We start from the raw sequence: 57,671 nt of genomic DNA, 5'->3' as shown, positions 1-57,671 counted from the left end.
TGCAAGGTACGATTTTAGAAACCTTACCAAATACAATGTTCCGTGTGGAATTAGAAAACGGTCATATTGTGACAGCACACATCTCAGGTAAAATGCGTAAAAACTATATCCGTATTTTAACCGGCGATAAAGTTACCGTTGAAATGACTCCATACGATTTAAGCAAAGCACGCATTATCTTCCGTGCTCGCTAACCACAAGTTCGTGTTTTAACTTGTTTTGAACGGGCGAGCAAGCGGTAAAGTTTTAGAGAAAATTTGCAAATTACTCGCCCATTCCTTCATCATCTCTTCAAAAATTCCTGCTATGAAACCGATTTTTCTCGAACTTCGTCATTTAAAAACCTTACTTGCCTTAAAAGAGAGTGGTAGTGTTTCCTTAGCAGCGAAGCGAATTCATCTCACTCAATCTGCTCTTTCACATCAAATTAAATTGCTTGAAGATCAATATGATCTTACGCTGTTTGAACGTAAAACAACACCTTTGCGTTTTACCCCTGCGGGTGAACGTTTAGTGAAATTGGCACACGAAATTTTGCCGAAAGTGGTAGAAGCAGAGTTAGATTTGGCACGCGTAAAACAAGGAGAAGTGGGAGAGTTACGTATTTCTGTGGAATGCCATACCTGTTTTGACTGGCTAATGCCTGCAATGGATTCTTTCCGCCAAAACTGGCCGCTTGTTGAGTTGGATATTGTATCGGGGTTCCATACTGATACCGTTGGATTATTGCTGACCCATCGTTCCGACTGGGCGGTGGTTTCCGAAGCAGAAGAAACCGAGGGGATTGTTTATCATCCACTCTTTTCCTATGAAATGGTGGGTATCTGTGCTAAAGATCATCCGCTTGCTCACAAAGCTGTGTGGGAAGCCGAAGATTTTGCAGATGAGACTTGGATTACTTATCCTGTGCCAGATGATATGTTGGATTTATTGCGAAAAGTGCTTCGCCCTGCAGGAATTGTGCCAAAACGCCGTACCAGTGAATTGACAATTGCAATTATCCAGCTTGTTGCGAGCAAACGAGGTATTGCGACCCTCCCATATTGGGCGGTAAAACCATATTTAGACCGTGGTTATGTAGTTTCACGTAAAATTACTCAACAAGGACTTTACAGCAACTTATATGGTGCGTTCCGTGAAACAGACCAACATTTTGCCTATATCAATGATTTCCACAATACGGTAAAATCGCAAAGTTTTGCGACCTTACCAGGTTTGATTGTTTTGAAATGATGATTAAATTGAGTTTTTAAAGTTCTCTTTTAATACCTTAATGGCTTGCTGTCTACGCTTATTCAATTCATCGCGAATAGCTTGTTTCTCAAAACCATCTGCAATCACTTGTTGTACATCTACTTTATTTGTCACTTCAAAATATTGTATTGCAAGTTTAGCTTGCAAATATTCCTGTTTTTCAAAGCCTAAACGCCCTTTACTGTCTGCTTCGCAAGCAAGCAGGAAATCTTTAAATCGATTTGGTTTTCGCCAAACATCTAACGCATTAAAAAGTTTCAACACTGTTTCAGACCGAAGCTCTGCAATTTTATGGCAATGGGTGTGATATTCAGTCACCAGAACTGCAAAATCCTTGACCTCGCTCGGTACTTTTAAGCGGTTTGCTAAATTTCTTGTCGGTTGAATGCCTTTGACTTCGTGCCCGTAATGGTGAGGCAAAATCTCTTCAGGCGTTAAGCTTTTACCTAAATCGTGGCAAAGGGCAGCGAAAAGTAAAGCGATCGGGTTTTCTGCCTGTTTAGCTAATTTTTTAGCTTGTTCTAGTACCATTAACGTATGCACGCCGCTATCAATTTCAGGATGATATTTTTCTGGTTGAGGTTTACCAAATAAGGCTTCAACTTCTGGGAAAAGCACCGCCAATGCACCTACTTCTCGCAATATTTCAAAATAAATATGCGGTGAAGGCGTAGCAAACGCTTTCTGCGTTTCAAGCCAAACTCGCTCAGCAGTTAAGTGATCGAGTTCCCCGCAAGCAGTCATTTTTTGCATCAGTTTTGTCGTTTCATCAGCAATCTTGAAGCCTAAATGTACGAATTGAGCCGCAAAGCGTGCCACACGTAATACTCGCAACGGATCTTCCTCAAATGCTAGTGAAACGTGGCGAAGAATTTTATTCTTTAAATCTTGCAATCCGCAAAACGGATCGAAAATTTCACCGCTTGCAAGGTCTTGAGCCATTGCGTTGATGGTCAGATCGCGGCGAATTAAATCTTGCTCAAGCGTTATATCAGGAGAGAAATCGCAGATAAAACCGTTGTAACCTTGTCCGCTTTTGCGTTCTGTTCGGGCAAGAGCATATTCTTCTTTGGTTTCTGGATGTAGGAAAACAGGAAAATCTACTCCCACTTGTTGATAGCCAAGAGAAAAGAGTTCTTCAGGTGTTGAGCCAACTACTAAGAAATCACGGTCTTTTACAGGAATATTTAATAAAGCATCGCGGACAGCGCCGCCAACGAGGTAGGTTTTCATAGTATAAAAAAAGGCAGAGATCTCTGCCTTATAAAATTACGCTACAGTCACAGACTCAATCACTACATCTTCAACAGGTACATCCTGGTGGAAACCTTTATTACCTGTTTTCACACTTTTGATTTTATCAACAACATCCATTCCTTCAACTACTTCACCAAATACTGCGTAACCCCACTCTTGCACTACTTGACGACCAAATAGCTCTTTTGAGCGATAATCTAAGAACGTATTGTCTGCCACGTTGATGAAGAATTGCGAACTTGCTGAATGTGGATCTGAAGTGCGAGCCATTGCAAGCGTACCGCGTTTGTTGCTTAAACCATTATGTGCTTCGTTTTCGATTGGTGCTTTGGTTGCTTTCTCTTTCAAACCAGATGTCATACCGCCACCTTGAATCATAAAGCCATCAATCACACGGTGGAAAATTGTACCGTTATAGAAACCTTCTTTGCAGTAATCTTCAAAGTTTTTTGCAGTAATTGGTGCTTTTTCAAAGTTTAATGCGATTTTGATATCGCCAAAGTTAGTGTGTAAAGTGATCATACTTTTTCCTTAGTGCATATAAAAAATCCCCCGTCATAGACGGAGGAACTAGCTAGATTAGATTTAATAGCATATCCAATTGATATATAAGTATAACGCATAAACACATTATATATTACTAAATATAATACTAATCTATTTTATTACTACCCTAGCTAGTACCCATGAATAACAATCTTGTCTACATTGCTAATATATCACTATCCTTCTTTAATTCAAAATAATTAACTTGCTTAATATTCGACTAAGCGTGTTAATAGCTTCGTGTTAAACAACAAGGAGAAAATTATTTTCTTAAACACCTTTGATATTCCGTTTTTAATCGTCCAAAGAAGCTCTCTATCACACTTAAATTGGTTATTTTATCTAACTTTTAGGGTGCAGATTATTTTAGTGGCTTTTTAGTTCTTCTCTACGAAAAATAGCCTCTTTTTGCTCTGAATTTACCAACGACAAATAGATCTCTTTACTCATCACTTTTAAGTTCGGTTTTTCCTCATTTTTAAAGGTAATAGGGCGGCAAAATTCCATTGCTTTAATACCTAATCGAGCGGTTAAAATCCCTACGCCTAAGCCTTGGATAGCTTGCCCAAAGAGTCTACGTAATACGTTGTGCGACAACATACCCGCGACTAACTCTGTAGTGCCCGCAAAGACCATATTTTTGATTACCATTTTGAATAGATGTAGGCGACTGAAATAGCCTAGTTCCATACCATAAATGCGGGTAATTTTGTTGATTAATGCAAAATTTCGCCATGCAACCATCAACACATCAGCAATGGCGACAGGGCTTAAAGCAACAATCACGGCATTATCTCGGGCATGCTTGGCAATCAGCTTTTGAGCTTGTTTATCCATCGGAGAAAGTACTGTTTCACTAAACAGCGTCATCACTTGTTCTGAGTTAAGATATTCGTTGATTTGTGATTGCCACGCAGTTTGGCGTTGTTCAAGTTGAGGCGTGGCCTGCATCTGTGCCAGCAGATTTTTGCAAAATGCTTGCGATTTTTCACTGCTTGTGGTCGGCAATACCGTGCGGTACTGCTCCGCCTCTTGTTGCATGAGTTCGTGCTGTCTGAGTTTACGCAATTTTCGCCACTCTTGGAAAATCGTTCCCACGCCCGTTACGCTGAGCAATAAAAACGCAATGGCAAAGAACAGCGTAATCCATTGCCGCTCGGTGATAGCATTTACAATCCATTGCATACCTTGGGCAAGTAAGGCAATACAAAATAACACGAGAGCCGCCATAATTAATCGAACACGGAAACGTGAAGGTTTGAAATCTTCTTCAAAAAGCAATTCTTTTTCAGCTGCTTCGCTTTCGTCTAAATATTGGTAAGCATTGAGATCTTCCTCAATCACAATCTCTTTTTCATCAAAAATTTGTTTAGCTTGAAATGTTTCCGTTGGCTGAACAATATCTTCTTCGCTAAAAATCTGTTTTTGCATTTTACGCTCCTTTTTCGACCGCTTGTTCAATATGCTTTTTCAATCCCTCATATCCGTGTTCGGTTTTCAAAATTTGGAACAGCGGCATTGCTTCTGGGTACTCTTTATCCAAATAATGTAACCATTGCTTGATTCGTGCCACGTGGTAAAAGCCAGAATCGTGCTCATTTTCCATTTGTACATATTGATAAAGCAATTGTAGCACTTCTGTCCACGGCATCTTGGCTTGATTGAATTTCACCACACGGCTTAAATTTGGGGTATTTAACGCCCCTCGACCAATCATAATACGGTTACAAGCGGTAATTTCTTGGCATTTTTTTGCAGAGGTGTAGTCCCAAATTTCGCCATTGGCAATCACTGGAATTGCTAAGCGTTTTTGAATTTCGCCAATGGCTTGCCAGTTAATCCGTTCCGCTCGGTAGCCGTCCATTTTGGTTCGCCCGTGCACGGTGATTTCATTCGCACCACCTTGTGCTACCGCATCGGCAATTTCAAAACATTGTTCGGCACTATCCCAACCTAAACGTACTTTTACCGAAACGGTTTGCTCTTTTGGCACAGCTGCTCGAATGGCTTTGGTCGCTTGATAAATCAATTCGGGCGTTTTTAATAATGCCGCACCGCCTTGGCTGCCATTTACCGTTTTAGACGGACAACCGCAGTTGAGATCAACGCCGTGTGAACCTAATTCAATCGCTAGCATTGCATTTTCCGCTAACCATTCTGGATATTGCCCCAATAGCTGCACACGGACAGGCGTACCTGAAGCGGTTAAGCCTTGATTATGTAATTCAGGGCAGAGGCGATAAAAAGTTTTGCGTGGTAGTTTTTGATCAACCACGCGGACAAATTCAGAAATGCAAAGATCGTAATCGTTCACTGCGGTTAAAAGCTGGCGAACAAAGGGATCTAATACGCCCTGCATTGGAGCTAAAATTACTTGAGGTATCATACAAAAAAGAACGGATAACCTGTGTTATCCGTTATAAACTCCTATTTCCAACCTTTTTGTTTGCAAATCAGATCGTAAGCGGCTTGAATTTGTTGAGTTTTCTCTTTGGCTAATTCCATCATCTCATCTGGCAAGCCTTTTGCCGCTAATTTGTCTGGGTGGTTTTCATTCATCAGTTTGCGATAAGCACGTTTCACGGTATTTTGATCATCATTAGCCGTTACGCCCAATACTTTGTAAGCGGCATCAATGCTTGGCTGGTGGCTTTGTTGATAGCCACTATATCCGCCTTGTGAATAACTGCCTTGTGAATAGTCACTTTGCTGTGAATATTGTTGATGGAAACCACCACGGCTGAATTGCTGTGCTGCCATAATCATGCCAAGCATTTGCTCAAATTGCATGCGACTCATACCCATCGCTTCGGCAATGGTAAACAACACTTGTTGTTCTTGTGCGTCTAATTCACCATCTTGAATCGCTGCGGTAATTTGCACTTGAATAAAGAAACGCAATAAATCTTGGCGTCTTGCACAAGCCTCACGAAATTCACGAATTACATTACGAAGCGGGAAATCCGCCTCTTTACCTAAGGTAAACGCTTTTTGTGCTTCTTGCTGCGTTTTGGCATCTAAATTCAGATGTGCCATTAAGTTTTGAGCGTTTTGAATATCTTCTTCAGTGACACGCCCTTTGGCTTTGGCTAAATGTCCAAGGACGGCAAAAGTGGTCAGTGTAAACAGTGTTTGGCGGGTTAAGTTTTTGCCAAAAATGGAAGAACGTACGCTACCTAGTTCATAGAGTTTTTTATCTGCTAAATGCCCTAAAAATGCACCGAAAATCCCCCCAAATAATCCGTGAAAAATTTGATAACCTAGAAAGAAACCGATGATCTTCCCAATATATTGCATAGCTTATTTCCTTATTGTATTAAATTTTTTGCTTAATAAGGGCGTTTTGAGGAAAAACAACCTTTATCACGTAATATGACCACAAAATCCGAGATTTTCTCAGAAATTGATAGATTAAGGCGTAAACTCTAGCATATTTAGCCTCACATTCATATTTAAAAAAGCATTGCCTTAGATGCTCAAAAAATGTATTATAGACGTCTAGACGGAAAAACGGCTAATCAAATTTAAGTATATTTGAAAGCAAGCGGTCAGATTTCGCAAAACTTTTGCAAATTGTACCGCTTGTTTCATTCCATTTCATAACACGTTTATCAACAAAGGATAATGTATGGCTATCAATTTATTTACTTCAGAGTCTGTTTCTGAAGGGCATCCAGATAAAATCGCAGACCAAATTTCAGATGCGGTATTAGACGAAATTTTAAAACAAGACCCGAAAGCACGCGTGGCGTGTGAAACCTATGTGAAAACAGGTATGGCATTGGTAGGCGGTGAAATCACCACTTCTGCGTGGGTTGATATTGAAAACTTAACTCGCCAAGTGATTGCGGACATTGGCTACAATCACTCTGATATGGGCTTTGACGCACACTCTTGTGCGGTATTAAACGCCATTGGTAAACAATCTCCAGACATCAACCAAGGGGTTGACCGTGCTGATCCGCTAGAACAAGGTGCAGGCGACCAAGGGATTATGTTCGGTTACGCAACCAATGAAACTGATGTATTAATGCCAGCACCAATCACTTATGCTCACCGTTTAATGGAACAGCAAGCGAAAGTGCGTAAATCAGGCAAATTAGACTGGTTACGCCCAGATGCGAAAAGCCAATTAACCTTCATTTACGAAGACAACCAAATCAAAGGCATTGATGCAGTGGTACTTTCAACGCAACACGCAGAGTCTGTTTCACAAAAAGAAGTGTATGAAGGTGTGATGGAAGAGATCATTAAGCCAATTCTTCCAAGCGAATGGTTAAGTCAAAACACCAAATACTTCATTAACCCAACAGGTCGTTTCGTGATTGGCGGGCCAATGGGCGATTGTGGCTTAACAGGACGTAAAATTATCGTAGATACCTACGGCGGTGCAGCTCGACACGGCGGCGGTGCATTCTCTGGTAAAGATCCATCAAAAGTTGACCGCTCTGCAGCTTATGCCGCTCGTTATGTTGCGAAAAATATCGTTGCAGCAGGTTTGGCAGATCGTTGTGAAATCCAACTTTCTTATGCTATCGGCGTGGCTGAACCAACCTCAATCATGGTAGAAACTTTCGGCACGGGTAAAGTAAGCAATGAAGTATTAGTGCGTTTAATCCGTGAAAACTTCGATTTACGCCCTTACGGTTTAATCAAAATGTTAGATTTAATCCGCCCAATCTACCGCGAAACAGCCGCTTACGGTCACTTCGGTCGCTCACACTTCCCTTGGGAACAAACTGATAAAGCGGATGCATTGAGAGCGAGTATTTAATTTTTGAATCTTCAAAAAAATCCCACTATGGTGGGATTTTTTGTTGAATCTTCCCTAATTTTGATTTACTTCATATTTTCTTAAATTCATTTTTGCTATCTTTTATCCCTAATTAAAAGGGGGAAAAGATGAATGAGGGAGTGCAATGGTCTTGTTTAGTCAATAGACAGGCGGAAATTCTGGAATGGGAAGATAAATCTGGGGCGACCTATTTGTCTCAAATTCCATTGATTTCGGGTTATGCCCACGCGTTGCTCTATTCTCGTTTTAACCGACTTAGTTTTTATTTTCAACATCAAAATCAATGGTTTAAATTTGATTTAACACGCCAACAGGCGGATTTTACATTAGTGCAAGCGGTCAAAAATGAGTTGCCGTTTGAACTAAGTAATGATCTGCCCCCCAAAATTTGGGCTACAGGTTAGTATTTTTGATAATGGCAAAAAATCAGCCGTAAAATTCTGATGTCCGGTGACGGCTTTTGCCTGCACACAAGCAATTCATGATCTTGATCAATAAAAAATACATCAATTAAATTTTTTTTCTTTTTGGGCTTGCGCTGACACTTATCTTTCAGTATAGTCAAGTTCAGTTCTATTTTAGATAAGGCTCAAAAAATGATTTTTTTAGGTAATCGTCGCTATCATCACCACCACTTGAATTCACATTCAAGCGTTTGGTGCTACCTGAAAAACAGATAAGAGTCGCTGAGAAAAAAATCTCGTAAAGCCCTCGAAGGTTCGCACCTCCGAGGGCTTTTTCTATTTCACATCAATAATTTTTACAGAGGCTATTTATATGCAAACACAAAACCGACTCAAAATCGCCTTACAGAAAAAAGGTCGTTTAAGCCAAGATTGCGCAGCCCTGCTCAAACAATGTGGGGTAAAAATCAATTGGAACGAACAACGGCTTATCGCCTATTCGGAAAACCTACCGATTGAAATCCTGCGTGTGCGTGATGACGATATCCCTGGGTTGATTTTTGACGGTGTCGTAGACTTAGGTATCATCGGCGAAAATGTCTTGGAAGAGGAAGAACTTGGTCGTTTAGCAGCTGGCGAAACCATCACCTACAAAAAACTACGCCAATTAGACTTCGGAGGCTGTCGCCTTTCGCTCGCCATTGACCGTGACCAAACTTACAACGGCGTGCAAACCCTTGCTAATCAACGTATCGCCACCTCCTATCCAAACCTTTTACGTCGCTATATGCAACAACAAGGTGTGCCTTTTAAAAACTGTCTGCTCAATGGCTCGGTAGAAGTGGCTCCAAGTGCTGGACTAGCCGCGGCAATTTGCGATTTAGTCTCTTCTGGCGCGACCCTAGAAGCCAACGGTTTAAAAGAAGTCGAAGTGATTTACCGTTCTAAAGCCTGTTTAATTCAACGTGCCGAACCGCTTGATGCAGAAAAACAAGCACTGGTTGACCGCTTGCTAACCCGCATCCAAGGTGTGCAACAAGCCTCTGAATCCAAATACATTATGCTGCATGCGCCAAAGGATAAACTTGCCCAAATCACCGCTTTGCTTCCAGGAGTAGAAAACCCAACGATTTTGCCGTTAGCCAGCGATAGCACAAGGGTTGCGATGCATGTTGTCAGCCAAGAAAATCTGTTCTGGGAAACTATGGAGCAATTAAAAGCCATCGGTGCCAGCTCGATTTTAGTATTACCAATAGAGAAGATGATGGAATAACCCAACCTTGCTTCCATTTACGGGAAAAGAAAATTAAATAAGAGGAAATAGGCAATGCAAACTTTAATTTGGAATAACTTAACTCAAGAAGAAAAACGCCAAGCCCTTGCCCGTCCGGCACAAAAAGTCGGTGAAAGCATTAAACAGGCGGTTGATGCCATTCGTGAAAATGTTGCGCAAAATGGCGATAATGCGTTGTTTGAATTGTGCGAAAAATTCGACAAAGTAAAACTGACAAGCCTTGTTGTCTCTCCTGAGGAAATCGTCGCAGCTAGCGCTCGAATTTCCCCAGCGCTCGCGCAAGCAATTCAACAGGCAAAAGCCAATATTGAAGCCTTCCACAAGGCACAAAAAAATCAAGAAATCGACATTGAAACCCAAGCCGGCGTGCGCTGCCAAGTGGTTACCCGTCCGATTTCCCGCGTGGGACTATACATTCCGGGCGGTTCCGCACCATTGTTTTCTACTGTTTTGATGTTAGCGATTCCAGCAAAAATTGCCGGCTGTAAAAAAATTGTGCTGTGCTCCCCTCCACCTATTGCCGATGAAATTCTTTACACCGCGCAACTATGTGGCGTGGAAACCATTTATGCAGTGGGCGGCGCACAAGCCATTTTTGCCATGGCACAAGGCACCGAAACGGTGGCTAAGGTTGATAAAATTTTCGGCCCTGGTAATGCCTTTGTTACAGAGGCCAAACGCCAAGTGGTGCAAAGCGGTACTGCCATTGATATGCCGGCAGGCCCTTCAGAAGTGTTGGTCATCGCGGATGAAGCGGCAGATCCCGAATTTATCGCTAGCGATCTGCTTTCCCAAGCCGAACATGGTGCTGACAGCCAAGTGATATTAGTCACCACCAATGCGCAATTAGCCGCACAAACAGAACAGGCTATTGCCCGCCAACTGGCGCGTTTACCACGAGCTGAAACCGTCAACAAAGCCCTTGGCCACAGTCGTATTTTTATTGCCGAAAGCTTGGCGCAAGCCGTTGCAATCAGCAATGAATACGCACCAGAACACTTAATAGTACAAACCCAAAACGCCCGCGCACTCTTGCCGGAATTGGACAATGCCGGTTCGATTTTCTTAGGGGCCTACAGCCCGGAAAGCATGGGCGATTACGCCAGCGGTACCAACCACGTGTTGCCAACCTATGGCTATACCAAAACCTACTCTAGTCTTGGTTTAGCGGATTTCAGCAAACGGATGACCGTCCAAGAACTCAGCCCCGAAGGTTTTAAAAATCTGGCAAAAACCGTGGAAGCGATGGCGGAGGCTGAGCAATTAGATGCCCATAAACAGGCTGTCAGCATTCGTTTGGCAAAACTAAATGCGCAGTAAGCTAAATCAAACGCCCCCTCGAATTTCCGAGTTTTGCAAAACAACACCTAACCCATTGATTTTATTATGGTTGAATAAAAACGTAAAAAGGACAACATATGAACACAACACAGCTTTCCCGCCCCAACGTCCAAGCATTAACCCCTTATCAATCCGCCCGCAAACTGGGCGGCAACGGTACTATTTGGCTCAATGCAAACGAATCACCGCTTTCACCAAATTTTCAACTTTCCGGTCAAGACTTGAACCGCTATCCAGAGCCTCAACCACAGGCAGTGGTTGAAGGCTATGCCGCCTATGCCGGAGTCAACGCCGAGAACGTTTTAGTCACCCGTGGTGGCGATGAAGGCATTGAGCTGATTATTCGCGCCTTTTGTGAACCCGCACAGGATGCCATTTTATTCTGCCCACCCACCTACGGCATGTATGCAGTCAGCGCCGAAACTGCTAATGTTACCTGCAAAACTGTGCCACTTGATGCCGATTTTCAGCTCAACTTGGAAGCCATTGAAGTGCAATTAGATGGCGTGAAAGCAGTATTTGTTTGTAGCCCGAACAATCCGACCGGTAATCTGCTCAAGCGGTCTGATTTAATCAAATTATTGCAAATGACCGCCGGCAAGGCGATTGTGGTGGTTGATGAGGCCTATATTGAATTTTGTCCTGAAGCGACCTTCGCCAACGAACTGCAAAACTATCCGAATTTAGCCATCATCCGCACCCTTTCTAAGGCCTTTGCCTTGGCCGGATTACGTTGTGGTTTTGTTTTGGCCAATGCGGAATTAATTCAAATTCTGAGCAAGGTGATTGCACCTTATCCAATTCCGGTTCCAAGCGCGGATATTGCCGCCCAAGCGCTTGCTGATGCGAATCTGACCGTGGTTAAGGAACGCGTGCAAACCACTCTGGATAATCGTCAATGGCTTGCCGACAAGCTGGCTGCATTACCGCAAGTAGAACAAGTCTTCCCAAGTGAAGCTAATTATTTGCTCTTTAAATGCCAAGATGGCGAAAAAGTGTTTAAAGCTTTGTGGGATTTGGGAATTATTCTGCGCGACCAAAATAAAGCGTTAAATTTACAAGACTGCATTCGTATCACCGTTGGCACAAAAGAAGAATGTGAACGTGTGGTTGAAGCCATCAAACAAATAAACTAATACACAGGAGAACAGCCCATGCAACCTATTCTTTTCATTGACCGCGATGGTACCTTGATTGATGAGCCAAAAACTGATTTTCAAATTGATAGCCTTGAAAAACTCAAATTTGAGCCGAACGTCATTCCAGCAATGCTAAAACTGAAAGAAAAATACCGTTTTGTGATAGTTTCAAACCAAGATGGCTTGGGAACGGACTCTTTCCCACAAGCAGATTTTGATAAACCGCATAATGCAATGATGGCGTTATTCAAATCACAGGGGATTGAGTTTGATGATGTGCTGATTTGCCCACACAAACCGGAAGATCATTGCCAATGCCGCAAACCACAAACCAAGCTGCTTAAAAAATATATTGAGAAGAAATTATTCGATCCAGCACATTCTTTTGTCATTGGTGATCGGGCAACCGATGTGCAATTAGCCGAAAATTTAGGCATTCGTGCTATTCAATATAATTCGCAACAAATGCCTTGGGAATTGATTGCCGAAAAATTATTGGGCGAAGCGGTAAGTAACATCGGCAACCGCCCACCTCGTATTGCTGAAGTGGTGCGTAAAACCAAAGAAACCGATATTAAAGTGCAAGTATGGTTGGATGAAACCGGAGTTAACGAAATCAAAACTGGCGTTGGCTTTTTCGATCATATGCTTGACCAAATCGCCACTCACGGCGGATTCCGCATGAACGTACAATGCAACGGTGATTTGTGGATCGATGAACATCACAGCGTGGAAGATACTGCCCTCGCTCTCGGGCAAGCATTGAAACAGGCGCTTGGCGATAAACGCGGCATCGCCCGCTTCGGCTTTGTGCTCCCGATGGATGAATGTCGCGCCGAATGTACCTTAGATTTATCCGGCAGACCTTGGATCAAATTCAGCGCCAAATTCAAACGCGACAAAGTCGGCGATTTCAGCACCGAACTGACCGAGCATTTTTTCCAATCCTTGGCATTCTCGCTGCTCGCCACTCTCCACCTCAAAGCTACTGGCGACAACGATCATCACAAAATTGAGAGCTTATTTAAGGTGTTTGGGCGGACGTTGAGACAGGCGGTGAGAATTGAGGGGGAGGAGTTACCGAGTAGTAAGGGAGTGTTATGATTTGTAGGGACAGAGTTTATGTCTGTCCGAAAAGTGCGGTTGGGTTTTGTAAAGTTTTTGGAAATTTGGCTGTTTTATAGAAGTAATTAGGACATATAAAAATATGAAAGAAGATATTAAAATATTTGATAAGTTATTTGAACTTATTTTATCTAAGGAATCAATTAGTGAAGAATTAATGAGAGATATAGATAATATAGTAATTAGATATCCATATCTAACAAAAGGATTAATAACAGGTGTTATTAAAGAATCTGACGAAGCTTATAGATTAGCTCATTATATAGATTCATATTTTCAATTTCTTCAATATAGAGATGTAGAAATATTAAAGATTTCTTTGCATAGATATAATAAGGCGGAACTCTCCGATAAGACATTAAATCCTTTGCTTTATAGGGATTCTAACAAAAGAAACTTTAACTATACTATATATGATAAATCTCCCAATGAAAAAATATTATATTTGGATCAAAATGTAATGTCTGATTTAATGGATAAAAAAGATGAGGCGGAAAAGATAAAATCTTTATGTTTTTCTAATAATATAATTATAGTTTATAGTCCTAATCATTTGGAGGAGGCAAATAGATTTCCATGTGAAATAAAAAAAACTAAATTCATTGAAGCAATAAGATATCTAACAGATGATATTCTCTTTCTTCCATGTGATAATTCGGACAAAAATTTCTTAGCAAAAGAAGACCCTATTTACTCTTTAAATAGAGTAAAAAAATATGAAGATACATCTATATATTTTGAAAAATTAACAATACTTGGACAAAAAGATAGAGAAATGTTTCTACCTGAATATGAGGAGAAAAATCATAAAGACTTTATAAATAACAGTCATGATGTTTTTAATTTGTTATCTGATGAGGATTTTTCAAAAGTTATGTCTAATTCATTCGGTGGATTTGTCACAAAGGATAATTTTAAAAATATATTGAAAGATAGAGATGGTTTCAATTTAAAGATAAAATCATTATATAAGGCTTTGGATTTATTAGGTTATAAATTAGAGAAGAAAAAAATAGAAATGAACCTGGGATAACATATGATCCAGAGCATTTAATATATGCATTTGAAAGTGATATATTCATTACAAATGATGAAAGATTAAGGTTGAGAACGAAGCAAATAGCAAAATTTATTGGAAGCACTCTAGAAGTTCTCTCGTACGAGGACTTTTTAGCCAAATATTCGAAAAGAGAAATACAATGATCACCATCATCAACACCCAATGCGCTAACCTTTCCTCCGTCAAATTTGCCTTTGATCGATTAGGATATAGCGCGGAGATCACCAATGATCTCAATAAAATTAAATCCGCCGATAAATTAATTTTACCCGGTGTAGGAACTGCTAAAGCAGCAATGCTGAATTTGCAACGCTTAGGCTTGGTTGAGGTAATCCAAAATCTCACACAGCCTGTGTTAGGTATTTGCTTAGGCATGCAGCTAATGACAGAATTCTCTACCGAAGGTAATGTCTCCACCCTTGGTTTAATGAGTGGGCAAACCGAACTGATTCCGGATACGGGCTTGCCGTTGCCACATATGGGCTGGAATCGCGTACATTTTGATGAAAATAGCCCGCTATTTGATGGCATTGCGCAGGACAGCCATTTCTATTTTGTGCATAGCTATGCGGTATTGCCTAATGAAAATACCATTGCGACCAGCCAATATGGTGTGGATTTTTCTGCTGCTATCGCCTACGAAAACTTCTACGGCGTGCAATTCCATCCTGAACGTTCAGGCGAAAATGGTGCGTTGTTGTTGAAAAATTTTGTGGAAAAAGTGAAATAAACCACAGAGTTAAAATAACGCACGCACCCCCCTCTTTAGAAAAGAGGGGCAGGGGGAGATTTGATTAGGATGTCTAATTTCTCACGAGGTTGAAAATTACTTCTGCTAAATCTCTCCTAACCCCTCTTTGCTAAAGAGAAGAACTGATTACATTACACAGGAAAACCTATGCAAACATCACAAATCATTCCCGCCCTTGACTTAATTGATGGTCAAGTTGTGCGGTTACATCAAGGCGACTACGCCAAACAAACTACTTATTGCGACGATCCTATCGCACAATTTGCCGATTACGTTCGCCAAGGGGCACAGCAATTACACCTAGTAGATTTAACCGGAGCGAAAAATCCACAGGCCCGCCAAACCGCGTTAATTCGCCAAATCATTGCTGCAACGCCCTGCCCTGTGCAAGTCGGTGGCGGGATTCGTCGCGAACAAGATGTTGTCGATTTATTGGCGGCAGGCGCAAACCGCGTGGTGATCGGTTCAACAGCGATTAAAGAACGCGCCACCGTAAAACAATGGTTTACTCAATATGGCGCAGAGAAATTCGTGTTGGCATTGGACATCAACATCAATGCAAGCGGTCAAAAAATTGTGGCAATCAGCGGCTGGCAAGAAGCTAGCGGAGTGTTGTTGGAAGAGGTAATCGAAGACTATCAAAGTGTCGGCTTACGCCATGTGTTATGCACCGACATTTCGCGTGATGGCACCTTGGCAGGTTCAAACGTTGATTTATATCGTGAAATCTGCGCGCAATATCCCGATATTCAATTTCAATCATCGGGCGGCATTGGTAGCCTGGCAGATATTGAGGCGCTTAAAAATACCGGCGTAGCAGGTGTTATTGTTGGACGCGCCTTGTTGGAAGGCAAATTTAATGTAGCGGAGGCAATCGAATGTTGGCAAAACGGATAATCCCTTGTTTGGACGTACGTGATGGGCAAGTCGTTAAAGGCGTGCAATTCCGCAATCACGAAATTATTGGCGATATTGTGCCGTTGGCACAATGCTATGCTGCCGAAGGTGCTGATGAGTTAGTGTTTTACGACATTACCGCTTCATCGGATGGCCGCACGGTGGATAAAAGCTGGGTGCAACGCGTGGCGCAAGTCATTGATATTCCTTTCTGCGTAGCCGGCGGGATTAAAACTGTCGCTGATGCCGAGCAATTATTTGCTTTTGGCGCGGATAAAATCTCGATCAACTCTCCTGCGTTAGCTAATCCCGATTTGATTAACCAACTTTCCGAACGCTTTGGCGTGCAGGCGATCGTTGTTGGCATCGATAGCTGGTTTGAGCAATCAACCGGTAAATATTGGGTCAACCAATATACTGGTGATGAAAGCCGTACCCGCCAAACCCATTGGCAGTTACTTGATTGGGTGCAAGAAGTACAAAGCCGTGGTGCGGGTGAAATCGTGCTCAATATGATGAACCAAGATGGCGTACGCCAAGGCTATGATCTCACACAGCTTAAAATGGTGCGCCAAGTATGCCGCGTACCGCTTATTGCCTCGGGCGGTGCAGGCGAAATGGTGCATTTTCGCGATGCCTTTATCGAAACCAATGTAGACGGCGCATTAGCCGCAAGCGTGTTCCACAAGCAGATTATTCAGATTGGGGAACTCAAACGCTATTTGCGTCAACACAATATTGAAATCAGAGAGTAAGGAAAATGATGCTTAATACTAGCCTTATCAACTGGCAAAAAGTTGATGGTTTACTGCCTGTCATTGTCCAACATGCACAAACCGGTCAGGTGTTGATGTTGGGATATATGAATTCTGAGGCCTTAGCCAAAACCATCAATGAAGGCAAGGTGACCTTCTATTCCCGTACCAAGCAACGCCTCTGGACCAAGGGGGAAACCTCGGGGAATTTTTTAAATATCGTGGATATGAGCTTGGACTGCGACAATGACACCTTGTTAATTTTAGCCAATCCTATCGGCGCAACCTGTCATACCGGAGAAGACAGCTGCTTTCATCGATTTACCCAACAAGTCACCAGCCATTGGACATGGTTCGCCCAACTGGAGCAACATTTAGCAGAAAAGAAAAACGCCGATCCGGCTAGTTCTTACACTGCAACACTGCACAGCAAAGGCATTAAGAAAATCGCCCAAAAAGTGGGGGAAGAAGCGGTAGAAACGGCGCTAGCTGCCGTCTCGCAAGATAAACCGGAAACCCTCAGTGAAGCGGCGGATTTGGTTTATCACTTAACCGTGTTATTGCACCATCAAGGACTGACATGGGCTGATGTGATTGCAAAATTGCAAGAACGCCATCAGGGAATTGGTCTGCATCCAGAAGGTTCGAATAAATAAACGCCTGATCTGTCCCCAAAATCTGGACTATTCACATAAGGACTGACGACGATATTGTACCGGACTCAGTCCTTTTAATTTTAGTTGAATCCGTCGATGATTATAGTAATCCAAATAATCCCTTACCGCATCTGATTTATCAAATTCAGCAAGGGTACAGCAAAATTATTGCCCCAGAGCTGTTTGCCAATACCTTTTTTAAATTACCACCTTGGTTTGTAGTGAAATAACGTTACCTCTTTTGAGTTAAATCAAATTTCCTTTCGATATACCTCTTAATACGTATTTTTACTTATTGAGCTTCTTTTTTTGCAGGCATAAAATTCCTATAAAACTTTTATCTTTTATTTTTGTGGGGAATTTATGCCTAAGTTAAAACTCTCTCTAGCAAGCGGTCTGATTTGTGTTGTGATTGGTGCTGCTGCATTATTTGGTGTGCAATCAATTATGAAAGCAACCAGCAGCCCTGAATTTTGTGTAAGTTGTCACTCGATGAGTCACCCGCAGGCAGAATGGGAAGGCACGGTACATTTTTCAAACCGTAAAGGGATTCGAGCTGAATGTGCCGATTGCCACGTTCCACATGAAGGAATCGACTATGTGAAAGCGAAATTTGTGGCACTCAAAGATGTCTGGCACACCTTTGTTACTAACAAATTGCCCGATCAAGAAGCCTATGAGCAACACCGCCTAGAAATGGCACAACGAGTTTGGCAAGAGATGAAAGAGAGTGATTCTGCGACTTGCCGTTCCTGCCATAGTTTCGAGGTGATGGTAGTTTCTGAACAAAAAGAAGCTGCTCAAAAAATGCATAAATTGGCACAAGAAACTAACCAAACTTGTATTGATTGCCATAAAGGTATCGCCCATTTTATGCCTGAAATGCCTGTAGACAATGCGGCTGCACTGGGTGAATTAACCAAACACGCAGGGCAATTTAGCGAAGGCGATAAAACCCTTTATAACCTTGTGATGGCACCAGCGAAAACCGCTGATGGTGCAGAAATTCGTCTATTACCTTATGCTGAGTTAAATGATTGGAAAGCCGATGGCGACAACATTAAAGCGACGTTAAAAGGTTGGCAACAAGCAGGGGCAGAAAGCGTACTTTATGCTGCATTGGGTCAACGTATTATGGTTGGATTAGTCAGCGATGAAGCGAAAAATAAATTCACTGTTCATCAAACGGTAAACGATAAAGTGACGAATTCCGACTGGAAAGAGGTCAGCGTGGAAGTTTCTATGCCAAAAACCGCCGTCACTTCAGATTTAAAATCGTTGAATGCCTTTGGCGATAATTTAAACCAAACCCATTGTAGCGGTTGCCACGCAGCTATTGGTGCAAACCATTACACGGCAAACCAATGGATCGGAGTAGTGAATTCGATGAAGGATAGAACCTCAATGACAGCTGATGATGTGCGTGCGGTGACTATTTACCTACAACGCAATGCCAAAGATATGGTTGGAGGTGCACACTAATTTTTTATCAACAAATCCGATACCGAGCTGTTTTGACTAAGTTTTGTTATCAAAATACGCCATCTCAGCCTGTTCCAAGCGATTGTTTTGCAAAACTTTTGCAAAATTTTACCGCTTGCAACACAGGATAGCGAAGAAATGAACTATCCCCTCGTGCTTAGAAAGGTGTCATATTTAACTTACTTTCAAAGGGGAAACCTATATGAAAAAACAAGAAAATATCAACGCAAGCCGTCGTGGTTTTATTAAAACCACCTCACTTGGTCTTGCTGGGACATCTTTAGCTGGCGGTAGCGTCAGTGCGTTACTTTCAACCGAAGCTAAAGCCGCTGAAATGCAAACCGTGATGACTGCGGCACACTGGGGACCATTAGGTGTGGTAGTGCAAGATGGCAAAGTGGTGAAATCAGGCCCTGCGATTGAACCAAACATAGTAAACGAATTGCAATCTGTGGTGGCTGATCAAGTTCACGGCGAAACCCGTGTGAAATACCCAATGGTGCGTAAAGGCTACTTAGAAGGTAATAAAGACACCACCTTACGCGGTCGCGATGAATGGGTGCGTGTTTCTTGGGATAAAGCCTTTGAGCTTGTTGCAAATGAGATGAAACGTGTGCGTGAAGCTCACGGCCCGAGTGCGATTTTTGGTGGTTCTTACGGTTGGTATAGTTCAGGTGCATTGCACGCAGCGCGTACTTTGCTTAAACGTTATTTAACCATCACAGGCGGATTTGTGGATGTGAAAGGCGACTATTCAACAGGCGCTGCACAAGTGATTATGCCACACGTTCTTGGCACAATCGAAGTGTACGAACAACAAACCAGTTGGGAAGTGTTACTTGAAAATAGCGATATTATCGTGCTTTGGTCTGCAAACCCGCTCAACACACTTCGCATTGCTTGGACTTCAACCGACCAACAAGGCATTGAATACTTCAAAAAATTCAAAGAAACAGGTAAACGTATTATCTGTATCGACCCTGTGAGAAGTGAAAGCTGTGAATTCTTAGGTGCGGATTGGGTGCCAGTGAACACAGGAACAGACGTGGCGTTAATGCTTGGTATTGCTTATACTTTAGTGTCTGAAAACAAACACGATAAAGAATTCCTCAAAAAATATACCAAAGGCTTCGAGCAATTTGAAAGCTACTTGCTCGGCACGGAAGATAAACAACCAAAAGATGCCGAATGGGCAAGTAAAATTTGTGGTGTGCCAGCCGAAACTATTAAACAATTAGCTGCGGATTTCTCTAGCAAACGCACAATGTTAATGGGCGGTTGGGGTATGCAACGCCAACGTCATGGCGAACAAAGCCATTGGATGTTGGTGACACTAGCTTCAATACTTGGTCAAATCGGCTTACCTGGTGGCGGTTTTGGCTTAAGTTATCACTATGCTAATGGTGGCGTTCCAACTGCAACTGGCGGTACTTTAGGTTCAATCAGCGCAAATCCTACGGCGGCAGCAGGTGCTAAAACGTGGTTAGATGAAGCTTCTAAATACTCGTTCCCACTTGCACGTATTTCTGATGCGTTGCTCAATCCAGGTAAAACCATTGATTACAACGGCACGAAAGTTACTTATCCTGATATTAAAGTGATCTACTGGTCAGGCGGTAACCCATTTACCCACCACCAAGATACCAACACTTTGGTGAAAGCGTGGCAAAAACCAGACACCGTGATTATCAACGAATGTCATTGGACGCCAACTGCACGTATGGCAGATATTGTGTTACCAGCGACAACCAGCTATGAGCGTAATGATTTAACGATGTCAGGCGACTATTCGATGATGAATATTTACCCAATGAAAAAAGCGGTTGAGCCACAATTTGAAGCGAAAAATGACTACGATATTTTTGCTGAGCTTTCAAAACGTGCGGGTAAAGAAGCAGAGTTTACTGAAGGTAAAACAGAAATGGATTGGTTAAAAGGTTTCTACCAAACTGCCTTTGATGCGGCACGTAAGAACCGTGTATTAATGCCGAAATTCGAGCAATTCTGGCAAGATAATAAACCAATCACCTTCAAGGCTAGCGAAAAAGCGAAAAAATGGGTGCGTTATGAAGAGTTCCGCAACGATCCGTTACTCAACCCATTAGGCACACCATCAGGTAAAATTGAGATCTTCTCTGACGTGGTTGCGAAAATGAACTATGATGACTGTAAAGGTCACCCAACTTGGATGGAACACGAAGAGTTCTCAGGCAAAACTACTGCGGAAGAGCCGTTAGCGTTAGTGACACCACACTCAAAATACCGCTTACACAGCCAATTAGCTTATAGTTCATTGCGTAAACTTTATGCAGTAAATGATCGTGAACCAGTGTTAATTCATACCGAAGATGCTGCAGCTCGCAACATTGCAAGCGGTGATATTGTGCGTGTGTTTAACAAACGCGGGCAAGTGTTAGCAGGCGCTATAGTGACTGATGGCATTATCAAAGGCACAGTGGCTATCCATGAAGGGGCTTGGTATGACCCGCAAGATTTAGGTCAATCAGCGCATCCACTTTGTAAAAATGGCAGCCCAAATGTCCTTACCCGCGACGAAGGTACGTCTAAACTTGCTCAAGGTAACTCACCAAATACTGCAACCGTTCAAGTTGAGAAATTCACTGGTGAAGTACCAAAAGTGACAGTGTTTACTGAGCCTAAGTATACACAGGCTTAGAATAGATAATATATAATTAAATACAGAAAAACCTCACAAAATCAAGGAGTTGTGAGGTTTTATTTGTTCTATCCTACAATAACTACATTATTTCGTTTTTTACGCTATTCCCGCATTTTGTCTAGCAATAGTTCTTTCTATCTCTAAATCTGATGGTACGGTTTCGTTTATATATCCTATAAAAGGAAATAAAATACCGACTTTGTCAGGACAAAATGTAGAAAAATGGTCAGCAAGCCAGAAAGGTTTCTTCTCTTTAAGAAACTCAACTAATTCGATTGCTTTATCTTTCCTTAGTAAATATAGAGCTGAGCCATCGTTATCTATATCTTCGGATGTGCAGGCATTTATAAGATGATATTGCCCATCCTCTTTTATTTTATGGCTAAAGTGATAAAGATCTAATTTGTGTAGAATAATTAATTTATAATCAATGCCTAGGTCATCTATTTTATTAATTAGATTCTTTATTATTGCACAAAAATTCTCTGAAAGAATAATATCATCCTCTGCGATGAGAGCATACTCTTTTTCTGATAATTCATCATCACTCGCAATTTTATTCCAGCATAAAATATGAGATAGGGTGCAGGCTATTTCACCTATAGTAATTTTTCTATGTATTTTATTTTCTAAAGCGGATGTATTAAAATAAAATTTCTCATAACCTAATGCTGTGAGAACATTTTTATCTATCGCATTTACTCTTTCAAAAAAGTGAGTTTGATTTTGTGTATAAAATTTTTCTAATCTATCCTTATGTCGTTCTAAGTTGATTACGTATGATTTTATCATATTAAATTATTTCCTAAATAAGTTATCAAAATGCTCAAATAGATCAAAGTAGTTTTCTTTTATGAAAATTTGCCATTTATTTAAATATAAATATTCTAATGATTCTATTTGCATTGCATCCCATCTTTGTATAATAGATAAAGTAGTCCATAATAAATTCCTAATAATAAATAAGAAAGAACGATGTAGATACTCAGGCAAAGTATGCATATATTCTAGTATCAATTCGATCATATCAAAATGCTCTTCTATATACTTTTTATCTAATCTATCAGAAATAGAATTAACATGTCCTCTTCTATAAACATAATGTATAGCAGGAACCTCAATAATTTGGCATTTTGCACTTTTAGTTAAAAGTTGGAGATAAAATAATTGATCTTCTGCAATAATATTTTCTTGAAAGCAGATTTTATGTTTTTCAATATACTCTCTTTTAATCAATGTCCAACAGCATCCAGGTATCCAGTATCTTCTTCGCTCTATTTCAAGCAATGCTTCATACCCAGTAAGTAAAGTTGCATTAGAACCATTTGTTCCAGAAAATAAGTAAGGAATCTGGCTATATTTATGATTTTGATGTATGTCATAATTCTGCCAAACTGAACCAAATTTTATTAATTCACAATTATTAGCCTCTCCAAAATGAAGAACAGGAGATATATCTCCTATTAGAAAATCATCTGAATCAATAAAGCTAATAAATTCGCCTGTTGCTAAAGCTATTCCCTTATTTTTAGCAGTAGCTGCACCTTGATTTGGTTGTTTTATGAGTAATATTTCAGGATGTTTTTGCTGATATTCTAAGATAATAGATAAGCTAGAATCAGAGGAACCGTCATCAATAATAATGATTTCTTTATGAATGCTCTGATTTAGAAGAGAGTTTAAACATTCTTCTAAATATAATGCGGAGTTATAGACTGGGATAATAAATGTTATTTTAGGTTTGTTTGGCATTTTAAAAATTCCAATTTGGAGATAGGATTATTTAAGTGTATGTTGTTTCTGTATTATCATAATTATTGCACAAGAAACGAATAAAGATGTTTATAATTTGAGTTATTTCTTAGCTTGAGCTTGCTCAGTGGCTCTTTTACGACGAATCTCTTTTGGATCGGCAACTAGCGGGCGGTAAATTTCAATTCTATCACCATTTTCTACCATATCCGTCAATTTTGCCGAACGGCTGAAAATGCCAACTTTATTTTGGCGCAAATCAATCTCTGTATATTTTTCTAAAACCCCAGATTGCACAATTACGTTTTGGATCGTAATAGGGTTTTCTAATGTGAGTTTTTTCAAAAAATAACGCTCAGGATAAGCATAAACTACTTCTACAACAATTTTTTCTGACATATTAACCTCATAAACAAGCGGTCATATTTTACGTGAACTTTGCAAAATGATAAAGGCAGTCGCTACAACGAAACACTCTTAATTTGCAGATAAATATTCTGTCCTACGCTTAATTGTAAATCATTAAACGCCCAAAGGCTGATGCTTGCCCAAATTTTTTGTCTTTCGACATTTACCTCTACATTTACTTGCTGCGATTGCTGTTGAATTTGGCAAATTTCACCTTGCAAAACATTGCGAATTGAGGTGTTTTGTGGTTTTTCCAATGTAATTGATACATCCCTACTGTTAATGGTAATTCGCACTCTATTGTTTAGTTGATAGCGTGGCAATTCACTTACCCATAAAGATTGCGTACCTAGTGAAAGTTCTACCATTTGGTAATCGATTTGGTGCAATTTAATCGGTAATTCCAATAAACTTAAATGGTATTGTTCAGGTAACCATTGTTGAAACGCGGAATGCTGCCAAATACTTTTAACCTGATCGAATGCCATAATGTGCCCTTGTTCAATCAAAATGACCTGATCAGCAAGACGGATAATCTCATCTATGCTATGAGTCACGTATAAAATTGGGATCTCAAGCTGGCTGGAAAGTTGATCAAGATAGTTCAACAACTCTTGCTTTCTGGGTAAATCAAGGGCAGAGAGTGGTTCATCCATCAACAATATTTCTGGATTACTTAATAATGCTCGTCCAATTGCCACTCGTTGCTTTTCTCCGCCAGACAAACTGAGCGGGAAACGCTCAAGTAAGTGCTGAATGCCGAGTAATTCCACAATTTGCAAAAAATAGCTTGAATTAAACCGCTTGCAACCATACTTGAGGTTCTTTTCCACGGTATAATGGGGGAAAAGTCGGTGCTCTTGGAATACGTAACCAATGTGACGTTTTTCTGGCGGGAGATTGATTTTTTGTTTGCTATCGAACAGCACATTATCATTAAGGGTAATGCTGCCCGATTGTGGCGTGATTAAGCCTGCGACTAGATTAATAAGGCTTGATTTTCCTGCTCCCGAACGTCCGAAAATAGCGGTAACGCCTTTAGCAGGGATATCAGTATTAAGGTTAAGCGATAATGCCCCGAGCGTTTTTTTTACATTGATTTTTAACATATAAGCAACCTTGGTAATTATTGAATGCATTATATAATGATTTCTATCACGAATGTTGAAGAAAAAGGATAAAAAATGAGTAGAGTTGATAATTATGAACAACGTTTTGGAGGTATTGGTCGCCTTTATACACCAGAAGGTTTGGCAAAATTGCGTCAATCTCACGTTTGTGTGATTGGCATTGGAGGGGTTGGTTCTTGGGCGGTTGAAGCATTGGCTCGCACAGGGATTGGCAAAATCACGATGATCGATATGGATGATATTTGCGTAACCAACATCAATCGCCAAATTCATGCGATGACGGGCACGGTAGCTCAGCTTAAAACAGAAGCGATGAAAGAGCGTGTGGAGAGAATTAACCCAGAGTGTGTGGTCGAAATTATTGATGATTTTATTTCGCCTGAGAATATTCCTGAATACCTCAATCGAGGCTACGATTATGTGCTTGATGCAATTGATAGCGTGAGAACTAAAGCCGCACTTATTGCTTATTGTAAACGCAATAAAATCAAGTTGATTACTACAGGCGGAGCGGGTGGACAAACAGATCCAAGCCAAATTCAGATTGCAGATTTAAGTAAAACCATTCAAGATCCGTTGGCATCGAGAGTAAGATCCTTGCTTAGAAAAGAATATAACTTTAGCCAAAATCCGAAACGTAAATTTGGCGTAGATTGTGTGTTTTCTACTCAGCCACTAATTTTCCCTAAAATGGGCGAAGATTGTGAAGTTTCTGCTACGATGAATTGTGCCAATGGCTTTGGTGCCGTTACTATGGTTACGGCCACTTTTGGCTTTTTTGCGGTGAGTCGTTTAGTAGATAAGTTATTGAAATAAAAATGGAAAATCTGATTAACCCTAAAATAAGAAATAACATTTCAATTCTTTTTCAGAAAATTTGGCGTGATTAGACGCTTTTCTCATACGAGGAAAATAGAAATATTTTGTTCTTTTTTATAGCTAAATGGAATAAGATGGGAAACGTTATTTCTACCACTGAATATATTGACAGTTAAAATAGTTAATATATACTGTATATATATTTACTTGTTTTATATTCAGATAATGAGGTGTTCCATGCAAGCTACCATTGATATTCGTTTATTTAATTCTGCAAAAATGAAAGAGCATAAATTCAATCGTTTATTGGAAATTGTGCAAGAAGAAGTGCAAGGTGAATTTCCTCAGGCTATTGTTAGAGTGAGATCATCAACAATGAGTGATGTTTCTGTTTTTGGATTAGGTAAAAGTGGAAAACAGGATGTTTCTGAGTTTTTAGAAAATTTATTTAATGCTGGTTCAGCATTTGATGAATTAAATGATGAATATTATTAAATTAGAGTTGTGCTTTATTTTGTTCTTTAAAGTAAGAATTGTTACAATGGATAAAATCTATTTGTTAAGGAGCAATTATGCTGACATTCTTCAAAGAACTTTCTCTTAAGCGATCTGCTTGGCTACTATTAGCATTTCTGGCGTTTATATTAGAATCGACAGGGCTTTACTTCCAATATGGTATGGGATTACAGCCTTGTGTGATGTGTGTATATGAACGTTTAGCTATTTCTGGACTATTTTTTGCAGGCATAATAGGCCTTATTGCTCCAAGGGTTAGAATTGTTCGTTATTTAGCTATTCTTCTTTGGGGATATAGTGCGATTAAAGGATTATTTCTTGCAATTCGACATACAGATTATCAGCTAAATCCTTCTCCATGGAATCAGTGTGAATTTAAACCAGACTTTCCTCAAACACTACCTTTTGACCAGTGGCTTCCGCAGCTTTTTGCTCCAGGTCCAGTCAATTGTAGTGAAAATCAGTGGGAAATGTTAGGATGGGTTATGCCTCAATGGTTAATTTTTGCGTTTGGTGTACTGAGCTTTTTCTTTATTTTAGTATTCATTAGCCAACTAAAGAGAAGTAAGCCTCAATACCGTTCTGTTTTTAAATAAAAGAAATGATCTGCATTTCAACAGTTGGACTAAATTACCAACAGGTTAAGGTGTAGATTTTTTGTCATTTGGATTGTAAATCAAAATGAGACAGTGTTATGTAATTGTTATATGAAGTGATTGTAACATAAATTTTGTTGTACTTATGTACCTACTTCTTTATGAGAAAATCAAGTCAATAAAAAAGCTAGGATTTAACCTAGCTTTAAGAATAATAATTTTAAGACTAACTTAGCATATTAATAAACCAAGTAATCACAAATAAGTTGATAATATCAACAAAGAAAGCCCCTACAAGCGGTACGATTAAGAAAGCTTTATGCGAAGGTCCAAAGGTTTGTGTTACAGATTGCATATTTGCAACAGCTGTTGGTGTTGCACCTAGACCGAAACCACAATGACCAGCTGTTAATATTGCAGCATCATAATCTTTACCCATAATGCGGAAAGTGATGAAGTAGCCATATAAAATCATAACGATAGTTTGAACGACTAAGATGATTAACATTGGACCTGCTAAGCCTGCTAATTCCCATAATTTGATGCTCATTAATGCCATCGCTAAGAATAAACTTAATGAAGCGTTACCAAATACATCAATTGCACGGTCGAACATATCGAATTTGAATACTTTGGTTAATACATTACGTAAGATAACACCAAAACCTAATGCCCAAACGAATTGCGGTAATCCTAAATCGGCAAATTGAGCCGCCATTACAGAAGAGAAAGCTAAACACGCAGCGAATAATGCCATGGTTTCAATGGTTGAACTGGCGGTAATAAAACGAACATGATCTTTTTCTTCAAAAGTTTCACCATCGTATTGATCATCAGTGGTTTCAACGCGTTTAGATGACACTTTTTTATCACGTCTTAAGCCATTTACTAAACGACGAGCTACAGGACCACCAATTAAACCACCTGCCACTAAACCGAAAGTTGCAGATGCCATTGCCATTTCCATTACGCCTTGTAAGCCATATTTATCCGCAAATACTTTAGCCCAAGCTGCTCCTGTTCCATGACCACCAGTTAAAGTAATCGAACCTGTGATTAAGCCAATTTTTGGATCTAAGCCAAGTAATGAAGCTAAACCTACACCTACACCATCTTGTACAAGGATAAGCACGCCTACTATAGCCAGGAAAATCACAAGTGGGAAACCACCTTGTTTTAAGCGGGAGAAGTCTGCTGATAAGCCAACAGATGAGAAGAAGACAAGCATAAAGGCATTTTGTAAACTTTTCTCAAATTGGAAAGACAAACCGAACCACTGATAAAGTGCGAAAATGATAGCAGCAGCGATTAAACCACCTGCAACTGCTTCGGGGATATTAAAATCCTGCAAGAATTTGATTTTTTTTACGAGCAAACGTCCTAAAAGTAGGACGAGAGTTGCTGCAATTAGCGTGTGATAGCCATTTAATACGATTGGTTCCACGATAAAGTTCCTCTTGAGTGAACCTACTTTTCAGCAGGCGGTTTTAAAACGAGTTTTGAAGTTATCGCATTAAAATTCGTTTGTCAATATAGGTTATAAGATTTTTTAATCATTTGAATTATTAAATCTTATGTTAATGAGTTGTAAAATGTAAACTTTAAGAGGTGAAGCTAAATCTTTTCTGTTCACTTACTTGCTTTCCTAGTAAAATAAGCCACTTACTCGTTTATTATATATAGATAAAGAAGAGAGATGATAGCTATATGAGCCGTACCAAAAAAACACGTCGCCTTACCGACATTATGCCAACTCGTAAGTCAGATAAAAGACCAGAACAACCAAAACTAAGCGGTGGTAAAAACCGTAAGCCTACTCGCTATGAATTAGATGCAAAAGCACGTGAAGAAAAGAAAAAACGTAAACATAAAGGCTTACCAACAGGTTCGCGTAATGTTGATACTGCTGAACAGAAAAAAGCCGTGGTAAAAGAGGCTAAAGATCCACGTATTGGTAGCAAGAAGAAAATTCCATTGATGGTTGAATTTGTTAATAAACCAGAAAAAGGTCAATTCATTAAACCTGTGTTGCCTGAAGAGGTCAAACCAGTTTTATCGCCAGAATTGGAATTAGAACAGCTCGAAAATAACGAATGCTTGCATCAATTATTAGATGAGCTTGATGCGGGTAAAGTACTTTCTGCCGAAGATCAGAAATTTGTGGATGAGTGCTTAGATCGCATTGATGAATTGATGGCAATCTTAGGTATTCAAGATGAAGAGATGGATGACGGTGATGCTTTATTGCGTCAATTTGAAACCATCAATCTTAATCAATTTAAATAGTAAGCAGTAAATTGAGCGTTGATATGATTAGATTTTTTATCATTATTTTGGCGGTGTTGATTTTACTTTCAATGGTGGGCTATGCAGTCTATTTGTGGGCGAAAGTGAAAAATCAGCAAGCTTTAGAGCGAGAGTTAAGAAAGCAAGCCGAAAAAGAGCAAAAAGCACGTTTTGAACGCATTTTTGAAAGCGTGGAAGTGATTGCTCATGCGGTAAGAACGGAGCAATGCAATCCTTCTGAAGGTGTGTTACGTTTAAAACCGCTGTTGGATGTGTTGGGGCATAAATTGTCGAATTATCCTGCCATGTGGGAGCTTTATGAGCTAGTGCAGGATATGGCAATTTTGGAGGAACGCAAAGCGTTGAAACGTAATGAGCGTATGCGTCAAGACCTCGCACGTGAAGCAAAAGAAGCTGAGCTTTTTGAGCAAATCCAAGCAGAATGTGGTCAATTGATCGAAGTAATTAAAACTTTAAAAAAGGCACGATAATGTCAGAAATTATTTGGGATTTAAACCTTATCCAAAAATATAACCAATCTGGTCCGCGTTATACGTCATATCCGACCGCATTGGAATTTAGCGAAAATTACACTAATGAAGATTTTAAAGCGGCAGCAGAGCGTTATCCTGAACGCCCGCTTTCGCTTTATGTGCACATTCCGTTTTGCCATAAACTTTGCTATTTCTGTGCGTGTAATAAAGTAATTACCCGTCATCGTCATAAAGTTGATCTCTATTTAGATTATCTTGAAAAAGAGATTAAAACTCGTGCACCGCTTTTCAAAAATCGTAAAGTGACCCAAATTCACTGGGGTGGCGGTACACCAACTTATTTAGATGAAAAGCAATCTGCTCGCTTAATGAATCTGCTTAGAACGCATTTTGATGTGCAAGCAGATGCGGAAATTAGTATCGAAATGGATCCGCGTGAAATTGAGCTGAATATGCTTGATCATCTTCGCCATATTGGTTTTAATCGTATCAGTATGGGGATTCAAGATTTCGATAAAGAAGTACAAGAGCTTGTCAATCGCGAGCAAGATGAAGCATTTATTTTTGCCTTAATGAAACGTGCGAAAGAGCTTGGTTTTGTTTCAACTAATGTAGATTTGATTTACGGTTTACCAAAACAGAATGTGGAAAGTTTTATGTACACGTTAAAACGTGTGGTGGAGCTAAATCCAGATCGTATGAGCGTGTTTAACTATGCTCACCTGCCAAGCCGTTTTGCAGCACAGATCAAAATTAAAGATGATATGTTGCCACCACCAGAAACTAAACTGACGATTTTACAAAATTCAATTCAGTTCTTAGGCGAAAATGGCTATAAATTTATCGGGATGGATCACTTTGCTAAACCTGATGATGAACTGGCGATTGCTCAAACCAATGGCGTATTGCACCGTAATTTCCAAGGCTACACAACGCAAGAAGAGTGTGATTTATTAGGTATGGGAGTATCTGCGATCAGTTTGCTTGGCGATACTTATGCACAAAACCAAAAAGAGTTAAAACAATATTATGCTGATGTAGAAGAAACCGGTATTGCGTTAAGCAAAGGGTTAGCCTTAACTAAAGATGATTGCATTCGTCGTGATGTTATCAAGGCACTCATTTGTAATTTTAAACTCGAATTTGACCGCTTGGAGCAAGCCTACGGTATTGATTTTAATACCTATTTTGCTGAAGATTTAACTTATTTACAGCCATTGGCTAAAGATGGTCTGCTTGAGATTAATGAAAAAAGCATCTTAGTTTCACCAAGAGGTCGTTTGTTGATTCGTAATATTTGTTTATGCTTTGATGTGTATTCAAGACAGCTTGCAAAAAGACAACAGTTTTCCAGAATTATTTAAGAGAAACGAGAATGAAACAACGTTACAATCTTCTCTCACTGGCGGTAGTTACGGCTTGTTATAGCCAAATTGCGTCAGCGGATTTAAGAGAGCAATGTTTATTAGGCGTCCCGCATTTTCAAGGTGAAGAGGTTAAAGGTGATCCGAACCAAGCACCAGTTTACATTGAGGCTGATAATGCATTAATTAATCAGCCGACGGATGCAACCTATACAGGTGATGTCAATATTAAGCAAGGAAATCGTTCGCTTTTTGCCAATGAAGTGCGTGTGGAACAGCAAGGTGAGCAAGCTCGTAAAGCGTTTTTAAAAGGCTCTTACCAATATCGTGATAACCTCATTCAAGCAGAAGGTCGTGATGCAGCGGTAGATTTAACGAGTAAAGAGGCAGATCTTTCCAATACAAGTTATCAATTAGTGGGTAGGCAAGGGCGAGGCTCGGCGGAAAGCGGTCATTTTAATGACCAAACTCGTACATTAAAAAATGCAACATTTACTTCGTGTTTAGTGAATGATAAATCTTGGTCAATTGAAGCGAACGAGATGATTCAGCACGTACAAGATGAGTATGCTGAAATGTGGCATGCTCGTTTTAAAGTGATGGGCGTACCCGTTTTTTATTCTCCTTATTTACAATTCCCTATTGGTGATCGTCGTCGCTCAGGCTTATTGATTCCAAGTTTTGAACGTTCAAGCAAAAATGGTTTTACCTATTCACAGCCATTTTATTGGAACATTGCGCCGAATATGGATGCAACTTTTACGCCAACCTATTATTCTCGTCGTGGGTGGCAAATTAGCCCAGAATTTCGTTATTTAACGAAGTTGGGTGAAGGCTTAGTTGCGACCGAATATATGGCAAGAGACCGTTTAGATGAATATCAATCAAGTGATGGTAGCCGTAAGCGTTATTTATTACATTGGCGTCATAATATGAGCTTTTTAAGCGATTGGCGTTTGAATGTGAATTACACTAAAGTGAGCGATCGTCGTTATTTTTCTGATTTTGATTCAGATTACGGTAGCAGTACAGATGGTTATGCTACACAACAATTCAGATTAGGCTACTATCAACCAAACTATAATTTGTCAGTTTCAGGTAAAAAATTCCAGACTTTTGATCTTTCTACAAATTCAGTTGGACCATACCGTGTATTACCTAAAATTGATTTCAATTATTATAAAAATGATGCATTAAAAGGTATTGCTGATTTCCATTTATTCTCGCAAGCTGCTCGTTTTGATAATGATAGCAACCTAATGCCAAAAGCGTGGCGTTTCCACGTAGAACCAACATTAAATGCACCACTTGCTAATCGCTATGGCAGTTTAAATCTGGAAACTAAACTTTACGCAACACACTATATTCAACAAAAAGGCAGTGATATCAATGCGGAAGAAATGAAGAAAAATGTAACGCGCGTTATTCCTCAAATTAAGCTAGATTTCCAAACGCTACTTGAGGCAGATAAACAGTTCTTTAAAGGTTATAACCAAACCTTTGAGCCTCGTGTGCAATATATTTATCGCCCATATGAAAACCAAGCAGAGATCGGTTCTAAACGTCATAAAAGCGTAGGGCTAGGTTATGATTCTGCTTTATTGCAAACGGATTATTTCTCCCTGTTTAACGATCGTCGTTATAGTGGTTTAGACCGAATTTCTTCTGCAAACCTTGTGACAGCAGGTGGAACAACACGATTCTTCAGCGATAAGACAGGGACAGAGGTATTCAATTTTAGTGCAGGGCAAACTTACTATTTAAGTCCATCTAAAATTGATGATAATTCAAGCAATAGTACGGCGAATCGTTCTTCTTCGTGGGCGTTAGAATCAAACTGGAAATTCCATCGTAAATGGAATTGGCACGGAAGTTATCAATATGATACACGTTTGAATCAAACCTCATTGGCGAATATGTCATTACAATATAAACCAAGCGATAGCAAATTGTTCCAATTAAATTATCGCTTTGCAAGCCGTGATTATATTAACCAAAACTTAAGTACAAACCGTTATGGTCAAGATATTAAACAGCTTGGTGGTGTAGTCGCTTGGGAATTAACAGATAACGTTGCCGCAATGTTTAGTCATTATCAAGATATTGCTTTGAAAAAGCCAATGGAAACTCAGTTCTCTATGAACTATAACACCTGTTGTTGGACGGCGAATGTTTATGTTGCTCGTAAATTAGTTGCAACACCTTCAAACGCAACAAGCGATACGATTAACGACTTATTTTACGACAATAAATTTGGGGTTAATTTTGAACTACGCTTTGGCACAAACTACGGAAGTGGTGTGAGCCGAATGTTAAAACGAGGATTGATTCCTTATACAGAGTCTTACAGTATTAACTAAAATGAAAATGGCTAGATTTTAAGAATCTAGCCATTTTTGTATTTCTTCTACATTATTCTATGCTCACTATTACAGACATTGCTTTGATGATAGAATAAGCTTCTTTATCTACTTCAAGATCTAGCTTCAATTTAAACAATTTCACCATTTAATTGGTTTCTTGTACTAATTACGGAGTGAAGCTAAGAGCTGAATATTTTATAACTTCTTGATAGAAAAATGCAGAGATATGGTAAAAAGTATTGATTACTTGGATTTATTCCAAAAAGTAGCAAGAAATAAGTTTTAGCTCTAATTTTTTTGATCAATTCCTATTGAAATCATTTGAATAATTCACCAAAATGGGGTGTCATTTTCAGAAATATTTTAAGAAGTGGAATTATGTGTCAATTATTAGGAATGAATTGTAATACACCGACCGATATTACTTTCTCTTTTGAAGGTTTTCGGCGACGGGCAGGGTTAACTGATCAGCATACTGACGGTTTTGGTATCGCTTTTTTTGAAGGTAAGGGCGTACGTATCTTTCGTGATAACCGTCCAGGAGCTTCTTCACCAATGGCGGATTTAATCAGCCAATATAAAATTAAATCATTTAACGTGATTTCGCATATTCGTAAGGCAACACGTGGTGATGTGAATTTGGAAAACACCCACCCTTTTATTCGCGAACTGTGGGGTGAAAACTGGGTTTTTGCTCATAATGGCACGGTGGAAGGCGTTCGACCTTGTGCTGATTGCCATTATCAACCGATTGGTACGACAGACTCGGAAGCGGCATTCTGTTGCATTGTCTCTCGTTTGCGAGAACGTTTTGATAAAAAGCCGAGCGAGAAAGACATTTTTGATGCGGTAGTCGAGATTACTTCTGATATTGCTACTCACGGCGTGTTTAATTTCATTATGTCGAACGGGCATTGGATGATTGCTCGTTGCTCAACTAGACTTTATTATGTGACACGTAAGGCACCATTTAGCAAGGCATTACGCGATGATGATGTGGAAATCGATTTTAGCAAATACACCACAGAAAATGATAAAGTGACTATTATTGCCACGCAGCCACTCACAAAAAACGAAAATTGGATCAAAATGAAAAATGGCGGTTATGTCTTTTTTAAAAATGGCGAGTTAGTGGAAGAGATTGAAGGGACATTACCAGATAATCAATCGCACGTTTAGTCATTCACTTAATGAAAATTAAGACAAGCGGTGAGATTTCGAGTAGAATTTACGAAATTTTACTCAAATCAAACCGCTTTATTTATATGATAAGTATGAAAAAACTTTCTTTTCTTGGCTCGTTGAGTCTTTCGCTTTTTCTTGTCGGTTGTCAATCGGTGTTGGATGCACCGACTCAAATTGAGCATCCTACCATTCAGATTCCGCATAATGATCCGCAGTGGCAAGCTCATCTTGCTCAGCTTGAAAAAATCAGTGGTTACCAAGCGAAAGGGCAGTTTGGTTATATTTCACCAGAAGAACGTTTTTCCTCACATTTTGATTGGCAATACAAAAATGCGAGCAATTTTGGTTTAGAGCTTTCGTCTAATCTCTCGAGTAAATCATTGAAATTACATCGTAATGCACGTGGCTTGACCGTGTCAGATAGTGAAGGGAATAGCCGCTCTGATCGTGATATTGATGCGTTAATGCAAGAAATTATTGGTGTTTCATTTCCTATTGATCAGTTCGCTTATTGGCTGAAAGGCTTGCCTGAAAAAGAAGGAAATTATGTAGTAAATGAAAAACGCCAATTAGCCCAATTTAGTTATCCGCTGAATGGGGTGGTTTGGAAAGTGACTTATGTTTCGTATGATGAAACTCGCCAGCCGAATTTACCTAAATTAATCGTGCTCGAAAATGGTTCGCAAACCTTGAAAATTCGGGTAGATAATTGGACGTATTAAAGAATGAATGCTCAGATGAAATTACCAAGTCCTGCAAAACTTAACCTCTTTTTATATGTAACTGGCAAGCGGTCGGATGGCTATCACGAATTGCAAACGCTATTTCAATTCTTAGATTTTTGCGATGAATTGGAATTTGAGACCACAAATGATGGTAAGATTGTTTTGCTTGACGAGCTGCCAGATGTGCCGAAAGAGCAGAATTTAATTTATCGTGCTGCAAAACTGTTGCAAGAAAAGACCGCTTGTAAGCAAGGTGCGAAAATCCGTTTGACTAAAAAATTGCCAATGGGCGGTGGTGTGGGAGGCGGTTCTTCTAATGCCGCAACTGTATTGATCGGGTTAAATCATTTATGGCAAACAGGGCTTTCGCTAGAGCAACTTGCAGAAATGGGATTGTCGCTTGGGGCAGATGTGCCGATTTTTGTACGAGGTTTTGCTGCGTTTGCAGAGGGGGTTGGAGAGGTGCTAACGCCTTGTGAGCCAGCTGAGAAATGGTATGTGGTGTTAAAGCCTGATGTTTCGATTTCAACCCCTGCAGTTTTTCGCGATCCGAATTTGCCCCGTAATACACCTAAACGGACGATGGATGTGTTATTAAATACAAAATGGGAAAACGATTGCGAAAAAGTTGTTCGAGATCATTATTTCGAGGTTGAAGAATTGATGTCAAAATTGGTAAAATATGCTCAGTTCCGTTTAACGGGAACGGGGGCTTGTATCTTTGCTGAATTTGACAGTATTGAGGAAGCCAATGCCGTTTTTGCTCAAAGACCTGCGAATGTGTTTGGTTTTGTAGCAAAAGGGCAGAACGTCTCACCGTTACATCAACGTCTTTTTTAACCCACTCATCCTAAAGGATCTATTCCAATGCCAGATATTAAATTGTTTGCAGGTAATGCAACGCCAGAACTTGCAAAACGTATTGCAGAACGCCTTTATATTTCTCTTGGTGATGCGACAGTTGGTCGTTTCAGCGATGGTGAAATTCAAGTGCAAATTAACGAAAATGTACGTGGTTCAGATGTATTTATCGTGCAATCAACTTGTGCACCTACGAATGATAACTTAATGGAATTGATCGTCATGGTAGACGCATTACGTCGTGCTTCAGCAGGTCGTATCACCGCAGTTATTCCTTATTTTGCTTATGCTCGTCAAGACCGCCGCGTTCGCTCAGCACGTGTACCAATTACAGCGAAAGTGGTTGCTGATTTCCTTTCAAGTGTGGGTGTAGATCGTGTTTTAACTTGCGATCTTCACGCAGAACAAATACAAGGTTTCTTTGATGTGCCAGTAGATAACGTTTTCGGTTCACCTGTGCTTATCAATGATATTCTTCAAAAAACAAATCTTAACAATCCAATCGTGGTTTCACCTGACATCGGTGGCGTAGTGCGTGCTCGTGCAATTGCAAAATTATTAAACGATGCAGATATGGCGATTATCGATAAACGTCGTCCAAAAGCAAATGTTTCTCAAGTAATGCATATCATTGGTGATGTGGCTGGTCGTGATTGTATTCTCGTGGATGATATGATCGATACAGGCGGTACTTTAGTGAAAGCAGCAGAAGCGTTAAAAGAACGTGGTGCAACAAAAGTATTTGCTTATGCCACCCACGCAGTATTATCAGGCACAGCAGCGAAAAATTTAGCAAACTCAGCATTAGATGAAGTGGTAGTAACGGATACAATTCCTCTTTCTGATGAAATTAAAGCACTCAACAAAGTCCGTGCATTAACATTATCAGGTATGCTTGCAGAAGCGATTCGTCGTATTAGCAACGAAGAATCAATTTCGGCAATGTTTGATGCTTAATTTTTTTAAACCCAGTCGAAAGATTGGGTTTTTTCTTGTTTGATTTAATTATATCGTAATGAAAAATGGTTGCTAAGTTTGTCTTAGTTTTGCAACAAAAGAACGGTATGATTTTGTTTTAATTTTGGAAGAATATGTATTCTCTCATTCGCAAATTTATTTTTTCAATGCAGCCTGAAACGGCACACAGTTTTACTGTGCAATCTTTAAAATTGGTGGGGAGTTTACCTTTCCCGATTTTACCAATACCTGAAAATCCAACTGAGGTAATGGGCTTAAAATTTAAAAATCCGATTGGTTTAGCCGCGGGGGCAGACAAAAATGGTGAAGCGATAGATGGCTTTGGTAAACTTGGATTTGGTTTCATTGAAGTGGGAACGGTAACACCACTTGCTCAAGATGGGAATCCGAAACCACGTCAGTTCCGCATTGTTGAAGCAGAAGGGATTATTAACCGTAATGGTTTTAATAATTTAGGCGTTGATGTGTTAGTAGAAAATGTTAAAAAGTCAAAATACGACGGTATTTTAGGTATTAACATTGGTAAGAATGCGATTACTCCGATTGAGCGAGCATTAGACGATTATCAAATCTGTTTGCGTAAAGTGTATGAACATGCTGATTATATTACCGTGAATATTTCTTCGCCAAACACTAAGAATCTACGCAGTTTGCAGTATGGTGAGGCGTTAGACGATTTATTAAAATCATTGAAAGTAGAACAAGCTGCACTTTCTCAAAAGTTTGGCAAATATAAACCGCTTGTATTAAAAATTGCACCTGATTTAAACGAGGAAGAAATTGCTTCTGTGGCAGATAGTCTGATTCGTCATCATATTGATGGCGTGATTGCAGGAAATACCACGCTTTCGCGTGATCCTGTGGCAGGACTTAAAAATGCAGAGCAGCAAGGTGGATTAAGCGGTAAGCCATTGAATGCACTCAGTACGCGTTTAATCCGTATGCTTGCTAAGGAATTAAATGGTGCATTGCCGATTATTGGTAGTGGTGGTATTCATTCCGTTGCATCAGGCCAAGAAAAAATTGATGCGGGAGCAAAATTGTTACAAGTCTATTCAGGGATGATTTACGCGGGGCCAAAATTAATTCAAGATTTAGCAAGAGCGATTAAGCTTGATTAAATGCTCAGTTTATCTTTCCTATTGTGCAGGTCAAAAAAATAGACAAAACAACTGTTTTTTGTTATCTTTATTTAAAAATTTATCTACATTTTTACAACATTTTCACTTTTTAGAGAAAACCTTTGTAAATCAAATAGATATTCGCTATGTGATAGGCTTTAACAATAATTTTGCAAAGCAATTTAGTTGAGTATGCAAGCTGTTGCTAAGGCTTATTGCATAACATTTCAGCAAACGATAGAGCCCATTTTTGCTCTATTATCCATTCATAGTTAATAACATTAAGGGAAAACCTATGTCAGAGATTTTAGCAAATGACGTAGATCCAATCGAAACTCAAGATTGGTTACAATCATTAGATTCATTAATCCGTGAAGAAGGCGTTGAGCGTGCTCAATACATCATTGAGCAAGTTATTGGTCAAGCTCGTACAAATGGCGTTTCATTACCAACAGGCGTAACAACAGATTACGTAAACACCATCCCAGCATCTGAGCAGCCTGCTTACCCAGGTGATCACGCAATCGAGCGTCGTATCCGTTCTGCGGTACGTTGGAATGCGATCGCAATGGTTTTACGTAGTCAGAAGAAAGATCTAGACTTAGGTGGTCATATCTCAACTTTCCAATCTGCTGCAACTATGTACGAAGTGTGCTACAACCACTTCTTCAAAGCTGCAACAGAGAAAAACGGTGGCGATTTAATTTTCTTCCAAGGTCACGCAGCACCAGGTATGTATGCACGTGCATTCTTAGAAGGTCGTTTAACTGAAGAGCAAATGGATAACTTCCGTCAAGAAGCATTCGTTGATGGCTTATCTTCATATCCACATCCTAAATTAATGCCTGAATTCTGGCAATTCTCTACCGTTTCAATGGGTCTAGGTCCTGTAAACGCTATCTACCAAGCACGTTTCTTAAAATACTTAGATAACCTTGGATTAAAAGATACTAAAGATCAAAAAGTTTATGCATTCCTAGGCGATGGCGAGATGGATGAGATCGAGTCTAAAGGTGCATTAACTTTCGCAGCACGTGAAAAATTAGATAACTTAATTTTTACTATCAGTTGTAACTTACAACGTTTAGATGGTCCAGTTAATGGTAACGGGAAAATTGTTCAAGAATTAGAAGGCTTATTCACTGGTGCTGGCTGGGAAGTAATCAAAGTATTGTGGGGTAGCGAGTGGGATAAATTATTCGCAAAAGACACTTCAGGTAAATTAACACAGTTAATGATGGAAGTGGTTGATGGCGATTACTTAACATTCAAATCAAAAGATGGTGCTTACGTGCGTGAACATTTCTTTGGTCGTTACCCAGAAACTGCAGCATTAGTAGCAGATATGACTGATGATGAAATTTGGGCATTACGCCGTGGTGCACACGATAGTGAAAAACTTTATGCAGCTTATGCGAAAGCACAAAAAGCGACCAAGCCAGTTGTGATTTTAGCTCATCAAGTGAAAGGTTATAAAATCCCTGAAGCGGAAAGTAAAAATACAGCTCACCAGTCGAAAAAAATGTCTTATGATAGTCTTAAAGGTTTCCGTGACTTCTTCGAATTACCATTAACCGATGAGCAAGTAGAAAACTTGGAATATATCAAATTCGCAGAAGGTACACCAGAGTATGAATACCTACATGGTCACCGTAAAGCATTAAATGGTTACGTGCCGGCTCGTCGTACTAAATTTGATGTGGAATACAAAGTACCAGCACTAGAAGAGTTTAAAGCATTATTAGAAGAACAACCACGTGGTATTTCAACTACAATGGCGTTCACACGCGTATTAAATATCTTATTAAAAGATAAAAATATCGGTAAAACGATCGTTCCTATGATTGCGGATGAAGCTCGTACATTTGGTATGGAAGGTTTATTCCGTCAAGTAGGTATCTACAATCCGCATGGTCAAAACTATGTTCCTTCAGACCGTGATTTAGTAGCTTACTATCGTGAAGCAAAAGATGGTCAAGTATTACAAGAAGGTATCAACGAATTAGGTGCAACAGCCTCTTGGTTAGCAGCAGCAAACTCATACTCTGTGAATAATCAACCTATGATTCCATTCTTTATTTATTACTCAATGTTTGGTTTCCAACGTGTTGGTGACTTAATGTGGGCAGCAGGTGACCAATTAGCACGTGGTTTCATGGTGGGTGGTACTTCAGGTCGTACAACCTTAAACGGTGAAGGTTTACAACACGAAGATGGTCACAGCCATATCCAAGCAGGTATCATCCCTAACTGTGTTACTTATGATCCATCATTTGCATTCGAAGTGGCGGTAATTATGCAAGATGGTATCAACCGCATGTACGGTGAAAAACAAGAAAATGTGTTCTATTATATGACCACATTAAATGAAGTTATGGATCAGCCAGCTATGCCAGTAGGTGCAGAAGAAGGTATCCGTAAAGGTTTATATAAATTCGAAACTGTTGAAGGTAAAGGAAAAGGCCACGTTCAATTGTTAGGTTCAGGTGCGATTATGCGTCATGTTCGTGAAGCAGCACAAATCCTTGCAAATGACTTTGGTGTAACATCTGATGTATTCTCAGCACCTTCATTCAATGAGTTAGCACGTGAAGGTCACGATGCAGCACGTTGGAACTTATTACATCCAACAGCGGAACAACGCGTACCATACGTTGCACAAGTATTAGCAGATTTACCAACAGTGGCATCAACTGACTATGTAAAAGCATACGCAGATCAGATCCGTGCATTCGTACCAAGCCGTCACTATCACGTATTAGGTACAGATGGTTTCGGTCGTTCAGACAGCCGTGCGAATTTACGTGAACACTTTGAAGTAGATGCACGTTATGTGGTAGTTGCGGCACTTTCTCAATTAGCGAAAGAAGGTACCGTAACTAACCAAGTTGTTGCAGATGCAATTGCGAAATTTGGCTTAAATGTAGATCGCATTAACCCATTATACGCATAATGCAAGCGGTCAAAATCAGTTAAGATTTTGCCAAAAGGACAGGGTTTTGCCCTGTCCATTTCTAAAAGAAGGATTACCAAAATGTCAAAACAAATTAATGTACCAGATATCGGTAGTGATGAAGTTACCGTAACAGAAGTGATGGTAAACGTGGGTGATACCATTTCTGCTGATCAATCAATTATCAACGTAGAAGGTGATAAAGCTTCAATGGAAGTGCCAGCACCAGAAGCGGGTGTGGTAAAAGAAGTTTTAGTTAAAGTTGGCGATAAAGTAACAACAGGTTCACCAATGTTAGTGTTAGAAGCAGCAGGAGCAGCACCTGTCGTTGAAGCACCAGTGGCGGCAGCTCCTGCACCAGCAGCGACTGCTTCAGCAATCGTTGAAGTGAATGTACCAGATATCGGTAGCGACGAAGTAAACGTGACTGAAATTATGGTAAAAGTAGGCGATAGCGTTGAAGTTGACCAATCAATTATCAACGTTGAAGGCGATAAAGCATCAATGGAAGTGCCAGCACCAATCGCAGGTGTAGTAAAAGAAATTTTAATCAACGTAGGCGATAAAGTTTCAACTGGCAAATTGATTATGAAATTTGAAACTGCATCGGCAGCTCCTGTAGCGGCGGCACCAGCTACACAAGCAGCAGCACCTGCTGTAGCAGCGATTAAAGATGTGAATGTTCCAGATATCGGTGGTGATGAAGTAAACGTAACTGAAATTATGGTTGCAGTAGGCGATACCGTTTCAGAAGAGCAATCTTTAATCACTGTTGAAGGTGATAAAGCATCAATGGAAGTACCTGCACCATTTGCGGGCGTAGTTAAAGAAATCTTAGTGAAATCTGGCGATAAAGTATCAACAGGTTCATTAATTATGCGTTTCGAAGTTGCAGGTGCAGCACCTGCGGCAGCACTAGTTGCACAAGCAACTGCTCCAGCTCCAGCAACTGCTCCAGCTCCAGCAGCGGCAACACCAGTACCTGCGGCACAACCAGCTCAAGGTGGTAATGTTGCAGGCTTAAGTCAAGAACAAGTGGTAGCAAGTACAGTCTATGCACACGCAACACCAGTGATTCGTCGTTTAGCACGTGAATTCGGCGTAAACTTAGATAAAGTTAAAGGTACAGGTCGTAAAGGTCGTATCGTTAAAGAAGATATCGAAGCATACGTTAAAACTGCAGTTAAAGCTTACGAAAGCGGTGCAACTGCACAAGCAGCAGGCAATGGCGTGGCAAACGGCGCAGGCTTAGGCTTATTACCATGGCCGAAAGTTGACTTCAGCAAGTTCGGTGAAGTAGAAGAAGTTGAATTAAGCCGTATCAACAAAATTTCTGGTGCGAACTTACACCGTAACTGGGTAATGATTCCACACGTTACACACTTCGACCGTACAGATATCACAGAATTAGAAGCATTCCGTAAAGAACAGAACAAGATTGTTGAAAAACAAAAACTAGACGTGAAAATCACGCCAGTTGTGTTCATTATGAAAGCGGTTGCAAAAGCGTTAGAAGCGTTCCCACGTTTCAACAGCTCAATTTCTGAAGATGGTCAAAAACTGACTATTAAGAAATACATCAACATTGGTGTGGCTGTAGATACACCAAATGGCTTAGTGGTTCCTGTATTCAAAAACGTGAACAAGAAAGGCATTATTGAGTTATCTCGTGAGTTGATGGAAGTATCGAAAAAAGCTCGTGAAGGCAAACTAACTGGTTCAGATATGCAAGGTGGTTGCTTCACTATTTCAAGCTTGGGCGGTATTGGTACAACCCACTTTACCCCAATCGTGAATGCACCAGAAGTGGCAATTTTAGGAGTGTCTAAATCTGAAATGGCACCTGTATGGAACGGTAAAGAATTCGCACCACGCTTAATGCTTCCATTATCATTATCATTCGACCACCGCGTGATCGATGGTGCTGATGGTGCTCGTTTCTTAAGTTACATCAACGGTGTATTAGCAGATATCCGTCGCCTAGTAATGTAATTAGGTTGTGTAACTTAGCAATGTAATCAATCTGTAAGCGGTCGGATTTGCAAGAAAATTGACAAAATTGACCGCTTGAAAAGGAAAAGATATGAGTAAAGAAATTAAAACCCAAGTAGTTGTACTTGGTGCAGGTCCTGCAGGTTATTCAGCTGCGTTCCGTTGTGCTGACTTAGGTTTAGAAACCGTTCTTGTAGAACGTTATTCAACTTTAGGTGGGGTGTGTTTAAACGTAGGTTGTATTCCATCAAAAGCGTTATTACACGTTTCTAAAGTAATTGAAGAAGCAAAACACGCAACCAAAAACGGTATTTACTTTGGTGAACCAACTATCAATTTAGACGAAGTTCGTGCAGGTAAAGATGCTGTAGTCGCTAAATTAACAGGCGGTTTAGCAGGTATGGCAAAAGCACGTAAAGTGACCGTGGTTGAAGGCTTAGCAGCATTTACTGATCCAAATACATTAGTTGCACGTGATCGTGATGGTAATCCAACTACTGTTAAATTTGATAATGCAATTATCGCAGCGGGTTCTCGTCCAATCCAATTACCATTCATTCCGCATGAAGATCCACGTATTTGGGATTCAACAGATGCACTTAAATTAAAAGAAGTGCCGAAAAAACTTCTTATCATGGGGGGCGGTATTATTGGTTTAGAGATGGGTACAGTTTATCACTCTCTAGGTTCAGAGATTGAAGTGGTTGAAATGTTCGACCAAGTTATCCCAGCAGCAGATAAAGATGTTGTAGCAATCTACACCAAACAAATCGAGAAAAAATTCAAGTTAATGCTTGAAACTAAAGTAACCGCAGTTGAAGCGAAAGATGATGGTATCTATGTTTCAATGGAAGGTAAAGCATGTAACGATACTAAACGTTATGATGCGGTGCTTGTTGCTATTGGTCGTACACCAAACGGTAAATTAATCGATGCAGGTAAAGCAGGTGTTGAAGTTGATGAGCGTGGTTTCATTCGTGTAGATAAACAAATGCGTACCAACGTACCTCATATCTTCGCAATCGGTGATATCGTAGGTCAACCAATGTTAGCACATAAAGGTGTGCATGAAGGTCACGTTGCAGCAGAAGTGATTGCAGGACAAAAACACTACTTCGATCCGAAAGTGATTCCATCAATCGCTTATACTGAGCCAGAGGTGGCATGGGTAGGTAAAACAGAGAAAGAGTGTAAGCAAGAAGGCTTAAACTATGAAGTGGCTAAATTCCCATGGGCGGCATCAGGTCGTGCGATTGCTTCTGAATGTCCAGAAGGTATGACTAAACTTATTTTTGATAAAGATACCCACCGCGTATTAGGTGGTGCGATTGTAGGTAGCAATGGTGGTGAATTATTAGGCGAAATTGGCTTGGCAATCGAAATGGGTTGCGATGCCGAAGATATTGCATTAACTATCCATGCTCACCCAACGCTTCATGAATCTGTTGGTTTAGCGGCAGAAGTGTTCGAAGGCTCAATTACAGACCTTCCAAATGCAAAAGCGAAAAAACGTTAATTTACGTTGAGTTTTATAGCCCCCTTTATTGGGGGCTTTGTTTTATCTAGATCAGTTCTTTTTATAAGCAATTTGCTTTTTTAGATACTTTTTTTTATAAAAAGCATTAAAAAAAGTTTTCAAAATCTAAAAAAAGGTTACAATGCAAACGTTTTCTTTTTTTTACTGAGAGGTCTTATGGATTTTATTGTTTCAGGCTTTGAAGCCATTTTAAACTGGATCATCAATACATTAGATGGTCCAATTTGGGATATTACGATTCTCCTGCTTTTGGGCACAGGTTTATTTTTTACTATCACAACGGGTTTAGTGCAGCTACGTTTACTTCCACAAAGTTTACGTGAAATGTGGGGGGGCCGTGCGGCTGATGGCGATTCTTTAACCCCATTCCAAGCCTTTACTACAGGTTTAGCTAGCCGCGTAGGTGTAGGTAACATTGGAGGGGTTGCAACTGCAATCGCATTAGGAGGGCCAGGAGCAGTATTTTGGATGTGGATCACTGCGTTAATGGGTATGAGTTCTGCATTTGCGGAATCTTCACTTGCACAGCTTTACAAAACCCGTGATTCAAATGGAATGTTCCGCGGTGGTCCTGCGTATTACATTACTCGAGGTTTGAAATGTAAACCGCTAGCGATTGCATTTGCGATTACTTTAATCTTTACATTTGGTTTTGCGTTTAACGCTGTTCAATCTAACTCTATTGTCGCTGCAACGAGTAAGGCATGGTCTTGGGATGCTAAATCAGTGGGTATTGTGCTTGTAATCTTAACAGCAGTTATTATCGCTGGAGGTGTTAAACGTATCGGACAAGTTTCCGCAAAAGTTGTACCAACAATGGCGTTATTTTATTTGATTATTGCAGTTATTATTCTTGGAATGAATATCAGCAAGGTCCCTGAAATTTTATCGATGATAATCTCAAATGCCTTTGATTTCTCAGCAGTTGCAGGTGGTATGTTTGGAAGTATTGTTTCTAAAACAATGTTAATGGGGATTAAACGTGGATTATTCTCAAACGAAGCTGGTATGGGTTCTGCACCAAACTCAGCGGCAACATCTGATGCAAAACATCCTGCGAGCCAAGGCTTAATCCAAATGCTTGGTGTCTTTGTAGATACTATTGTAGTTTGTACCTGTACTGCCATTATTATTTTAATGTCAGATAATTATGGTAGTGAAACCTTAAAAGGGGTCGAGCTTACCCAAACCGCATTGCAATATCACTTAGGCGAATTTGGTGTACATTTCCTAGCCTTTATCTTGCTTTTATTCTGCTACACTTCAATTATCGGCAACTATGCTTATGCAGAAACTAATATTCGTTACATTAAAAACAAAGCGTGGTTTGTATGGGTCTTCCGTTCAATCGTATTGTTCTTCGTTTATTTCGGTGCAGTGCGCGATGGTGGGATTGTTTGGGCGTTTGCTGATACAGTAATGGCAACAATGGCAATTATCAACTTAATTGCAATCCTTATCCTATCTCCACTTGTATGGCGAATTTTAAAAGATTATGTTCGTCAGCTAAAGGCAAAACAAGAACCTGTGTTCCGTATTGAAGAGCATCAAGATCTTATTCATCGTGGTGTTGATCCGTTGGTTTGGAAATCAAAAGAGTAGCTTATAAGTAACTTTCGTTACGATCTAGAAATGAACCGAAAGAAGATTAAGGGCTCGGTTTCTGTAATTTACAGAGAAGAGTCCTTTGTTTTATCTTGAATACTCCAAATGGGTATAGAGGACAAAATAAGTGTATTCACGAATATATTCATAGATCTAGTAAGAAGAATGATTAAAAGGTGATATTGTCTGGAAGTGTCGTTCAGATAATAATATTTACAGGAGTCTTGTTGATATATTATGAGTTTTTGTCCAGAAACTTAATTTATTTAATTTCTAATGGATGGCTTTTAGGAATAAAAAAGCATGAATAGATATTCATGCTTTTAGATAGTCATTAAATCTCAAACTCAGATAAATTTTTACCAACTAATTCACGTGGGGTGCGACCTTGACCTGTCCAAGTTTTTTCATTGCCATTAACATCAACGAATTTATATTTAGCGGGGCGAGGAGCGATTGGTTTACGTGATTTTTTTTCAACATGAGCATTACTCAGTAATGATGCTAATTCATCAGCTGAAATGCCATCTTGAGCTAACATCTCTTTATATTTATTTAAGCTTTCTAAAAATTTTGCTTGTTCTAATTCTTGGGCTTTTACGTCTTCACGTTTTTCTTCAATAACAATAGTTAATTTTTCTAATAACGCTTCTAGTTGTTCAAGAGATGTTTCGCGCGCTAGTACACGTAAACTACGAATATTAGATAATGTTTTTAATGTTTCAGACATATGATCTCCTATAAATATATAAATTATGAGGCTGAAAGTGCGAATATATTACAGTAATATATTTTTAAGGTAAATCATTTAAATTTAAAATATTCAGAAATAACGCCAAAATGCTGAAAATTTCGCTTGTTTAATGTTTCTATTTCAGGTAATCTTTATTAAATCCTACAATTGTAGAGGTGCAAATACGATAAGTACTTTTTCTGAGTGGAAAACGATGAGGAAAAATGAAAGGTGTATTTGCCGAAATCAATCAGGCGTCATCTTGGTTGGTTGGGGTCGTTGCCGAAAGGGACGACACTGTCGCAGTTTTGATATTCTTTGTATCACTGCGGAGTGCTACTGTAAGTTAGGTGAGGATATTTTCCTTTATCCTTCCTTTATTTGCCTTCCTGCGTAAATACATTCAGTAGATTCAATGACGTTATAAAAATATCTTTTAATAAATTAGAGGTTTTATGAATCTTGTTGATTATTCATCATCGCTCTGGTCTGTTGTACCAGCGTTAATTGCACTTCTACTTGCGATTGCAACCAGACGTGTTTTAATTTCATTAAGTTTAGGTATTATTGTCGGTGCATTAATGTTATCTGACGGTAATGTGCTTGATGCTGTTTTATATTTAAAAAATAGTGTAGTTTCTTTGCTTTATAAAGGTGGCGAAGAGGGCTTTAATAGTAACAATATCAATATTATTTTATTTTTAATATTATTAGGCATTTTAACGTCTTTACTAAGCGTTTCTGGTGCAAACCAAGCCTTTGCAAATTGGGCTCAAGAGAAAGTAAAAGGCAGACGTGGTGCCAAATTAATGGCGGCTTGCCTAGTATTTGTTACTTTTATTGATGATTACTTCCACAGTCTTGCTGTAGGGGCAATTGCTCGCCCTGTGACTGATAAATTTAAAGTATCACGTGCAAAACTAGCTTATATTTTAGACTCAACTGCTGCACCGATGTGTGTATTAATGCCAATTTCAAGTTGGGGAGCTTACATCATCACACTTATCGCTGGGTTATTAGCTACACACTCTATTACAGGCTACACACCATTAGGTGCGTTTGTAACGATGAGTGCAATGAACTTCTATGCAATTTTCTCAATTGTAATGGTGTTCTTCGTAGCCTATTTCTCGTTTGATATTGGTTCTATGGTACGTTTTGAGCACAATGCAATGAGTCAAGAAGAGAAATCTTTTGAGCAACAAGGTTCTTCAGAGGCGGGTGTACGTGATTTAGTCCTTCCAATCTTGGCGTTAATTATCGGTACGGTAACGATGATGCTAAAAACGGGTGGTGATGCACTTGCTGAAGCAGGAAATTCGTTTACGATTTTAGGTGCATTTGAGAACACAACTGTTGGTATTTCATTGGTGACGGGAGGCTTGGTAAGTCTTACCGTACTCACGCTTTGTTTATTAACTCGTCGTCATATTTCTGTAAGCAATTATATTAAAGCTTATGGAACGGGCGTAAAAATGATGTCTGGTGCAATTTTAATTCTTTTCTTTGCGTGGACAATCAACGGTGTCGTAAGCGATATGCAAACGGGTAAATACCTTTCAAGCTTAGTGGCAGGGAATATATTACCAGCGTTCTTGCCTGCAATTTTGTTTGTGCTTGCTTCTGTAATGGCATTCTCAACGGGGACAAGCTGGGGTACTTTCGGTATTATGTTACCAATTGGTGCAGCAATGGCAGTGCATTCTGATCCAAACTTAATTATCCCTTGTTTATCAGCTGTAATGGCAGGTGCTGTATGTGGTGACCACTGTTCTCCAGTGTCAGACACAACAATTCTATCTTCAACGGGTGCTCAATAACCATATAGATCACGTGCTTTCACAATTGCCTTATGCGTTGTTAGTTGCCGCAGCATCGGTGATAGGTTACTTAGTTGTAGGTTTTACTGAGTCAGGGTTACTCGGTTTTATTACAGCGGGTATAACAATGTTAGTGTTGATTATGCTGTTTAAAGCAAAAAATGTAGAAAAAGAGTAGAAGATAAAATAAACCTAGCTTCGGCTAGGTTTATTTTTGCTTATGATTTCTAATTTCTATTTGTTGAGCTTTACGGTACAATAAATCCCATTTTTGACTATACGAATATAAGCCTTATGCTGACTGCACAGAACGAATTGGCACACACTATTCCAGAACTTATCCATTGGACGAAAGAGAGTGAGTTTTCGCTTTCGCTTCCGCCTGAACGCCTTGCCTTTTTATTGGCGATTTCTATTTTTAACCAAGAACAGAACGATGGTGAATTACTTGAAAGTGATTTAGTTGATCTTTTCCGCTACGTTTCTCAAGCCTTTAAACAAGCTGACAATACAATCAATCAGCGTGCAAATAATGCGATCAATGATCTAGTAAAACAGCGCCTTCTAAACCGCTTTTCTAGCGAATTTACTGAAGGTTTGGCAATTTATCGTGTTACGCCGCTTGCGGTGGGAATTGCGAACTACTACATCCGTCAGCGTGAGTTTTCTAGCTTGCGTCTTTCTATTCAGCTTTCGATTGTGGCAAGTGAAATCCAAAAAGCATCTCTTGCTGCTGAAGAGGGCGGCGATGAACGCCATTGGCGAAATAATGTATTTGCACCGTTAAAATATTCGGTGGCAGAAATTTTTGATAGTATCGATCTTTCTCAACGTGTTATGGATGAGAATCAGCACCAAATTCGTGAGCGAATTGCGAATCTGTTAAGTCAAAACTGGCACGAAGCGATTATTAGTTGTGAACAATTATTAGACGAAACATCGGGCAATCTGCGAGAGTTGCAAGATACATTGAATGCAGCGGGCGACAAGCTACAGGCACAGTTGTTACGTATTCAGAGTTGTTTGATTGGGCGTTACGATTTAGATTTCATCGATCAGCTAGTGGTTAATCTGCAAAATAAATTAGACCGCATTATGAGCTGGGGACAACAGGCAATCGATCTTTGGATTGGCTACGATCGCCACGTGCATAAATTTATTCGTACTGCCATTGATATGGATAAAAACCGTGTATTTGGTCAGCGCTTGCGTCAATCTATTCAAGATTATTTTGATGCACCTTGGATGCTTTATACTGCGAAAGCGGATTCGCTTCTTGATTTACGTGATGATGAAAATGAATTTAACGAAGCCGAAGCGGTTGGTGAATTACCAACAGAGTTGGAATATCAATCCATCAGTGATGTGCAAGAGCAAATTGTAGCAATGATGCAGGTTTATCTTAAACAATTTAGAGTGGAAGGTAAGCCGATCGATTTAGGCGAGGTTTTACGTGAACAATTGGCTCGTTATCCGCACTCTCGCCATTTTGATGTGGCACGTATTATCATAGATCAAGCAAGTAAATTGGGTATGGCAAGTTTAGATAGCCAAGCGGTTTATCCAGAATGGCAAGCGATTAATGAAACAGGGGCGAAAGTGCAAGCCCACGTGATTGATCAATACCAATAGTCAAGCAAAAAAGAGAAAAATTATGACAGAGAATATTCAAGATGTAATTTCAACTAAATTAGCGGTGGCAATTGCCAACCCAATTTTTCCAAGCCTTGATAGCCAATTGCGTGCAGGTCGTCATATTAGTATTGATTTGCTTGATGAACATGCGTTTTTGATGGATTTCCAAGCAGAACTTGAGCAGTTTTACAACCGTTATCACGTGGATCTTATTCGTGCACCAGAAGGTTTTTTCTACCTCCGCCCACGTGCCTCAACCTTGATAGCCCGTTCTGCGATGTCTGAAATGGAGATGTTAGTGGGTAAAGTATTATGCTACCTCTATTTGAGTCCAGAACGCTTGGCACAACAAGGCGTGTTTAGTTACGATGATGTTTATGAAGAGTTGTTAAACCTTGCCGATGAACAAAAATTGTTAAAAGCGGTAAATCCACGTTCTACAGGTTCAGATTTAGATAAGGCTAAATTGGTCGAAAAAGTTAGTGGAGCCTTGCGTCGCTTGGCTCGTGTTGGAATGATTACCCGTATTGGTGATCAAAACAGCAAGAAATTTGTAATTTCCGTTTCCGTTTTCCGTTTTGGTGCGGACGTTCGCGCAGGAGATGATTACCGCGAAGCACAATTACGTTTGATTCGTGATGGTGAGGCAACCGCGTCAAATCCTACCGCTGATACAGAAGAACAAGCGGTAGAAAATGAGGAAGATTTTGCAGAGGGTGAGGAATAATGTGTACGTTAATGCAAAAAGATGTGTTGATTGAGTTAATCGCAAGTACTCAAGCAGATTTAAGTAAAATTTTAGAATTACCACTCAATGAAGATCAACTTTTTCTTAGCCGTTTAAGAGGGCAAGTATATCGCACCGAACCTGAGGCGATCGATTTCGATTTGCTTTCAAGTCAAGTGAAAGAGGTTGGTGCTAAATACCATTCATCACGAGCAATTTAGAGGTTTTATGCAAAACTTTGATATAAATGCTTACGATGTTGAGGCTGATATTGAACGAAATTTTCCTAAAATTTGGGCAAATTTGCTTGCTGAAAGTCAGGTTACCCCACAAGAGTACCCTGTTGCTATTTTACTGGGAGGGCAACCTGGTGCTGGGAAATCTTTCGGTTCTCTTGCAATGAGTAAGCGTTTAGATTTCAACTTGCTGATAATTAACGGAGATGAATTTCGTCCTTACCATCAGTATTACCATGAAATTTATCAGCAATATGGCAAAGAGGCTTCGAAATATACAGGCGAATTCACCGGTAAAATGGTGCAACGTATTCGAGGTGAAGCCATAGCACATCGTTTTAATTTATTGATTGAAGGGACTTTTCGCACCGCTGATGTGCCTCTTAAAGAACTTGCAAATTTTAAGCATTATGGCTACCAAACCAATGTGTTAATTTGTACTTGCCCTAAAGAGCTGAGTTGGGATAGCACACTAAAAAGAGCAGAGGAACAAGCGCGTCAAGGTATGCAACCTCGTTATGTGCCAAGAGAACATTTCGACTTTGTGATTGCAAATTTAGCAAATAACGCGGTGCGTGTTTTGCAAGAGGCGAAACCCGATGGCTTTGAAGTATATTCTCGCTCTCAGAAATTATTTGATATTAAAGATACACCAGCAGATCAATTAACCGCTATTATCAATACAGAATTAAATAGATAAAGGAAAAATCCTAATGAGTAACACGGATTTAATTTTAGAAGAGAATGCACAAGAGACAATGATTGTGCAACCGACAATTCAGCTACAACAGATTGAACGTGGTAAATTCCGTTCTTTAACTTTAATTAACTGGAACGGTTTTTTTGCTCGCACTTTTGATTTAGATGAATTGGTCACCACGCTTTCTGGCGGTAATGGTGCGGGTAAATCCACCACGATGGCAGGTTTTGTGACTGCCTTAATTCCTGATTTAACGCTTTTAAACTTCCGTAACACCACTGAAGCAGGTTCAACTTCGAGCTCTCGCGATAAAGGGTTATACGGTAAATTGAAAGCGGGTGTTTGTTATGCAGTGTTGGAAAGCATGAATTCTCGCGGTCAGCGTGTTATCATGGGTGTCCGTTTGCAACAAATTACTGGGCGAGACAAAAAAGTGGATATTCGTCCATTCTCATTGCAGAACGTTCCGTTTGAACAACAGATTATCTATATTTTGACCGAACAAATGGGTGCAAAAGCACGCGTATTGACATTGAATGAAGTAAAAGAAAAATTTGAGCAATCGGACATTCAATTCAAGCAATATCAATCCATTACCGATTACCATAGCTTTATGTTTGATGTGGGCGTGTTACCGAAACGTTTACGCTCAGCGAGTGATCGCAGTAAGTTCTACAAATTGATCGAAGCGTCACTTTATGGTGGTATTTCAAGTGTGATTACCAAATCATTACGCGATTACTTATTGCCTGAAAATACGGGCGTTCGCCAAGCGTTCCAAGATATGGAATCGGCATTGCGTGAAAACCGTATGACGCTTGAAGCGATCAAAGTTACACAGTCAGATCGCGATATGTTTAAGCAGTTGATTACTCACTCAACCGATTACGTATCTGCAGACTATATGCGTCACGCAAACGAGCGTTTGGGAAATATTCAACAAGCGTTAAGTTTTCGTCAGGCGTGGGCGAATTTGAAATCGAAGCGTGAGCTTGAGCAACATCGTTTAGTAGAATTTAGTCGTGAATCGGTGGAAATTGAGGCGACTGAACAAGGGCTAGAGGCAGAATTTAATTCTGCGAACGATCATTTAAACTTGGTGCAAAATGCGTTACGCCATCAAGAGAAAGTAGAACGTTATCAAGATGACGTTGAAGAGCTCAACGAGAAGCTTGAAGAGCAACAGATGGTGATTGAGGAAGTTTCTGAAGCGGTGGAAATGGCTCAACACCAAGCTGATGATGCAGAAGCACACGTGGAAGATTTGCGTGCTCAGCTTGCAGATTATCAGCAGGCATTAGATGCTCAACAAACCCGTGCTTTGCAATATCAACAAGCGGTTGCTGCCCTTGAAAAAGCAAAACAGCTTTCAGGTTTGGCGAATTTAGACTTACACAATATTGAAGATTATCACGCAGAATTTTCAGCCCAAGCCGATGAAATTACCGACCAAGTGTTCGACTTAGAACAGCGTTTATCTGTCTCAGATATGGCGAAAGAGCAGTTTGAAAAAGCTTATGAATTAGTTTGCAAAATTGTGGGAGAGACAGACCGCTTGCAAGCGTTTGAGGAGGCTAAATCACTGCTTAATGCTTTCCCAGAACAGAAAATGCGTGCGACACAAGCGGTTGGATTACGCCAAAAATTGCACGAGCTTGAACAACGCTTGCAACAACAACAGCAAGCAAAACGCTTGTTGGCAGAGCTTAATCAAAGAACGCAAAGTGAGTTTAGCCACGCAGACGAGCTTGAAAATCACTTTGAAGAGCAACAGGCAAAACGCGAAGATTTAGAAACGGAACTTGCCGAGCTTGTTGAAGTGCGTTCAAGCCAACGCCAACAGCTACAACAGCTCCAAAATCAATATAACCAATTGGCAAAAAATGCTCCTGCGTGGCACACCGCTCAATCTGCGTTAACCCGTTTGGAAGAGCAGTGTGGCGAAACATTTGAAGCAAGCCAAGCAGTGCTGCAATTTATGCAAAATATGCTGGTAAAAGAGCGTGAAGTAACGCTTGCTCGTGATGCGTTGGCACGCAAAGAACAGCAATTAAGCAATGAGATTTCACAACTGAGCCAGCCAGATGGTTCGGAAGATCCACGTTTAAATCAGCTAGCAGAACGCTTTGGTGGCGTGTTGCTTTCTGAGCTTTATGATGATGTATCACTTGAAGATGCCCCCTATTTCTCCGCATTATATGGTGAGGCTCGTCACGCAATTGTGGTGCGTGATTTAGAGGCATTAAAAGCTCAGCTTGAAACCTTAGAAGATTGTCCAGACGATCTCTATTTAATCGAAGGTGATCCAACGGCTTTTGATGATGCGGTATTTAGTGCGGATGAGTTAAACGAAGGCGTAGTAGTCAAAGTTTCAGAGCGTCAATGGCGTTACTCGAAATTCCCTGCCGTACCGTTGTTCGGGCGTGCTGCACGTGAAAAACGTGTTGAAGCATTGAAAGCCGAACGCGATGAAGTGGCGGAAAAACACGCAGAGTTTTCATTTAATGTGCAAAAATGCCAACGTTTGCATCAACATTTAAGCCAATTCGTGGGGACGCATTTAAACCTCGCTTTCCAAGATAATCCAGAAGATGCGATGCAAGCAGTTGTAGCAGAGCGTAGCGAAATTGAACGAGAGCTTAATCAAGCGGTCGGAAACGAACAGCAACTTCGCAATCAATTAGATGCGGTAAAAACACAATTGCAATTGTTAAGCAAAATTTTACCGCTTGCAGATTTACTCGATGATGAAGCGTTAATTGAGAGTGCAGAAATTTGCCGTGAACAATTGGCGGAAGCGGAAGAAGATGAGCAATTTGTGCGTCAATATGGTAACTATATCACTCAACTTGAGCCAATTGCCAGCTCGCTTCGTAACGATCCAAGCCGTTTTGAAGAGCTAGAAACAGGATACAACCAAGCGAAGCAGACCCAAAAAGCATTGCAACAAAAAGTGTTTGCTTTGTCAGATGTAATGCAACGTCGCATACATTTCAGTTATGAAGATGCAGTGGGTGCGGAAGGTTCCCGTTTAACCGAACAGCTACGAGCGGAGTTGGAACAGGCTCAACAAACGCGAGAGCAGGCTCGTCATCAATTGCGTCAAGCACAATCACAACATAGTCAATACAATCAAACCTTAACGGGTTTACGTAGTGCCTATGAAGTGAAAAATCAGATGTTAGCAGAGCTTATCCGTGAGATGGATATGCTGGGAGTACGTGGTGATGCACAGGCGGAAGAGCGTGCTATTGAGCGTCGTGAAGAGTTGCATCAACGCTTAAGTCAACAACGTGCACGCAAAACGTTCCTTGATAAGCAGTTGGGCAGCATTGAAGCAGAAATTGAGAATCTCAGCCGTGAATTACGCAAAGTGGAACGTGATTATAAAAATCAACGTGCCTCTGTGGTGCAAGCAAAAACCAGCTGGTGCTTGGTGTTGCAGCTTTCTCGTAACAGCGATGTAGAAAAACGCTTGAACCGTCGTGAATTGTCGTACCATTCATCGGATGAGTTGCGTTCGATTTCAGATAAAGCGTTGGGGGCATTACGTGCTGCGGTCGCGAATAATGAATACTTACGTGATAGTTTACGTGCTTCGGAAGATAGTCGTAAGCCAGAGATGAAAGTGGCATTCTTCATTGAAGTGTATCGCCATTTACGTGAGCGTATTCGCCAAGATATTATCCAAACTGATGACCCAATTGATGCGATTGAGCAGATGGAAATTGAACTTTCTCGCTTAACGAACGAGCTTACTCGTCGTGAGAAAAAATTGGCGATCAGTGCAGAAAGTGTGGCAAATATTTTACGAAAAACCATTCAGCGTGAACAAAATCGTATTCTTCAATTGAACCAAGGCTTACAAAATATTGCTTTCGGTCAAGTGAAAGGCGTACGTTTAGATGTAAAAATTCGCGAGACACACGCAATGTTGTTGAATGCGTTGAGTGGAGATCGTGAACAGCACAAAGATCTTTTTGAGAGCGAAAAACTGAGTTTCTCAGAAGCACTTGCGATGTTGCATAAACGTGTGAACCCACATATTGATATGGGACAACGTACACCGCAAACCATTGGCGAAGAGTTGTTAGATTACCGCAATTACCTTGATCTTGAAGTCGAAACCGACCGTGGTGCAGATGGCTGGCAACGTGCGGAAAGTAGTGCGCTTTCAACGGGTGAGGCGATCGGTACGGGGATGTCTATCTTATTAATGGTGGTGCAAAGCTGGGAAGAAGAGTCTCGTCGTCTACGTGCGAAAGATATTCTCCCTTGTCGTTTGCTCTTCTTGGATGAGGCAGCTCGACTTGATGCGATGTCGATCAACACGCTCTTTGAACTTTGTGAACGTTTAGATATGCAACTATTGATTGCGGCACCAGAAAATATCAGCCCAGAACGTGGAACAACTTATAAATTAGTGCGTAAGATTACCAATAACCAAGAGTTAGTTGAAGTGGTTGGATTGAAAGGGTTTGCATAGTTAGGAATTTTTTATTTAAGAGCTAAACTTAGGGGGATTAGAGTTTAGCTCTTTCAATTTATGCTAAAAATGAGGAAAAGTATTAGATTTTTAATACAAAATCTGTATAATACGCACACCCTGTTTTTGTTTGGACTTTCCCGCCGAACAAGTTGGTCTAGATAAGACTCGAAGGGGTCGGATTTAGCCGAAAAATTAATAGGTAATATCCGCAAGGATATTGGGTTTAAACTTTAAATTTTGGTATTTAATTAATGAAAACTTTTGTAGCAAAACCAGAAACAGTAAAACGTGACTGGTATGTAGTAGATGCGACAGGTAAAACTTTAGGTCGTTTAGCTACTGAATTAGCACGCCGTTTACGTGGTAAACACAAGGCTGAATATACTCCACACGTTGACACAGGAGATTACATCATCGTTATCAACGCTGAGAAAGTAGCTGTAACAGGTAAAAAAGAAACTGACAAAATCTACTACTGGCACACTGGCTATGTAGGTGGCATCAAAGATGCAACCTTCAAAGAAATGATTGCACGTCGTCCAGAAGCAGTGATCGAGATCGCAGTAAAAGGTATGTTACCAAAAGGTCCTTTAGGTCGTGAAATGTTCCGTAAATTAAAAGTTTACGCAGGCAACGAACACAACCACGCTGCACAACAACCACAAGTTTTAGACATCTAATCACGGAGCATCAAAATGACAGCAGCAAATCAAAACTACGGCACAGGTCGCCGCAAAAGCTCTTCAGCTCGTGTATTTATCAAACCGGGCAGCGGTAACATCACTATCAACCAACGTTCTTTAGACGTATACTTCGGTCGTGAAACTTCACGTATGATCGTGCGTCAACCATTAGAATTAGTTAAATTATTAGATAAATTAGATTTATACATCACTGTTAAAGGTGGTGGTATTTCTGGTCAAGCGGGTGCAATCCGTCACGGTATTACACGTGCATTGATCGAATACGACGAAACTTTACGCCCAGCACTTCGTGCAGCTGGCTTCGTTACTCGTGACGCACGTCGCGTTGAACGTAAAAAAGTGGGTTTACACAAAGCACGTCGTCGTCCACAATACTCAAAACGTTAATTTCGAGTATCTATACGAAAGTATTATCGCAAAAGGCAGGTTTTTCCTGCCTTTTTTGTACCTTTTGCTTGCTTTACCCGTTTTAGGTTTGACAATGGAAAAACAAACAAACAAACAAA

Annotated in this window: 49 protein-coding genes, 2 pseudogenes and 2 riboswitches (1 of these 53 running past the window's edge); of the genes and pseudogenes, 39 read left to right on the top strand and 12 right to left on the bottom strand. The window is 40.1% G+C overall.

What is annotated here, in order from left to right; genetic code table 11:
* On the top strand, positions 1 to 194 hold the 3' portion of the coding sequence (gene infA, locus B0185_RS03260) for a translation initiation factor IF-1 (protein WP_005705342.1). The gene continues 25 nt to the left of window position 1, outside the view; the window shows 194 of its 219 coding nt (coding positions 26–219); its start codon lies off the left edge, out of view; its stop codon occupies positions 192 to 194.
* Between the two features lie 112 nt (positions 195 to 306).
* On the top strand, positions 307 to 1,233 hold the full coding sequence (locus tag B0185_RS03255) for a LysR family transcriptional regulator (RefSeq protein WP_039862901.1): 927 nt from the start codon (positions 307 to 309) through the stop codon (positions 1,231 to 1,233).
* 3 nt (positions 1,234 to 1,236) lie between these two features.
* On the opposite strand, the gene B0185_RS03250 is transcribed toward B0185_RS03255, so the two are convergent.
* The 5 genes from B0185_RS03250 to djlA all read right to left on the bottom strand — a co-directional run bounded on the left by B0185_RS03250 (position 1,237) and on the right by djlA (position 6,354).
* Positions 1,237 to 2,487: a multifunctional CCA addition/repair protein gene (locus B0185_RS03250; protein WP_005705255.1), complete on the bottom strand. Its 1,251-nt coding sequence runs from the start codon at positions 2,485 to 2,487 to the stop codon at positions 1,237 to 1,239.
* 36 nt (positions 2,488 to 2,523) lie between these two features.
* Positions 2,524 to 3,033, bottom strand: coding sequence for a peptidylprolyl isomerase (locus B0185_RS03245; protein ID WP_005705344.1), 510 nt, complete (start codon positions 3,031 to 3,033; stop codon positions 2,524 to 2,526).
* Positions 3,034 to 3,423: 390 nt separating this feature from the next.
* Entirely contained in the window at positions 3,424 to 4,488 is a 1,065-nt protein-coding gene (locus tag B0185_RS03240; RefSeq protein WP_005705288.1) for a YcjF family protein, read from the bottom strand.
* A gap of 1 nt (position 4,489) precedes the next feature.
* The gene (dusC, locus tag B0185_RS03235; protein ID WP_005705267.1) at positions 4,490 to 5,443 is read right to left on the bottom strand and encodes a tRNA dihydrouridine(16) synthase DusC; all 954 of its coding nucleotides are present in this window, start codon (positions 5,441 to 5,443) and stop codon (positions 4,490 to 4,492) included.
* Positions 5,444 to 5,484: 41 nt separating this feature from the next.
* Positions 5,485 to 6,354, bottom strand: coding sequence for a co-chaperone DjlA (djlA, locus tag B0185_RS03230; RefSeq protein ID WP_005705345.1), 870 nt, complete (start codon positions 6,352 to 6,354; stop codon positions 5,485 to 5,487).
* A 331-nt stretch (positions 6,355 to 6,685) separates the two neighbouring features.
* On the opposite strand from djlA, the gene metK reads away from it, so the two are divergent.
* From metK to hisIE, 11 genes are all read left to right on the top strand, one after another.
* The gene (metK, locus tag B0185_RS03225; RefSeq protein ID WP_005705337.1) at positions 6,686 to 7,831 is read left to right on the top strand and encodes a methionine adenosyltransferase; all 1,146 of its coding nucleotides are present in this window, start codon (positions 6,686 to 6,688) and stop codon (positions 7,829 to 7,831) included.
* Positions 7,832 to 7,959: 128 nt separating this feature from the next.
* Positions 7,960 to 8,256, top strand: coding sequence for a hypothetical protein (locus B0185_RS03220; protein WP_005705260.1), 297 nt, complete (start codon positions 7,960 to 7,962; stop codon positions 8,254 to 8,256).
* A 373-nt stretch (positions 8,257 to 8,629) separates the two neighbouring features.
* Positions 8,630 to 9,529, top strand: coding sequence for an ATP phosphoribosyltransferase (hisG, locus tag B0185_RS03215; protein ID WP_005705347.1), 900 nt, complete (start codon positions 8,630 to 8,632; stop codon positions 9,527 to 9,529).
* A 54-nt stretch (positions 9,530 to 9,583) separates the two neighbouring features.
* Complete coding sequence (hisD, locus tag B0185_RS03210; RefSeq protein WP_005705273.1) at positions 9,584 to 10,870, top strand: histidinol dehydrogenase; 1,287 nt, start codon at positions 9,584 to 9,586, stop codon at positions 10,868 to 10,870.
* A gap of 98 nt (positions 10,871 to 10,968) precedes the next feature.
* Complete coding sequence (gene hisC, locus B0185_RS03205) at positions 10,969 to 12,027, top strand: histidinol-phosphate transaminase (RefSeq protein ID WP_005705315.1); 1,059 nt, start codon at positions 10,969 to 10,971, stop codon at positions 12,025 to 12,027.
* A gap of 18 nt (positions 12,028 to 12,045) precedes the next feature.
* Entirely contained in the window at positions 12,046 to 13,134 is a 1,089-nt protein-coding gene (gene hisB, locus B0185_RS03200) for a bifunctional histidinol-phosphatase/imidazoleglycerol-phosphate dehydratase HisB (protein ID WP_005705300.1), read from the top strand.
* Between the two features lie 103 nt (positions 13,135 to 13,237).
* Positions 13,238 to 14,188, top strand: a complete 951-nt coding sequence (locus tag B0185_RS03195; protein WP_005705316.1) for a hypothetical protein — start codon at positions 13,238 to 13,240, stop codon at positions 14,186 to 14,188.
* A gap of 166 nt (positions 14,189 to 14,354) precedes the next feature.
* Complete coding sequence (hisH, locus tag B0185_RS03190) at positions 14,355 to 14,945, top strand: imidazole glycerol phosphate synthase subunit HisH (RefSeq protein WP_005705272.1); 591 nt, start codon at positions 14,355 to 14,357, stop codon at positions 14,943 to 14,945.
* Positions 14,946 to 15,113: 168 nt separating this feature from the next.
* Complete coding sequence (gene hisA / locus B0185_RS03185; RefSeq protein WP_003781802.1) at positions 15,114 to 15,863, top strand: 1-(5-phosphoribosyl)-5-[(5-phosphoribosylamino)methylideneamino]imidazole-4-carboxamide isomerase; 750 nt, start codon at positions 15,114 to 15,116, stop codon at positions 15,861 to 15,863.
* Positions 15,845 to 16,618, top strand: a complete 774-nt coding sequence (gene hisF / locus B0185_RS03180; RefSeq protein ID WP_005705346.1) for an imidazole glycerol phosphate synthase subunit HisF — start codon at positions 15,845 to 15,847, stop codon at positions 16,616 to 16,618. The genes hisA and hisF overlap by 19 nt, the downstream gene beginning before the upstream one ends.
* 8 nt (positions 16,619 to 16,626) lie before the next feature.
* Positions 16,627 to 17,274, top strand: coding sequence for a bifunctional phosphoribosyl-AMP cyclohydrolase/phosphoribosyl-ATP diphosphatase HisIE (hisIE, locus tag B0185_RS03175; protein WP_005705283.1), 648 nt, complete (start codon positions 16,627 to 16,629; stop codon positions 17,272 to 17,274).
* A 27-nt stretch (positions 17,275 to 17,301) separates the two neighbouring features.
* Here hisIE and B0185_RS03170 read toward each other — a convergent pair.
* Positions 17,302 to 17,403 (bottom strand): annotated as a pseudogene (locus B0185_RS03170) (IS3 family transposase); the annotation flags it as partial.
* A gap of 234 nt (positions 17,404 to 17,637) precedes the next feature.
* Here B0185_RS03170 and B0185_RS03165 point away from each other — a divergent pair.
* Both B0185_RS03165 and torA read left to right on the top strand, forming a co-directional pair.
* The gene (locus B0185_RS03165; protein ID WP_005705335.1) at positions 17,638 to 18,756 is read left to right on the top strand and encodes a NapC/NirT family cytochrome c; all 1,119 of its coding nucleotides are present in this window, start codon (positions 17,638 to 17,640) and stop codon (positions 18,754 to 18,756) included.
* 8 nt (positions 18,757 to 18,764) lie between these two features.
* A riboswitch (molybdenum cofactor riboswitch) is annotated at positions 18,765 to 18,940 on the top strand.
* An 18-nt stretch (positions 18,941 to 18,958) separates the two neighbouring features.
* Positions 18,959 to 21,433 carry a trimethylamine-N-oxide reductase TorA gene (torA, locus tag B0185_RS03160; protein ID WP_005705317.1) on the top strand — a complete coding sequence of 825 codons (2,475 nt, stop codon included), beginning with the start codon at positions 18,959 to 18,961 and terminating at the stop codon, positions 21,431 to 21,433.
* 99 nt (positions 21,434 to 21,532) lie between these two features.
* Here the strand turns inward: torA and B0185_RS03155 are convergent, their stop codons facing one another.
* From B0185_RS03155 to modC, 4 genes are all read right to left on the bottom strand, one after another.
* Positions 21,533 to 22,228, bottom strand: a complete 696-nt coding sequence (locus B0185_RS03155; protein WP_005705312.1) for a glycosyltransferase family 25 protein — start codon at positions 22,226 to 22,228, stop codon at positions 21,533 to 21,535.
* Between the two features lie 6 nt (positions 22,229 to 22,234).
* Positions 22,235 to 23,188: a glycosyltransferase gene (locus B0185_RS03150; protein WP_005705341.1), complete on the bottom strand. Its 954-nt coding sequence runs from the start codon at positions 23,186 to 23,188 to the stop codon at positions 22,235 to 22,237.
* A gap of 102 nt (positions 23,189 to 23,290) precedes the next feature.
* Complete coding sequence (locus B0185_RS03145; protein ID WP_005705322.1) at positions 23,291 to 23,587, bottom strand: RnfH family protein; 297 nt, start codon at positions 23,585 to 23,587, stop codon at positions 23,291 to 23,293.
* Between the two features lie 62 nt (positions 23,588 to 23,649).
* Complete coding sequence (modC, locus tag B0185_RS03140) at positions 23,650 to 24,705, bottom strand: molybdenum ABC transporter ATP-binding protein ModC (protein WP_005705293.1); 1,056 nt, start codon at positions 24,703 to 24,705, stop codon at positions 23,650 to 23,652.
* 75 nt (positions 24,706 to 24,780) lie between these two features.
* On the opposite strand from modC, the gene tcdA reads away from it, so the two are divergent.
* The 3 genes from tcdA (at position 24,781) to dsbB (ending at position 26,657) form a co-directional block, all read left to right on the top strand.
* Positions 24,781 to 25,542 (top strand): tRNA cyclic N6-threonylcarbamoyladenosine(37) synthase TcdA, encoded by a 762-nt coding sequence (gene tcdA, locus B0185_RS03135; RefSeq protein ID WP_005705253.1) that lies wholly within the window; start codon positions 24,781 to 24,783, stop codon positions 25,540 to 25,542.
* A gap of 240 nt (positions 25,543 to 25,782) precedes the next feature.
* On the top strand, positions 25,783 to 26,040 hold the full coding sequence (locus B0185_RS03130; RefSeq protein WP_005705326.1) for a DinI-like family protein: 258 nt from the start codon (positions 25,783 to 25,785) through the stop codon (positions 26,038 to 26,040).
* 77 nt (positions 26,041 to 26,117) lie between these two features.
* A complete protein-coding gene (gene dsbB, locus B0185_RS03125) occupies positions 26,118 to 26,657 on the top strand; it encodes a disulfide bond formation protein DsbB (RefSeq protein ID WP_005705278.1) in 540 nt (179 codons plus the stop codon).
* 226 nt (positions 26,658 to 26,883) lie between these two features.
* Here the strand turns inward: dsbB and gltS are convergent, their stop codons facing one another.
* Positions 26,884 to 28,101, bottom strand: coding sequence for a sodium/glutamate symporter (gene gltS / locus B0185_RS03120; RefSeq protein ID WP_005705279.1), 1,218 nt, complete (start codon positions 28,099 to 28,101; stop codon positions 26,884 to 26,886).
* 263 nt (positions 28,102 to 28,364) lie between these two features.
* Here gltS and yihI point away from each other — a divergent pair, with 263 nt between their 5' ends.
* The 13 genes from yihI to B0185_RS03055 all read left to right on the top strand — a co-directional run bounded on the left by yihI (position 28,365) and on the right by B0185_RS03055 (position 46,118).
* Positions 28,365 to 28,943 carry a Der GTPase-activating protein YihI gene (gene yihI / locus B0185_RS03115; RefSeq protein ID WP_005705343.1) on the top strand — a complete coding sequence of 193 codons (579 nt, stop codon included), beginning with the start codon at positions 28,365 to 28,367 and terminating at the stop codon, positions 28,941 to 28,943.
* A gap of 23 nt (positions 28,944 to 28,966) precedes the next feature.
* Entirely contained in the window at positions 28,967 to 29,434 is a 468-nt protein-coding gene (locus B0185_RS03110; RefSeq protein ID WP_039862906.1) for a DUF2489 domain-containing protein, read from the top strand.
* Positions 29,434 to 30,801: an oxygen-independent coproporphyrinogen III oxidase gene (gene hemN, locus B0185_RS03105; RefSeq protein ID WP_005705298.1), complete on the top strand. Its 1,368-nt coding sequence runs from the start codon at positions 29,434 to 29,436 to the stop codon at positions 30,799 to 30,801. Before B0185_RS03110 ends, hemN begins: the two co-directional genes overlap by 1 nt.
* A gap of 11 nt (positions 30,802 to 30,812) precedes the next feature.
* The gene (gene lptD / locus B0185_RS03100) at positions 30,813 to 33,161 is read left to right on the top strand and encodes an LPS assembly protein LptD (RefSeq protein WP_005705280.1); all 2,349 of its coding nucleotides are present in this window, start codon (positions 30,813 to 30,815) and stop codon (positions 33,159 to 33,161) included.
* A gap of 381 nt (positions 33,162 to 33,542) precedes the next feature.
* The gene (locus B0185_RS03095) at positions 33,543 to 34,343 is read left to right on the top strand and encodes a class II glutamine amidotransferase (protein WP_005705282.1); all 801 of its coding nucleotides are present in this window, start codon (positions 33,543 to 33,545) and stop codon (positions 34,341 to 34,343) included.
* A 95-nt stretch (positions 34,344 to 34,438) separates the two neighbouring features.
* Complete coding sequence (gene lolB / locus B0185_RS03090) at positions 34,439 to 35,071, top strand: lipoprotein insertase outer membrane protein LolB (protein ID WP_039862914.1); 633 nt, start codon at positions 34,439 to 34,441, stop codon at positions 35,069 to 35,071.
* A 3-nt stretch (positions 35,072 to 35,074) separates the two neighbouring features.
* On the top strand, positions 35,075 to 35,914 hold the full coding sequence (gene ispE / locus B0185_RS03085) for a 4-(cytidine 5'-diphospho)-2-C-methyl-D-erythritol kinase (protein ID WP_005705262.1): 840 nt from the start codon (positions 35,075 to 35,077) through the stop codon (positions 35,912 to 35,914).
* A gap of 27 nt (positions 35,915 to 35,941) precedes the next feature.
* On the top strand, positions 35,942 to 36,892 hold the full coding sequence (locus B0185_RS03080; protein WP_005705297.1) for a ribose-phosphate pyrophosphokinase: 951 nt from the start codon (positions 35,942 to 35,944) through the stop codon (positions 36,890 to 36,892).
* Positions 36,893 to 37,026: 134 nt separating this feature from the next.
* Positions 37,027 to 38,034, top strand: coding sequence for a quinone-dependent dihydroorotate dehydrogenase (pyrD, locus tag B0185_RS03075; RefSeq protein WP_005705314.1), 1,008 nt, complete (start codon positions 37,027 to 37,029; stop codon positions 38,032 to 38,034).
* Between the two features lie 295 nt (positions 38,035 to 38,329).
* Positions 38,330 to 40,987, top strand: a complete 2,658-nt coding sequence (gene aceE / locus B0185_RS03070; protein WP_005705269.1) for a pyruvate dehydrogenase (acetyl-transferring), homodimeric type — start codon at positions 38,330 to 38,332, stop codon at positions 40,985 to 40,987.
* 81 nt (positions 40,988 to 41,068) lie between these two features.
* A complete protein-coding gene (gene aceF / locus B0185_RS03065) occupies positions 41,069 to 42,979 on the top strand; it encodes a pyruvate dehydrogenase complex dihydrolipoyllysine-residue acetyltransferase (protein WP_005705259.1) in 1,911 nt (636 codons plus the stop codon).
* A 91-nt stretch (positions 42,980 to 43,070) separates the two neighbouring features.
* Positions 43,071 to 44,495, top strand: a complete 1,425-nt coding sequence (gene lpdA / locus B0185_RS03060; RefSeq protein ID WP_005705329.1) for a dihydrolipoyl dehydrogenase — start codon at positions 43,071 to 43,073, stop codon at positions 44,493 to 44,495.
* Positions 44,496 to 44,672: 177 nt separating this feature from the next.
* Positions 44,673 to 46,118, top strand: coding sequence for an alanine/glycine:cation symporter family protein (locus B0185_RS03055; protein WP_005705313.1), 1,446 nt, complete (start codon positions 44,673 to 44,675; stop codon positions 46,116 to 46,118).
* Between the two features lie 337 nt (positions 46,119 to 46,455).
* On the opposite strand, the gene B0185_RS03050 is transcribed toward B0185_RS03055, so the two are convergent.
* Positions 46,456 to 46,851: an H-NS family histone-like protein gene (locus B0185_RS03050; RefSeq protein ID WP_005705281.1), complete on the bottom strand. Its 396-nt coding sequence runs from the start codon at positions 46,849 to 46,851 to the stop codon at positions 46,456 to 46,458.
* Between the two features lie 166 nt (positions 46,852 to 47,017).
* Positions 47,018 to 47,201, top strand: a riboswitch (Lysine riboswitch).
* 108 nt (positions 47,202 to 47,309) lie between these two features.
* On the opposite strand from B0185_RS03050, the pseudogene B0185_RS03045 reads away from it, so the two are divergent.
* From B0185_RS03045 to rpsI, 8 genes and pseudogenes are all read left to right on the top strand, one after another.
* Positions 47,310 to 48,852, top strand: a pseudogene (locus B0185_RS03045) (Na+/H+ antiporter NhaC family protein).
* 116 nt (positions 48,853 to 48,968) lie between these two features.
* Positions 48,969 to 50,306 carry a chromosome partition protein MukF gene (gene mukF, locus B0185_RS03040; RefSeq protein WP_005705256.1) on the top strand — a complete coding sequence of 446 codons (1,338 nt, stop codon included), beginning with the start codon at positions 48,969 to 48,971 and terminating at the stop codon, positions 50,304 to 50,306.
* A 22-nt stretch (positions 50,307 to 50,328) separates the two neighbouring features.
* Complete coding sequence (gene mukE / locus B0185_RS03035) at positions 50,329 to 51,036, top strand: chromosome partition protein MukE (RefSeq protein WP_005705258.1); 708 nt, start codon at positions 50,329 to 50,331, stop codon at positions 51,034 to 51,036.
* Complete coding sequence (locus tag B0185_RS03030) at positions 51,036 to 51,257, top strand: hypothetical protein (RefSeq protein WP_005705323.1); 222 nt, start codon at positions 51,036 to 51,038, stop codon at positions 51,255 to 51,257. The genes mukE and B0185_RS03030 overlap by 1 nt, the downstream gene beginning before the upstream one ends.
* Positions 51,258 to 51,264: 7 nt before the next feature.
* Positions 51,265 to 51,972, top strand: a complete 708-nt coding sequence (locus tag B0185_RS03025; protein ID WP_005705302.1) for a zeta toxin family protein — start codon at positions 51,265 to 51,267, stop codon at positions 51,970 to 51,972.
* 58 nt (positions 51,973 to 52,030) lie between these two features.
* Positions 52,031 to 56,458 (top strand): chromosome partition protein MukB, encoded by a 4,428-nt coding sequence (gene mukB, locus B0185_RS03020; protein ID WP_232610038.1) that lies wholly within the window; start codon positions 52,031 to 52,033, stop codon positions 56,456 to 56,458.
* A 254-nt stretch (positions 56,459 to 56,712) separates the two neighbouring features.
* Complete coding sequence (gene rplM / locus B0185_RS03015) at positions 56,713 to 57,141, top strand: 50S ribosomal protein L13 (protein ID WP_005596850.1); 429 nt, start codon at positions 56,713 to 56,715, stop codon at positions 57,139 to 57,141.
* Between the two features lie 15 nt (positions 57,142 to 57,156).
* Positions 57,157 to 57,552: a 30S ribosomal protein S9 gene (rpsI, locus tag B0185_RS03010; RefSeq protein ID WP_005705330.1), complete on the top strand. Its 396-nt coding sequence runs from the start codon at positions 57,157 to 57,159 to the stop codon at positions 57,550 to 57,552.
* Positions 57,553 to 57,671: the final 119 nt, after the last annotated feature.

The organism is Haemophilus parahaemolyticus (assembly GCF_002015035.1).
Lineage (GTDB): Bacteria > Pseudomonadota > Gammaproteobacteria > Enterobacterales > Pasteurellaceae > Haemophilus_A > Haemophilus_A parahaemolyticus.
The sequence above is the reverse complement of the archived record's forward strand: the minus strand, read 5'-3'. Positions and strand labels throughout refer to the sequence as shown.

Excerpts from the sequence above, each read along its gene's own strand:
- B0185_RS03255 (WP_039862901.1), top strand. The coding sequence starts at position 307 with ATGAAACCGATTTTTCTCGAACTTCGTCATTTAAAAACCTTACTTGCC.
- B0185_RS03250 (WP_005705255.1), bottom strand. The coding sequence starts at position 2,487 with ATGAAAACCTACCTCGTTGGCGGCGCTGTCCGCGATGCTTTATTAAAT.
- B0185_RS03245 (WP_005705344.1), bottom strand. The coding sequence starts at position 3,033 with ATGATCACTTTACACACTAACTTTGGCGATATCAAAATCGCATTAAAC.
- B0185_RS03240 (WP_005705288.1), bottom strand. The coding sequence starts at position 4,488 with ATGCAAAAACAGATTTTTAGCGAAGAAGATATTGTTCAGCCAACGGAA.
- dusC (WP_005705267.1), bottom strand. The coding sequence starts at position 5,443 with ATGATACCTCAAGTAATTTTAGCTCCAATGCAGGGCGTATTAGATCCC.
- djlA (WP_005705345.1), bottom strand. The coding sequence starts at position 6,354 with ATGCAATATATTGGGAAGATCATCGGTTTCTTTCTAGGTTATCAAATT.
- metK (WP_005705337.1), top strand. The coding sequence starts at position 6,686 with ATGGCTATCAATTTATTTACTTCAGAGTCTGTTTCTGAAGGGCATCCA.
- B0185_RS03220 (WP_005705260.1), top strand. The coding sequence starts at position 7,960 with ATGAATGAGGGAGTGCAATGGTCTTGTTTAGTCAATAGACAGGCGGAA.
- hisG (WP_005705347.1), top strand. The coding sequence starts at position 8,630 with ATGCAAACACAAAACCGACTCAAAATCGCCTTACAGAAAAAAGGTCGT.
- hisD (WP_005705273.1), top strand. The coding sequence starts at position 9,584 with ATGCAAACTTTAATTTGGAATAACTTAACTCAAGAAGAAAAACGCCAA.
- hisC (WP_005705315.1), top strand. The coding sequence starts at position 10,969 with ATGAACACAACACAGCTTTCCCGCCCCAACGTCCAAGCATTAACCCCT.
- hisB (WP_005705300.1), top strand. The coding sequence starts at position 12,046 with ATGCAACCTATTCTTTTCATTGACCGCGATGGTACCTTGATTGATGAG.
- B0185_RS03195 (WP_005705316.1), top strand. The coding sequence starts at position 13,238 with ATGAAAGAAGATATTAAAATATTTGATAAGTTATTTGAACTTATTTTA.
- hisH (WP_005705272.1), top strand. The coding sequence starts at position 14,355 with ATGATCACCATCATCAACACCCAATGCGCTAACCTTTCCTCCGTCAAA.
- hisA (WP_003781802.1), top strand. The coding sequence starts at position 15,114 with ATGCAAACATCACAAATCATTCCCGCCCTTGACTTAATTGATGGTCAA.
- hisF (WP_005705346.1), top strand. The coding sequence starts at position 15,845 with ATGTTGGCAAAACGGATAATCCCTTGTTTGGACGTACGTGATGGGCAA.
- hisIE (WP_005705283.1), top strand. The coding sequence starts at position 16,627 with ATGCTTAATACTAGCCTTATCAACTGGCAAAAAGTTGATGGTTTACTG.
- B0185_RS03165 (WP_005705335.1), top strand. The coding sequence starts at position 17,638 with ATGCCTAAGTTAAAACTCTCTCTAGCAAGCGGTCTGATTTGTGTTGTG.
- torA (WP_005705317.1), top strand. The coding sequence starts at position 18,959 with ATGAAAAAACAAGAAAATATCAACGCAAGCCGTCGTGGTTTTATTAAA.
- B0185_RS03155 (WP_005705312.1), bottom strand. The coding sequence starts at position 22,228 with ATGATAAAATCATACGTAATCAACTTAGAACGACATAAGGATAGATTA.
- B0185_RS03150 (WP_005705341.1), bottom strand. The coding sequence starts at position 23,188 with ATGCCAAACAAACCTAAAATAACATTTATTATCCCAGTCTATAACTCC.
- B0185_RS03145 (WP_005705322.1), bottom strand. The coding sequence starts at position 23,587 with ATGTCAGAAAAAATTGTTGTAGAAGTAGTTTATGCTTATCCTGAGCGT.
- modC (WP_005705293.1), bottom strand. The coding sequence starts at position 24,705 with ATGTTAAAAATCAATGTAAAAAAAACGCTCGGGGCATTATCGCTTAAC.
- tcdA (WP_005705253.1), top strand. The coding sequence starts at position 24,781 with ATGAGTAGAGTTGATAATTATGAACAACGTTTTGGAGGTATTGGTCGC.
- B0185_RS03130 (WP_005705326.1), top strand. The coding sequence starts at position 25,783 with ATGCAAGCTACCATTGATATTCGTTTATTTAATTCTGCAAAAATGAAA.
- dsbB (WP_005705278.1), top strand. The coding sequence starts at position 26,118 with ATGCTGACATTCTTCAAAGAACTTTCTCTTAAGCGATCTGCTTGGCTA.
- yihI (WP_005705343.1), top strand. The coding sequence starts at position 28,365 with ATGAGCCGTACCAAAAAAACACGTCGCCTTACCGACATTATGCCAACT.
- B0185_RS03110 (WP_039862906.1), top strand. The coding sequence starts at position 28,967 with ATGATTAGATTTTTTATCATTATTTTGGCGGTGTTGATTTTACTTTCA.
- hemN (WP_005705298.1), top strand. The coding sequence starts at position 29,434 with ATGTCAGAAATTATTTGGGATTTAAACCTTATCCAAAAATATAACCAA.
- lptD (WP_005705280.1), top strand. The coding sequence starts at position 30,813 with ATGAAACAACGTTACAATCTTCTCTCACTGGCGGTAGTTACGGCTTGT.
- B0185_RS03095 (WP_005705282.1), top strand. The coding sequence starts at position 33,543 with ATGTGTCAATTATTAGGAATGAATTGTAATACACCGACCGATATTACT.
- lolB (WP_039862914.1), top strand. The coding sequence starts at position 34,439 with ATGAAAAAACTTTCTTTTCTTGGCTCGTTGAGTCTTTCGCTTTTTCTT.
- ispE (WP_005705262.1), top strand. The coding sequence starts at position 35,075 with ATGAATGCTCAGATGAAATTACCAAGTCCTGCAAAACTTAACCTCTTT.
- B0185_RS03080 (WP_005705297.1), top strand. The coding sequence starts at position 35,942 with ATGCCAGATATTAAATTGTTTGCAGGTAATGCAACGCCAGAACTTGCA.
- pyrD (WP_005705314.1), top strand. The coding sequence starts at position 37,027 with ATGTATTCTCTCATTCGCAAATTTATTTTTTCAATGCAGCCTGAAACG.
- aceE (WP_005705269.1), top strand. The coding sequence starts at position 38,330 with ATGTCAGAGATTTTAGCAAATGACGTAGATCCAATCGAAACTCAAGAT.
- aceF (WP_005705259.1), top strand. The coding sequence starts at position 41,069 with ATGTCAAAACAAATTAATGTACCAGATATCGGTAGTGATGAAGTTACC.
- lpdA (WP_005705329.1), top strand. The coding sequence starts at position 43,071 with ATGAGTAAAGAAATTAAAACCCAAGTAGTTGTACTTGGTGCAGGTCCT.
- B0185_RS03055 (WP_005705313.1), top strand. The coding sequence starts at position 44,673 with ATGGATTTTATTGTTTCAGGCTTTGAAGCCATTTTAAACTGGATCATC.
- B0185_RS03050 (WP_005705281.1), bottom strand. The coding sequence starts at position 46,851 with ATGTCTGAAACATTAAAAACATTATCTAATATTCGTAGTTTACGTGTA.
- mukF (WP_005705256.1), top strand. The coding sequence starts at position 48,969 with ATGCTGACTGCACAGAACGAATTGGCACACACTATTCCAGAACTTATC.
- mukE (WP_005705258.1), top strand. The coding sequence starts at position 50,329 with ATGACAGAGAATATTCAAGATGTAATTTCAACTAAATTAGCGGTGGCA.
- B0185_RS03030 (WP_005705323.1), top strand. The coding sequence starts at position 51,036 with ATGTGTACGTTAATGCAAAAAGATGTGTTGATTGAGTTAATCGCAAGT.
- B0185_RS03025 (WP_005705302.1), top strand. The coding sequence starts at position 51,265 with ATGCAAAACTTTGATATAAATGCTTACGATGTTGAGGCTGATATTGAA.
- mukB (WP_232610038.1), top strand. The coding sequence starts at position 52,031 with ATGATTGTGCAACCGACAATTCAGCTACAACAGATTGAACGTGGTAAA.
- rplM (WP_005596850.1), top strand. The coding sequence starts at position 56,713 with ATGAAAACTTTTGTAGCAAAACCAGAAACAGTAAAACGTGACTGGTAT.
- rpsI (WP_005705330.1), top strand. The coding sequence starts at position 57,157 with ATGACAGCAGCAAATCAAAACTACGGCACAGGTCGCCGCAAAAGCTCT.